This window comes from Brachybacterium sp. GCM10030252, from assembly GCF_042666535.1.
GTDB lineage: Bacteria > Actinomycetota > Actinomycetes > Actinomycetales > Dermabacteraceae > Brachybacterium.
Genome location: NZ_JBHTDM010000033.1, coordinates 1 through 57493, shown reverse-complemented (window position 1 = coordinate 57493; position 57493 = coordinate 1). Strand labels below are relative to the sequence as shown.

The following is a 57493-nucleotide window of genomic DNA, read 5'->3' as shown; positions in this document are numbered from 1 at the left end:
TCAAGATCCGCGATCACATCGAGAACAACTACCGGGTCGAGGGTGACCTCCGCCGCGAGGTGGCAGCCGACATCCGCCGCAAGGTGGAGATCGGCAGCTACCAGGGGCTGCGCCACCGCCGCGGCCTTCCCGTGCACGGTCAGCGCACGAAGACCAACGCGCGCACCCGCAAGGGCCCCAAGCGCACCGTCGCCGGCAAGAAGAAGTCCCGCTGATCCACGGCATCGCCGTGGGATCGCGTCCGTCTTCCGCCGCACCCACTTCGCGCCGCTGAGGGATCCGGCGCACCCGAAACCCACCAGAGGAGTTCCGCCGCATGGCAACCAAGACCCGTCAGGCCGCTGCGCGCAAGCCGCGCCGCAAGGACAAGAAGAACGTCGTCAACGGCCAGGCCCACATCAAGAGCACGTTCAACAACACCATCGTCTCCATCACGGACCCGGTCGGCGCCGTCATCTCCTGGGCTTCGTCCGGGCAGGTCGGCTTCAAGGGCTCGCGCAAGTCGACCCCGTACGCCGCGCAGATGGCCGCCGAGGCAGCTGCCCGCCAGGCGCAGGAGCACGGCATGAAGAAGGTCGACGTCTTCGTCAAGGGCCCGGGCTCCGGTCGTGAGACCGCCATCCGCTCGCTGACCGCGGCCGGCCTCGAGGTCGGTTCGATCCAGGACGTCACCCCGCAGCCGCACAACGGCACCCGCCCGGCCAAGCGCCGCCGCGTCTGACCTCGCCGGCCGCTGCGGGGCCGCAGCCCCGTCGGCGCGGCCGGCGCCCGTGCCGGGACGGCCCTCGCCGCCCCGGCACCCTGGACACCACTCATCCTCTAGGCCCATCGCCCCCTTCTGAGCGTCATATGGCGGACGCTCGCTGAAAGGATCCACAGTGCTCATTGCACAGCGCCCCACGCTGACCGAAGAGGTCGTGTCGGAGAACCGTTCCCGGTTCGTCATCGAGCCGCTCGAGCCGGGCTTCGGCTACACCCTCGGCAACTCGATGCGTCGCACCCTGCTGTCCTCCATCCCCGGCGCCGCGGTCACCTCGATCCGCATCGACGGGGTCCTGCACGAGTTCAGCACCGTGCCCGGCGTGAAGGAGGATGTCACCGAGATCATCCTCAACGTCAAGAACCTCGTGGTCTCCTCGGAGAACGACGAGCCGGTCGTGATGTACCTGCGTCGCGAGGAGGCCGGCCGGGTCACCGCTGCCGACATCACCCCGCCCGCCGGCGTGGAGATCCACAACCCCGACCTCCACATCGCGACCCTGAACGAGAAGGGCCGCCTGGAGATCGAGCTGACCGTCGAGCGGGGTCGCGGCTACGTCTCCGCTGCGCAGAACAAGGGCCTTGACGCGGAGATCGGTCGGGTCCCGGTCGACTCCATCTACTCGCCGGTGCTGAAGGTGACCTACAAGGTCGAGGCGACGCGTGTCGAGCAGCGCACGGACTTCGACAAGCTGATCGTCGACGTCGAGACCAAGCCGGCCATCAGCCCGCGCGACGCGATGGCATCGGCCGGCAAGACGCTGGTGGAGCTGTTCGGCCTGGCGCGCGAGCTGAACCAGGAGGCCGAGGGCATCGAGATCGGCCCGTCGCCGACGGACCAGGCGCTGGCCGCCGATCTGGCACTGCCGATCAACGACCTCAACCTCACGGTGCGCTCGTACAACTGCCTCATGCGCGAGGGCGTCCACACCGTCGGTGAGCTGACCGCCCGTTCCGAGGCCGATCTGCTCGACATCCGCAACTTCGGGCAGAAGTCCATCGACGAGGTCAAGGCCAAGCTCGCCGACCTCGGGCTGTCGCTGAAGGATTCCCCGGCCGGTTTCGATCCGTCGGCCATCGAGTCCTACTCCGACGATTTCGGCGACCAGTACTGACCTTCATTTGAACTAGGAGAACGACCATGCCTGCACCCACCAAGGGCGCGCGCCTCGGCGGATCCCCCTCGCATGAGCGGATGATCCTCGCCAACCTCGCCACCGAGCTGTTCCGCCACAAGGCGATCACCACGACGGAGTCGAAGGCCAAGCGCCTGCGTCCGTACGCGGAGCGCCTGGTCACCTTCGCCAAGAAGGGCGACCTCGCCTCGCGTCGCCGCGTGATGCGCACCATCCGCGACCGCGGCGTCGTCTACTCGCTGTTCGAGGAGATCGCCCCGACCTTCGCCGAGCGTCCCGGCGGATACACCCGCATCACGAAGATCGGCCCCCGCAAGGGTGACAACGCGCCGATGGCCGTGATCGAGCTCGTCCAGGAGGAGTACTCCCCGAAGCAGGCCGTGGTGAAGGAGGCCGAGGGCGCCGCCAAGAACGCGTCCCGGACCGAGAGCACCGACGAGTCCGCTGCCGAGGACACCGCCGCCGAGGCGAGCGCGTCCGAGGACACCGACGCCGAGGCGACCGCATCCGACGACACCGCGTCCGAGGAGGCTGCTTCCGAGGACGCCGCTTCCGAGGACACGGCCGCTGAGAGCGACGACGAGCAGGCCGACAAGGCCTGATCGCGCACGACGCGCCACGCCGAGGGCGGGCCGACGGGAGAGATCCCGTCGGCCCGCCCTTCTCGTTCCCCCGGCGCCTTGGATCCTCCGTCGACGACGTACGCCGTCTTCCCCGTGCCCCTGGTCGGGGGTGAACGGCGGGGCAACGCCCGATGAACTCTGGAGCAGCCCGGGTGAGACCCCTCCCGGGGAGGCTGGTCGTTCCGGCGCCGGTGAGATCGGGGGGCGGAGGCCACGCGGTGCGGCGCCGCGCCTCCGGGATGTCCGACGCCGGCCGGTATATGGTTAGGCCCGGAAGCCGCCGGTGGGGGCCGGCGACCTCACGGGGAGGTCGCGGACCGGGTCCTGCAGCGCTGTCCGGCACTTCCGCGCCCCCGCTTCCGCGCCTTCCCCTACGATCCGGAGCCCCTCATGTCTCAGCGGAATCTTCCCCCCGCCACCGACTCCACCGCCGATTCCCGCCCTCGCTCGGGCATGACCCGCCGCACGCTGTTCGCCGCCACGGCCGTCGGCGTCCCGGCGGCGACGGCTGCGCTGTCCATGTCTCCGGCCGTCGCCGACCCCTCGGTCACGGACGGGGAGACCCGCATCCTGGACGTACCGCTCGCGGACTACGCGCTGATCGACGTCGACGGCGGGCAGGCACGCGATCTTCCCGAGCAGCCGGCGACGATGGTCGGCCTCACCTGGCCGGCGGATTCAGAGGCCCCGGCCGTGCACGCGCGCGGTCTCGGGCAGGACGGGAACTGGACCCCGTGGTGCGAACTCGAGATCGCCGAGGACCCGGACAGCGGCGAGGAGGCCCCCGGCACGGAGCTGGCGTGGCTGGGCGTGGTCTCGGCGCTGCAGATCCGCGCCGAACTGGACGGCGGGGACGTGACCTCCGAGGCCACGGCGCACATCGTCACCACCTCGCCGACCGAGGGCGACGAGATGGTCGGAGACTTCAGCGGGCCGTACACCTCCCAGTCGCAGTCACAGGACCTGCAGGCACAACCGCGGATGATGTCGACCCGCGCCGCGGCGAACCCTGCCACTCCACTGCTTCCCGGCTCGACACCCTCCTTCGTCGCGCGTGCGACCTGGGGTGCCGATGAGGGCAGGACAGGAGCCACGTACGGGCGCGACGAGCTCAAAGCCGTGATCATCCACCACACCGCGGGCACCAACAGCTACAGCAGCAGTGAGTCCGCGCAGATCGTCCGGGGCATTCACACGTACCACACGCGCACCCTGGGGTGGGCGGACATCGGGTACAACATCCTGGTCGACAAGTACGGTCGGATCTTCGAGGGCCGCAGCGGCGGCCTCCACCGCAACATCCAGGGTGCCCACGCCACGGGATTCAACCGCGGCTCCTTCGGCATCTCCGTGCTGGGCCACTACAGCTCCACCGAACCTTCCGCCGCGGCGCGGGACGCGGTCTCCCGGATCGTGGCGTGGAAGCTCCTGAGCACGTTCGAAGAGCGCGTGTGGAGCACGTCCACCTGGAGTTCGATCGCCAGCGGCACCCGCTTCGACGCCGGTTCCACGCAGACCCTCGCGAAGGTGATGGGCCACCGGGATGTGAACCACACCGAGTGCCCCGGGTACCAGCTGTACCAGGAGTTCGACCGGATCCGTGGCGATGCGCAGTACTACATGGACCACGGGTGGAAGCATCACCTGACGGCGTTCAACGCCGCTGGGGGAGCGGCGAAGCTCGGCACCGTGGTCCGCAGCGCCTACAGCACGGGAACCTACTGGGTCACGGTGCTCACCAAGGGGCTCGTGATGCACAGGGGTGCGGAGAAGGCCGTCGGCTACGTCAGCGAGGTGGCCCAGGAGTGGCAGCCCTCCTGGGGGCGCCCGACCAGCTCCGTCTCCCACCGGGGCGGCAAGAGCTACCAGTCCTTCGAGAACGGCGTGGCCGTCAAGTCGGGCAGCTCTGTGAGCTTCCAGGAGTCCCGCTTCGTCGACGTCCCCCCGGGCATGATGTACCGCGAGGAGATCGAGGAGCTCGCCGAGCGCGGTATCACCACCGGCTGGCCGGACGGCACCTACCGTCCGCTGGACCCGATCCAGCGTGATGCGATGGTCGCCTTCGTCTACCGCGCTCTCGGATCCCCGCGCTTCACCCCGCCCAGCCGATCACCGTTCTCGGACATGCCACCGAGCCGCATGTACTACAAGGAGATCACGTGGGCGCATGCGGAGGGCATCGTCGAGGGCTGGTCCGACGGCACGTTCCGTCCCACCGCCTCGATCGAGCGCGGCGCGGTCGCGGCATTCCTGTACCGTGCCTCCGGGCGGCCGTCCTCGGGGACCTCGAACCCGTTCCGGGACGTCCCCTCGAACCATCAGTTCGCGAAGGAGATCAGCTGGCTGGCCTCCACGGGCATCAGCACCGGCTGGTCGGACGGCACCTTCCGCCCGGTGGAGCCGATCGCCCGGGACGCGATGGCCGCCTTCATGATCCGCTGGATGGAAGAGCGCGGGCTCTGAGGCGACGAACTGGCTGCCCGCCGGGAAGGAGATGCCGGTGAAGGTCGCCGTGCTGTGCGATGTCGATCAGACCGTCTACCACGTGGGGGACGAGGCCATCGCGACGATGACCTCCCGGCGGCTGGCCGATCGAGGGTTCGACGTCGTGCGCATCTCCCGGCACGAGAAGTACGGGCCCGACGGCACGGCCCCGGCGTCGGCCATCCCGGCGCTCACCTTCCCGTGGCCGCTCGAGGATCGGGCGAGGTACCTCGAGGAGATCCGGGCCGTGCTCGCGGGCGACCTCGATGCCCTTCCGGCTGAGGACAAGCTGTTCGGCATCATCGAGCGTCTCCGTGCCGTGGATGCGCTGGTGATCGGCGGCGGCGGGAGCCTCACCTCCCGCTACGGCTGGCTGCTCGACGAGCGCGTGGCCACCGCCGAGGTGGCGCACTCGCTCGGCAAGCCGGTGATCCTCAGCGGCCAGAGCCTGGGCCCGGAGCTGACCGACACCGACCGCGACAGCGTGCGCCGGCTGCTCGAGCTGTGCTCGGTCGTCGGCCTGCGGGACCACCACAGCGTGGGGATCGCCCGCCGGCTGTGCCCGGGCCACCCGGCGGTCGTGCAGACTCTCGATGACGCCGTCGGCCTCGAGCCGGAGACTCCGCTGGACCCCGAGCTGATCAGCGTCACGCTGGGCGGGGACGGTGATCCGTTCCCGCGGGCCGACTACGTCGCGGTGGCCGCCGCGGTGATCGAGGAGCTCGCCCGGCGCACCGGCGCCCGCGTCGAGCTGGTTCCCCACATGGCGGATCCCGATACCGGCGGGGGCGATCTGCAGGTCCACCGCGAGGTCGCCGACCTGCTGACGGTGCCGGCCACCGTGTGCCCGATAGAGCCCGACACCGCGGCCACCGCACGCACCGCCCGCGCCGCCTGGGTGGTCACCACGCGTTTCCACCCGGTCGTCTTCGGAGCCGCCGCCGGGGCCTCGGTGCTGGCGATGCCACTGAACCGCTACGGCGCCTCCCGCATGGACGGGGCCCTGCGGAACCTGGGCCTCGCCGGCGGAGTGGTCCCGCTGGCCGCCCTCTGGGACCCCGTCGGCGCCGGCCCGTCCGATCTGGTCGGTTCCGTGGTCGACGCCCTCGTCGCGGCCCGGGAGAGCGAGCGCGCCCATCTCGAGGCGGTGCGCCCTGCGCTGCTCCAGGCCGCCGCGGACTGGTGGGACACCGTGGCCTCGGTGCTGCGCGCACAGGACGGGTCAGCCGGGCGGGGCAGCGCCACCGCGGTCGAGGCCTCCAGCATGCCGGCTGTCGCCGACCCTGTCGGGGCCGGGATCGAGCCGCACCAGCGCTGGCCCCACGAACTGCGGGAAGAGCTCGCACCGTGGATGACCATGACCGGGACGCCGGCCCCGGAGCCGTCGGTCTCCATCATCATGCGCACCCGCGACCGGGCCCGGATGCTGGATCGGGCCCTGCAGGACGTCCTGGCCCAGACGCGGCAGGACTGGGAGCTGGTGATCGTCAACGACGCCGGGGATCGCCGCGGCGTCGACGAGGCCGTCGCACGCTATGAGGCGGAGAGCGGCGGACGCATCCGGGTGCTGCACCGCGAGCGCTCCACCGGGATGGAAGCGGCGAGCAACCACGGCCTGCGCGAGTCCACCGCGCCCGTGGTCTCCGTCCATGACGACGACGACACCTGGCACGCGACGTTCCTCCAGGAGACTCTCGCCCATCTCGCGGCGCATCCGGAGCAGGACGCCGTCGTGGTGCGCACCCTGGTGGTCTACGAGCACGAGACGCCCAGCGGCTTCGTGGAGGACGAGGCGTTCCGCTCGTGGCCGGAGCTGGAGGGCGCGCGTCTGCTGGACTACATCGCGGTCAACCGCCACGCGCCGATCGCGATCCTGCACCGCCGCCGCGTCCACGAGAGCGTCGGCGAGTTCGACGAATCCCTGCCCGTGGTGGGTGACTACGCGTTCCATCTCGAGCTGCTGCAGCGCTTCGACGTCGGATTCCTCGACCGTCCCCTCGCGCAGTGGCGGCACCGGCCCACCGCCACCGGGCCCAGCAGCAACTCGATGTTCAGCCTCAGCCACGGCCACCGCCACTTCGACGCGGAGCTGCGCGAGCGGTACTTCCGCGAGTGGACCCGCGAGCACGGGATCGGGCTGCCGATGTTCCTCTCGAAGAACACCGAGACCCTCCTGGGCCGCAGCGAGGAACGCGTCCTCGAGGAACTGCGCGCCGTGCGCGAGGAGCTCGGCGCCACCCGGGCGGAGCTTGCCGAGCTCCGTGAGGAACGGGCCGGCGCCGAGCTGACCGGGACGGGTGGCCGGGCCGTACGGGCGGCCGGACGCCTGGGCCGACGTGCCCTCGACGACGCTCGACGTGCCCTCGGTGATGGCCGGCGCGCTCTCCGGCGACGTCCGCCCGGCTGAGGGAGCCGGCTCTCGGGCGACGTCCGCCCGGCTGAGGGAGCCGGCTCTCGGGCCCTAGCCCTGTCTGGTCTGCCCACGCCGTTCGTGCCCCGTCAATCCATCGCGCCACGCCGCGCAGTTCCACTGATCTGTGCCGAGCTCGGCACGTTTCGGTGGAACGGATCGGCGAGTCGGGATGGTGCGGGCCGAGCGAGGCCGACGAGTCGGGATGGTGCGGGCTGAGCGAGGCCGGCGAGCGATGTGAGGTGAGCGCGATGGGTGCTGAGGCGCAGCTCAGCCGAAGTGACGCGGCAGCGTCGCCCCGCGCAGGTCCTGCAGCTCGCGCAGCGGGAAGGCGGCGACGCCCTGGATGTCGAGCGTGTCGCCGCCGGTGGAGCCGAGGCGCAGCTGCGGCACCCCGTGCTCGGCGCACAGCGCCGCCAGGCGCTCCTCACGCTCTGCCGGGACCGCGACCAGGGCCCGAGCCTGGGACTCGGAGAACAGTGCCGTGGGCAGATCGACTCCGTCCCGTGCCCGCAGCGCCTCCAGATCGACGGTGGCGCCCGTGCCGAAGCGCGTCGCGGCCTCGACCAGGGCCTGCGCGAGCCCGCCGTCGGAGAGGTCGTGGGTCGCGGCGGCGAGGCCTTCCTGGGAGGCGGCCACCAGGACCTGGGCGAGGGCCCGCTCCGCCTCCAGGTCGACCTGCGGGGGCAGCCCGCCGAGGTGGCCGTGGATGACGTCGGCCCAGGCCGAGCCGGACAGCTCCTCGCCAGTGGTGCCGAGCAGCAGCACCGAGAGTCCGTCCTCCTGCCAGCCAGCGGGCACGCGCCGGGCGACGTCCTCCAGCACGCCCAGCACGCCGACGACCGGAGTGGGGTGGATGGCGGAGTCGATGCGGCCGGGCTCGCCCGTGGAGTTGTACAGCGAGACGTTGCCGCCGGTGACCGGGACGCCGAGGATCTCGCAGGCCTCCGCGAGGCCGCCGATGGCCTCGACCAGCTGCCACATGGGGCCCGGGTCCTCGGGGGAGCCGAAGTTCAGGCAGTCGGTGACCGCCAGCGGCGTCGCGCCGGCAGCGGCGACGTTGCGATAGGCCTCTGCGAGGGCCAGCTGCGCGCCGGTGCGGGGGTCGAGCTTGGTGTAGCGGCCGTTGGCGTCGGTCGCCAGGGCGACGCCGCGGCCGGTGGTCTCGTCGACGCGGATCACGCCCGCGTCGTCGGGCATCGCCAGCGCCGTGTTCCCGCCGACGTAGCGGTCGTACTGGTCGGTGACCCAGCCCGTCGCGGCCAGATTGGGGGAGGAGATCAGGTCGCGCAGAGCCTGGGCGATCTCCGAGGCGCCCTGCGGCCGGGGGAGGGCCTCGGCACGATCGGCCTGCAGGGCGTCCTGCCAGTCGGGGCGGGAGTACGGGCGGTCGTAGACGGGGCCGTCGACCGCGACCGTCGAGGGGTCGACGTCGACGATGCGGCGACCGTGGTGATCGATCGTCAGCCGTCCTTCGCCGGTGACCTCGCCGATCACGGCGGCCTCGACGTCCCACTTGGCGGTGATCGCCTCGAACTCGGCCAGCTTCTCGGGGCGCACCACGGCCATCATGCGCTCCTGCGACTCGCTCATGAGGATCTCGCCGGCGTTCAGGGTGGGATCACGCAGCAGCACGTTCTCCAGATCGATGTGCATGCCGGAGTTCCCGTTGGCCGCGAGCTCGCTGGTGGCGCACGAGATGCCGGCGGCGCCGAGGTCCTGGATGCCCTCGACGGTGTGGGCGGAGAACAGCTCCAGGCAGCACTCGATGAGCACCTTCTCCATGAAGGGGTCGCCCACCTGGACGCTGGGTCGCTTGACGGGCCCGCCCTCGTCGAAGGTCTCCGAGGCCAGGATCGAGGCGCCGCCGATGCCGTCACCGCCGGTGCGGGCACCGAACAGCACGACCTTGTTGCCGGGTCCGGTGGCCGAGGCCAGATGGATGTCCTCGTGCCGCAGCACGCCCAGGCACAGGGCGTTGACCAGGGGATTGGTCTGGTAGGCGGGGTCGAACACGGTCTCCCCGCCGATGTTGGGCAGGCCCAGGGAGTTGCCGTAGCCGCCGACGCCGGAGACCACGCCGTGGACCACGCGGGCGGTGTCGGGATGGTCGATGGCACCGAAGCGCAGCTGGTCCATGACGGCGACGGGTCGCGCGCCCATGGAGATGATGTCACGCACGATGCCGCCGACGCCGGTGGCCGCGCCCTGGTACGGCTCGACGTAGGAGGGGTGGTTGTGGGACTCGACCTTGAAGGTGACCGCCCAGCCGTCGCCGATGTCGACGACGCCGGCGTTCTCGCCCATGCCCACCAGCAGCTTCTCCCGCATCGCGGCGGTGGTGCGCTCGCCGAAGGTGCGCAGATGCTTCTTGGAGGACTTGTACGAGCAGTGCTCCGACCACATCACCGAGTACATGGCCAGCTCCGCGTTCGTCGGTCGCCGCCCGAGGATCTCGCGAATGCTGGCGTACTCCTCGTCCTTGAGGCCCAGCGCCGCGAAGGGCTGCGCCTGCTCGGGGGTCGAGGCGGCGACGTCGACGGTGTCGACGTCGCCGTCCCCGGGTCGGCTTCCCGAGGGGACGGTCGCAGAGGCGTGGGCGTGGTCAGCGGTCATCGCGGGATCGGATCCGTTCATCACGGGGACAAGGAGAGCCGGCGCGACCTCACGGGAGCCGTCGCGGCCCGCCCAGTCTACGAGCGTTCGCGCGCAGCCGAGCCGCGGCCGCGCGCCTCGCGCCGGGCCTTCTTCTCCTTATCGCGCAGCGCCTTCTCGCTGACCGGCGCGTCGTGGGCGGCCCGCTGGGCGCGGTAGTAGGCGGCGGCCTCGTCCTGGCGCTCCTGCTCCCCGCCGAGGGCGATCGGAGCGCGGACATGACCGGGACGGACGTCGAAGGCCGCGACCAGGTCCAGCGCGTGCGGGCGCAGCCGCCACAGCAGCCGCCGCACATCGGAGCCGATCTGGCGTCCGCGCTGGGAGGAGATCATCCCGCTGAGCAAGAACCAGGCCAGGTCGTCCTCGATGGTGCTGAGGCCGTAGAGGTCGCGCACGTCCGTCAGCACGGCGCGGGAGCCCTCATCCTCGAGATCCTCGATGCCCGCGGTGAAGGCGCGCCAGCGCACCAGATCGGCGTGGGCGCGGGCCGCCTCCAGCATCTCCACCTGGTGCTTGTTGACCTCGGCGGCCGCGTCGGCGGGATCCATCTTCGCCGCGGGGCGCAGCGCGAGGGCCACCTCCTCGACCTTCACGCGCGCGCGGGCGGTGAGCATCTCCTCCTGGAAATCGCGCGATCGCATCGAGTCGAACGCACGACGGGTGCTGCCGCGGTCGCTGAGGTCCTGGGCGAGCCGTGCCCAGGGAGTGTGTCGCTTGGCCAGCACCTCGGCGCGCTTGGCGATGAAGCGGCCGATGCCGGCGCGGTCCACGCTGCGCAGCTCGGAGGTGTAGTCGCTGAGCAGGCGCTTGGCGACCAGCTGCAGCAGGACGGTGTTGTCGCCCTCGAAGGTGGCGTACACATCGAGGTCCTGGTGCAGGCCCACCAGCTGGTTCTCGGCCATGAACCCGGCACCGCCGCAGGCCTCGCGGCACTCCTGGATGGTGTCCAGGGCGAGACGCGTCGAGGTGGGCTTCAGCGCCGCGGCCAGGGTCTCGAGGTCCTCACGGGCCTCGGGCTCCTCGGCGCGTCCGGAGAAGACGTCGTCGAAGGCTTGCAGCAGCTGCTCATGGGCGAAGGCGCCTGCGTAGGTCGAGGCCAGCTTGGGCAGCAGGCGCTGCAGATGCGCCTGGTAGTCCAGCAGCACGGTGTCCTGGGTGGGGTCGGCCGCGGTGAACTGGCGGCGCTGGCTCGCGTAGGTGATGGCGATGTGCAGGGCGAGCTGGCCGGCGCGCACCGCGGACCCGTCCAGCGACACGCGCCCCTGGACGAGGGTGCCGAGCATGGTGAAGAAGCGGCGCCCGGGGGACTCGATGGGCGAGCTGTAGGTCCCGTCGGGGGCGACGTCCCCGTAGCGGTTCAGCAGGTTGGTGCGGGGCACGCGCACGTCCTCGAAGGCCAGGCGCCCGTTGTCGATCCCGTTCAGACCGCCCTTGGGGCCGTCGTCCTCGCTCGAGACCCCGGGCAGCAGCCGGCCGTGCTCGTCCCGCACCGGCACGTAGAAGCAGTGGACGCCGTGGTCGACGCCGCGGGTGATCAGTCGTGCGAACACGGTGGCGGCGCGCGCGTGGATCGCGGCGTTGCCCAGGAAGTCCTTCCAGGCGGCGCGGAACGGGGTGTTGATGACCCATTCCTCGGTGGCGGGGTCGTAGGTGGCGGTGGTGGCCAGGGACTGCACGTCCGAGCCGTGGCCGATCTCCGTCATCGCGAAGGCACCGGGGGTGGTCAGGTCCATCGCATCCGGCACCCACCGCCGCTGCTGCTCCTCGTCACCCAGCTGGACGATCGCGGCGGTGAACAGTCCCCACTGCACCCCGGCCTTGATCTGCAGGGAGGGGTCGGCGACCACGAGCTCCTCGAAGGCCGCGACGTTGGCACCGTTGTCGTTGGGACCGCCGAGGTGCTCGGGGAGCATCGGCCAGGAGACGTTCTCCGCGGCGAGGCTCTGCAGCTGGGTGAAGACCCGCTCGCGATGCTCGGCGACGGTGTGGTCCAGCGGCCGGTGAAGCTCAGGGCGGGCGGCGCGCTCGCGGGCGGTGCGGCGGGTCTCGGCCCAGCGGCCCAGAAGCGCCTCGGAGACCGCCTCGACGTCCAGGCGGGCGGAGCCCTCCGGCGGCACCGGGATGGGGCCGGTGGGTGCGGCGGTGGTGGCGCCCGTGGGGACGGTCGTCGGCCCGGTGGCGGTATCGCTGCTGCTGGCGGCGGTGGCACCAGCGCTCGCGCGGGAGTGCGGAGTGCGCTGGGCGGGACCGGTGTGCTCGGTGCGAATGGTCATGCGTGCATTCCCTTCATGAGCCAGGTGACGAGGTAGGTGACGAGCTGGTCGGAGGTGATGGGTGCGGGGACAGCGGCGTCGCCGTCGGCGGCCTCGCCGTGATCCCGCTGCGTGCTGTGCTTCTCGTGCTTGTCGTGGTGCTCGTGGTCCCCGTGCTTCTCGTACTCCTCGAGCTCGGTCATCCAGGTGTCGACCGCGCCCTCGACGAAGCCGACCGCTCCGTGGGCCCACAGCTGCGGGGAGGGGACCTCCTCGGGCAGGAACGTGGTCACCAGGCGGGCCACGGCGTGCAGGAAGTGGTTCAGCCCGTCGCTGGGGCGGGTGACGAAGCGGTAGACGCCGGGGGAGCGCTGCGTGGTCTCGACATAGGCGCGGATCATCGCGCGGATGCGCTCGTCGGCGTCCGGTTTGCGCCCGGCGTCGGACTCGAGCGCCCGCAGCTCCGCGACCAGCTTGCGATGCATGGTGGACAGGATGCTGCGGCCCAGGGCACGTTGCAGGTGCGCCTTGTCCTCGAAGTAGCGGTAGACGATCGACTTCGAGGTGCCGGAGGCCGCGGCGATGTCCTCCATGGTCACGTCCGGGCCCTGCTCGTGGATCAGGTGCCGGGCCACGTCGAGCAGCTCGGCGCGGCGCTGTTCCCGGTGCTGGGCCCAGCGGGCCGACCGTCCGTCCACGGGGGCTTGCGTCGTCGCGTTCACGGAACCTACGGTATCAAGTACCGGCGGTCCTAGGTAAAGTTCTCCGCAGAATCTGGTTCCGCGTCTCCCGACGACCCGACGAGACGTTCCCTGACGAAGAGTCCCACGAAGAGGTGCACAGCAGTGAATGATTTCCCGCGCGAGGCTCTGATCCTCGGTGGCAACCGCATCCCGTTCGCCCGCGCCGGCGGCGCCTACGCTGGCATCTCCAACCAGGATCTGCTCACCGCGACCCTCGAGGGCCTGGTGGCGCGCTTCGGCCTGCAGGGCGCGAAGCTCGGCGAGGTCGCCGGGGGCGCGGTCCTCAAGCTGGCCGGCGACCTGAACCTCACCCGCGAGAGCGCGCTGGGCACGCCGCTTGATCCCCGCACCCCGGCGATCGACCTGTCCAAGGCGTGCGCGACCAGCCTGGAGACGGTCGTCCACATCTCCAACCGGATCCAGTTGGGACAGATCGACTCCGGGATCGCCTGCGGCGTCGACTCCGCCTCGGATTCCCCGATCGAGGTCACCCCGCGCCTGCGCCGGATCCTGCACCGCGCGTTCTCCGCCAAGACCGCCGTGCAGCGCCTCAAGGCACTCGGTGCGATCCGCCCGGCGGACCTCGCCCCGGTCCCGCCGCGCAACGGCGAGCCCCGCACCGGGCTCTCGATGGGTGAGCACATGGCTCTGACCGCTGCTCAGTGGGGCATCGACCGCCAGGCCCAGGACGAGCTCGCGCTCGCCTCCCATCAGCATCTGGCCGCGGCCTACGACGCCGGCTTCTTCGACGACCTGGTCACCGGGTACCGCGGTCTCGCCCGCGACCAGAACCTCCGCCCGGACTCGTCGCTCGAGAAGCTCGCCTCGCTCAAGCCCGTCTTCGGGACGAAGTCCCCGCAGGTCGCCGAACCGACCATGACGGCCGGGAACTCGACGCCCCTGACCGACGGCGCCTCCTCCGTGCTGATGGGCAGCCGGGAATGGGCCGACGAGCGCGGCCTGCGGCCGCTGGCCCGCGTGGTCGATGCCCGCACCGCGGCGGTCGACTTCGTCCACGGTCAGGAAGGGCTGCTGATGGCTCCCGTCTACGCGGTGCCGGAGCTGCTCGACGACCACGGCCTGACCCTGCAGGATCTGGACTTCTACGAGATCCACGAGGCCTTCGCCGCCACCGTGCTGGCGACCCTGAAGGCCTGGGAGTCCGACGAGTTCTGCCGCGAGCGGCTCGACCGGGGCGGCGCGCTGGGCGCCATCGACCGCAGCAAGCTCAACGTCGCCGGCTCCTCGCTCGCGGCCGGGCACCCCTTCGCCGCCACCGGCGGGCGCATCGTGGCGACCCTGGCGAAGCTTCTCGACGAGCGAGCCCGGGAGACCGGCCGCGTCCAGCGCGGCCTGGTCTCGGTGTGCGCCGCCGCCGGCCAGGGCACCGTCGCGCTGCTGGAGTCCGTCGCGCCCTGATCCGCCCGCGCGCCGGCCCGGTCATGCGCCGGCCCGGCCGCGCATCGACCCCGCCCCGGCGCCGCCGAGCGCGCCCCACGCCTCCTGGAGGACTCATGACCGACGCCTACACCCGCTTCGTCCGCTCCGGCCCGGGCAGGTTCATCGCCTCCCGCGCCGGCCTGCCCCGGCCCGCGCCGCTGCCGCGCCGCGGCGACCGGCCCGAACCGGTGCTGGGGCCGGTCGTCGTGCTCGGGGAATCGGAGGGCGCCGACGCCGTGGCGCACCTGCTGCTGTCCTGGGGAGCCGATGTCCGGCGCCGCTTCGAGGAGCTGCGCACCGTCGGCTCCGTGGTCGCCGTGCTCGACGAGGTCTCCACCCCCTCGGACCTCGGCCGGATCCTGCTGCCCCTGGCCGGCGCGATGCGCTCGCTCGCGCCCGGCGCCCGCGTGGTGACGATCTCCCGGCCCGCGCGCGGCGAGGACCCGGCCCGTGACGCCGCCCGTGGCGGGGTCGAAGGGTTCCTGCGCTCGCTCGCCCACGAGATGCGCGGCGGGGCCACCGCCAACGGCGTCCTGGTCGCGGACGGGGTCGGCCTGGACGCGCCGGGCGTGACGGGCGCCCTGAGGTTCCTGCTCTCGGCCCGCAGCGCCTTCGTCGCCGGCCAGTTCCTCACCGTCTCCCGCGAGGCCGGCTCGGCCACCGGGGACGCCGCCGCGCCGCTGGCCGGACGCACCGCCCTGGTCACCGGCGCCGCCCGCGGCATCGGCGCGGCCATCGCCCGCACCCTTGCGGCCGACGGCGCCCGGCTCGTGGTCCTGGACGTGCCCGCCGCCGGCACCGAGCTCTCCCGTCTGGCCAATGAGCTCCGCGCCGTGCCGATCCAGCTCGACGTCACCTCCGACGGCGCCGGGGACCGGCTGATCTCGTTCCTGCGCGAGCGCTCCCTGGTGCTGGACGCGGTGGTGCTGAACGCCGGCATCACCCGCGACAAGCTCTTCGCCAACATGACCCCGCAGAAGTGGGACCCCGTGCTCGCGGTGAACATCGCCAGCCAGATCACCCTCACCGAGGCACTGATCGAGGCCGGTGATGTGCTCGGCGATCAGCCTCGCGTGGTCTCGCTGGCCTCGACCAGCGGGATCGCCGGCAACCGGGGTCAGACGAACTATGCGGCCTCCAAGGCCGGCGTGATCGCCTTCGTCGAGGCGCTCGCCGCCCGCCTGGAGCCCGTCGGCGGCACGGCGAACGCCGTCGCCCCCGGGTTCATCGAGACGGAGATGACCGCGCGGATGCCGGCGGTCTCCCGGGAGGTCGCCCGGCGTCTGAACTCCCTGCAGCAGGGCGGCCTGCCGGTGGACGTGGCCGAGGCGATCTCGTTCCTGTCCTCCGCCGAGGCCGGGGGCCTCCGCGGCGAGACGCTGCGGGTGTGCGGACAGAACCTGGTGGGGAGGTGAGCGCTATGACCTCCGCCTCGTCCGAGCCCTCCCGCGAGCGGGTCAAGGACCTCGCCGACGTCCCCTCGTTCCCCGCCGTGTACGCCGCCGCGCTGGATCCTCGCTCGAACCGCGGCCGCGCGCGAGGCCCGCGGAGTCCCCGGGGCTCGAGGAGCGCGGCGGGCGCGGCCGCCCCTGCGGCTCTCCCCGAGGTCGCCTACCGGGTGCGCGGCGTGCGACTGGACGCCGAGCGCGCCCGCGACTTCGACCATCTTCTGGGCGGGCCGGCCACGGATCTCGTCCACCCCGGCGTGCTGCACGTCCTCGCCTTCCCGGTCTCCCTCGCCCTGATGGCCCGGCGCGACTTCCCCTTCGCGCTGCTGGGCCTGGTCCATCTGCGCAACCAGGTCCTCCAGCACCGCCCGGTGCGGGTCGGGGAGCTGGTGGACGTCGAGTGCCGGGTCAGGGACCTGCGGCCCCACCGCAAGGGCCGCACGTTCGAGGCCGTCTCCACCATCCTCGGCCAGGACGGCGAGATCATCGCCACGGACGTCTCGACCTACCTGGCCAAGGGCGACGGCGCGGCGGACGGCGACCGCGACCAGGGCGGCGGGAGCTCCGGCGAACCCACCGCGCGCCGGGACTTCGAGCCGCCGCGGCCGACCGGGCGCTGGCGGCTGCCGGCAGACACCGGCCGCCGCTACGCCGCGGTCTCCGGTGACGTCAACCCGATCCATCTCTCGGCCCTCAGCGCCCGGGCGTTCGGCTTCCCGCGGGCGATCGCGCACGGGATGTACACCGCCTCGCGTGCCTTCACCGAGTCACGCATGGACCTCTCCCGCCCGCTGCGCTGGGACGTCTCCTTCGACGCGCCGGTCACGCTGCCGGGCACCGTGCTGGTGGCCTATGAGGATCACGACGAGAGCGGCTCGGTCCGCTGCGTGGGCTGGCGCGCGGCGTCCTCGGGGAAGGGGCCGCGCCGCTGCTTCGAAGTGGAGGTCACGACGCTGGGCTGAGCGTTCCGTCCCCGCCGCTCAGAGCGACCGGCTCCCGCCGCTCAGAGCCTCCTGCAGCACGTGGAGCAGGTGGTCGATGAACTCCTCGGGACGCACGTCCGTCAGCACGTCCACGTTCGGTGCGCGTCCCCACCGGCCCAGCTCGTCGCCGACGGTCTGTCCCCTGGTCAGCATGCCGGTCAGCTCCACATCCACCGCCAGCGGTCTCGTGCGCGCGAAATCACCGGTGGCCGCATGAGCGGCCACCAGCGGGTCGTGGACGTGCGCCATCCAGCCGAACCCGTCGGCCTGATGGAACTCGAAGTACCAGCGCAGCGCGTCGACCAGGATCGTGGCCACCGGGTGACCGGTGCGGTCGGCGGTCCCCTGGAGCCGGCTGAGGGTCGCGGAGGTGAAACGGACCGTCTCCGTGGCCTCGAGGGAGCCCAGCACCGGCCGTTGCGGGGCGCCGGTGAACGCCGCGAGCACCTGCTGTGCGGCCTCGGGATCCACGGCGATGTTCCACTCGCTGGTCGGGCCGGTATTGCCGCGATGATTGATGGCCCCGCCCATGATGTGCAGCCTCCGCAGCAGACGGGGCAGCTCCGGGTCCAGTTCCAGGGCGAGGGCGAGGTTCGTGTGCGGGCCGAGCACCAGGCCGACGAGCTCGCCCGGATGCGCCCGCGCCGTCTCGACCCACAGCTGCGCGCCCTCGCGCGGGTCGCCGCTGGTCGTCGGCTCCGGCAGATGCGCATGGCCGAGTCCCTGGGGGCCGTGGGTGTCGTCGGCCGTCATCAGGTCGGCGGTCAGCGGGGCGGCCGCCCCACGGGAGACCGGGGCGTCGATGCCGAGCAGCTCGGCCAGGACCAGGTTGTTGCGGTGGACGGCCGCGACCTCGACGTTGCCGGCGCTCGAGACGACCCCCGCGATCCGGACGTCGGGATGGCCGGCGAGGTAGGTCAGGGCGATCGCGTCGTCGATCCCGGTGTCGCAGTCGACGAGGACGGGGAGAGTCATGGCCTCAGCGTACGGACCCCGGCACGGGGAGCACCGTCAGGGGACCGGATCGGGCCGGGCTCTGTTCGGGCTCCGCCCGCCTAGACTCGACCCATGAGCCCGCTGACCGACTTCCTCCTGCTCAGCCCACGGGAGGTCCCCCTGGGCGGGCCGCGGGGGATGAGCGTGCACCGCACCCTGCCCGCGAAGGAGACCTCGCTGATCGGCGCATGGTGCTTCGCCGACCACTTCGGGCCCGACGACGTCTCCACCGGCGGCGGCATGCAGGTGGCGCGGCATCCGCATACGGGGCTGGCGACCGTGTCGTGGCTGTTCGAGGGCGCGATCACGCATCGGGACTCGATCGGCAGCCACGCCTTGGTGCGCCCCGGCGACGTCGACATGATGGCCGCCGGAGCGGGCATCACCCACTCGGAGTTCTCCACCAACGACACCACCGTCCTGCACGGCGTCCAGCTCTGGTACGCCCTGCCCGAACGCACCCGCTTCACCACCCGCGAGTTCGCGATGCACACCCCCGCCCCGCGCGCCACCGACACGGCTCGGATACGGGTGGGCATGGGGCGCCTGCGAGCGGTGGACGAGGCCGGCGACGTGCTCGAGGACCACAGCCCGCTGAGGACCGACACCGAGCTGTCGATGGCGCAGATCGATCTGGGCGCCGGCGCGTCCCTGCGCCTCGACCTCGAGCCCGGCCACGAGCACGGCGTGCTCGTCGACCGCGGCCGGGCGCTGCTGCGCACCGGGGCGCGCTCCCTCGACGCGGGCCGCGGCGAGCTCGCGGTGCTGCCCGACGGCGCCGATCACCTGGAGCTCCGCGCCGACGACGGGGAGGACCTCCGCGTGATGCTGCTCGGCGGTGAGCCGCTGGGGGAGGACATCATCATGTGGTGGAACTTCGTGGGCCGCACCCATGAGGAGATCGAGCAGTTCCGCGCCCGCTACCAGGCCGAGATCGGCGTCGAGCTCGGTCTGGAGGACGCCCCGATCGCCGGCATCGCCCGTGAGCGCGGCGGCCTCGGCGCCGAGGACGAGCAGTTCGGCCCCTTCGCCCCGCACACCCCACCGGCCATCCCGGCCCCACAGCTGCCGAACGGTCGCCTGCGTTCCCGCGGGCGAGCCGGCCGCCCCACCGCATGACGGAGCACCCCATGACACATCCCGACCCCGACCACGGCGGATCCCGTGCCGACGTGAGCACGCCTGCTCCCGCTGATCGGCCCGCCCCGGCTGATCGGCCCGCCCCGGCCGCCTCCGGCGGCCCCGACCAGACCGACCGGGTGATCCTGCGGACGGCGGCCGACGAGCAGGGGCTCTCCGGTCCCGGCCCCGTGCTCGTCCTCGACGACGCCACGGGAGAGCTCACCGCGGCGGCGCTCGCCGAGCACGCCGAAGCGGCTGCCGACGGCTCGGCGCCGGTGATCTCCTGGGCCGGCTCGTACGCGACGACCGACGCCCTCCGCCGCCGGTTCCGCGACGAGATCGCCGCGGGCCGTCTCCAGGTCCCCGGCGGCGACCGCCCGATCCCGGTCGCCGACGTGGCGGTCTCGGCCCGGCCCCGCCTGGCCCTGATGCGACTGCCGAAGGCTCTGGCCGACCTCGAGCATCGCTGCCGGGACCTCGCCGGGGCCGGCGAGGTCACGCTGGTCGCCGGGGGCCGCGTCAAGCACATGACCCGCAGCCAGAACGAGGTGCTCGCCCGCGTCTTCGCCGAGGTCCACGCCTCGCGGGGCCTGGGGAAGTCCCGGACTCTGGTCGCGTCCTCTCCCCGCGAGCACATCGAACCGGCCGCGACGGCGACCGGCATCGCGCGGGTCCGGGTGCGCGGCCAGGAGCGCGACCTCGCGGTGCGCGGCATCGGGGGAGTGTTCGGCGGGGCCTCGGCCGATGCCGGCAGCCTGCTGCTGCTCGAGGCCCTGGACCGCAGCCTGCCGGGAGCGACGGGCCCAGCCGGGGAACCCGATGCCGCCGCCACGATCAGCGCGATCGATCTGGGCAGCGGCAACGGGCTGCTGACCGCCTATCTTGCGGCGGCGCTGCCCGCGGCGCGGGTGCTGGCCAGCGACGACGATGCCGACGCCGTCGCCTCCACGCGGGCGACCCTGGCCGCGAACGGCCTCACTCGGGAGAGCATCGCGGTGACCTGGGATGCATCCCTGTCCCGGGTGGCCGACGGCACCGCGGACCTGGTCGTGCTGAACCCGCCGTTCCACGCCGGCACCGCCATCGACGCCACCCTGGTGCACGGGCTGCTGGATGCGGCGGCACGAGTGCTGCGGCCGGGCGGACAGCTGTGGTTCGTCCACAACTCCTACCTGCGCTATCGGCCGGAAGTGGAGCAACGCGTCGGGCCGGTGCGTCAGCAGGCCCGCGACCGGCGCTTCACCGTGCTCTCGGCGACGCGCGCCTGAGCATCCCCGGTCTCAGGCGACGAGGCTGCCCAGCACCGAGGTGAACAGGCCCAGCCCGTCGGTGCCGGTGCGGGTGCCCGCTCCGGGCTCGTCGGGCCCGAAGCCGGCCTCGACGGCGTGCTCGGGGTGCGGCATCAGGCCCACGACGTTGCCCGCGGCATTGGTGATGCCGGCGATGTCGTGGCGGGAGCCGTTGGGGTTGGCCTCGAAACCGGCCGGGCCGTGGGTGGCGCCGGCGGTGTAGCGGAAGACGACGCGCCCCTCCGCCTCGAGCTCGTCCAGGGTGCGCTCGTCGGCGACGTACTGGCCGTCCTGGTTCTTCAGCGGGATCCGGATCACCTCGCCCTGCTCGAACGCGCCAGTCCAGGCGGTGCGCGTGTTCTCGACGCGGAGCGGCTGGTCACGGCACAGGAAGGTGCGGTGGGCGTTCTTGATCATGGCACCGGGCAGCAGGTGGGCCTCGCACAGGACCTGGAAGCCGTTGCAGATGCCCAGGACGGGCATGCCGCCGCGCGCCGCGTCCACGACACGTTCCATGACGGGGGAGAACCGGCTGATCGCCCCGGCGCGCAGATAGTCGCCGTAGGAGAAGCCCCCGGGCAGCACGACGGCGTCGACCTCGTGCAGGGAGTCCTCGCCGTGCCAGAGCGCGACGGGCTCGCCGCCGGCCAGGCGCACGGCCCGCAGGGCATCGCGATCATCCAGCGTGCCCGGGAAGGTCACCACGCCGACGCGCATCAGGCCTGAGCCTCCGCGGCGGTCCGGTCGTCCTCGACCTCGAGGGCGACGACGTCCTCGATCACGGGATTGGACAGCAAGGTGGTGGCCGCCTCGCGGAGGGAGGCGAGCACCTCATCGGTGACCTCGCCGTCGACCTCGAGCTCGAACCGCTTGCCCTGGCGCACCGAGCTGATGGACGTGAAGCCCAGCCGCGGCAGGGCGGCGGCGACGGCCTTGCCCTGCGGGTCGAGGATCTCCGGCTTCGGCATGACATGGACCACGACGCGTGGCATCGGCATTCTCCTGGGGACGGCGGCCGCCGTACGGCGGGCGGAGCGGGGGACCGGGGCCTTCCCGTCCGCAGTGCATGCACCGGGACGGGGCGGCGATGCCGGCAGGCAGCTGGCATCCGGCCCCATCGTCTCCATCGTAGCCGGGTGGGGCCTACCGAGCGTCCGGTGCCCGATGCGCGGAGAGGTGAACAATGGCCGCGGTGGCGCGGAGCGGAGAGGGCGAGATGGCCACAATGACGACGGGGGAGACGATGCAGGAGTCCGAGACGTCGGTGCGGAGCACGGCCCGGGACGTGTTCGGCCTGCAGGAGCTGCGCGAGGGCCAGGACGAGGCGATGACGGCCGTGGCCGAGGGCCGGGACGTGCTGGCCGTGATGCCGAGCGGGCACGGGAAGTCGGCGATCTACCAGGTGCCGGCCGTGATGCGGCAGGGCACTGCCCTGGTCATCTCGCCGCTGGTCGCCCTGCAGGCCGACCAGGTCGAGGGCCTCGAGGCCGAGCTCGGTCCGGGCCGAGCGGTCGCCGTGAACTCCTCGCTGCCGGTCTCAAGGGTCCGAGCAGCGTGGGACGCGCTGGCCGACGGCACGGCCACCTTCCTCTTCCTCGCCCCGGAGCAGCTCGCCCGGGAGGACACGATCGAGCGCCTGGCCGGCGCCGAGGTCTCCCTGATCGCCGTGGACGAGGCGCACTGCGTCTCGGCGTGGGGCCATGACTTCCGGCCCGACTACCTCGCCCTCGGGGAGACGATCCGCCGCCTCGGCCATCCGGCCGTGGTCGCGCTGACTGCGACCGCGTCCCCGGATACGCGGGCCGACATCATCGACCGGCTCGGCATGGACGATCCGGTCGAGGTGGTCCAGAGCTTCGACCGCCCCAACCTGCACCTCGCCGCGACCCATCACAGCGACCCCGACGAGCAGCACCAGGCGGTGCTCGAGCAGGTCGCCTCGCTGCCGGGGACCGGCCTGGTGTACACCGGCACCCGCCGGGACACCGAGACCTGCGCCGCCGAGCTCGCCGAGCGTGGTCTGACCACCGCGGCGTATCACGCCGGCCGCCGCGCCCGGGACCGTGACGCGATCCACGAGCAGTTTCTCGCCGGAGAGCTCGACGTGGTGGTGGCGACGTCAGCCTTCGGGATGGGCATCGACAAGCCCGACGTCCGATACGTGGTCCATGCCCAGGTCCCCGGCTCGCTGGACAGCTACTACCAGGAGATCGGTCGCGCCGGGCGCGACGGCGAGCCCGCCACCATCCACCTGCACTACCGCCCCGAGGACCTCGGGATGCAGCGCTACTTCGCCGGCGGCGCCCCCGCCTCCGAGGACGTGCGCACCGTCTTCGCCGCGATCGCGGAGCACGGTCCGATCCGGCCCGCCGCGCTGCGCGAGCACACCGGCCTGTCCGCACGCGCCCAGAAGCGCGTCACGAACCTGCTCGAGCACAGCGGCACCATCACCGTGCGCCGGGACGGGCTCCGCGCCCGCAGCGGGATCAGCGCGGATGAGGCCGAGCGGGCCGCCTCGGACCAGACGGAGACCCGCGAGGCGATCGACGACTCCCGAATCGAACGTATCCGCGCCTACGCCGAAACCACCTCCTGCCGGCGCCGCGCGCTGCTGACCTACTTCGGGGAGGACGCCGAGGCGTACTGCGGCGCGTGCGACGTCTGCGAGAGCACGGGTGCCGAGGAGCTTCAGGAGGAACAGGCGCAGCGGCCGGACGATTTCCCGGCCGAGACCGCCGTGGTCCATCGGGAGTTCGGCAGGGGCACGGTGATGGCCGCGGAACCGGACCGTCTGACCGTGTTCTTCGAGGAGGTCGGCTACCGCGACATCGCCCTCGCCGCCATCCGGGAGGACGAGGGCCTCCTGGACCGCTCCGAGGAGGGAGCGCGCGGCTGAGGGAGCGCGCGGCCGATGCCCCGGGCCCGGTCGAACGGGTCCGCCGTCGGCCCGACGGGAGCGCCGCGATCTCGCCCGGCCCCTGTGCACGGCCCGCGTGCGGCGTTAGATTCGAGGGGTCCGAGGACCCTGATGCCGGGAGGCAGCGATGAAGATCCGTCACCTCGTCCACTCGTGCCTGCTCATCGACGTCGCGGGACGCACGGTGCTGGTCGATCCGGGCGGCTTCAGCGGTGAGGCCGTCCGGGGGCTGGAGGCCGACCTGCTGTCGAGGATCGACGCGGTCGCCATCACCCACCAGCACCCCGATCATGTCGACCGCCGACTGCTCGCGGAGGTCCTCTCCCACGCCTCCGAGGCGATCGTGATCGCCGAGCCCGCGACCGCGAAGCAGCTCGCCGAACCCGCCGAGGGCGCCCCGGCGGTCGAGGCGGAGAAGGTGCTGGCGCTGAGCGCCGGTACCGCGCACGAGTTCGGGCCCGTCGGTGACCACGCCTCGCTGCGCGTCCAGGCCGTCGGCGGCGATCACGCGATCATCCACCCCGACATCCCGCGGGTGGGCAACACCGGTCTCGTGCTCACCGCCGACGGCGAGCCGCGTCTGGGCATCACCGGCGACTCCCTGGAGCCCGTCCAGGAGTTCCACGGCATCGACGCGCTGGCCTTCGCGGTCGTCGCGCCGTGGTCGAAGATGGCCGAGACCATCGATTTCCTGCGCGCCGTGCGCCCACGGCTCGCGCTGCCCGTCCACGACGCCGTGGCCAGCGACGTCGGCCGGCCCATCTACCTGCGCCAGTCCTCGAATCTCGCGCCCGAGGGCACCGAGGTGCGCGACTGGCCCGAGGACGGTGTGGTCGAGGTTCCCGCGAGCTGAGGGCGCTCGCGTGATCCGTATCCATCAGGAGGGAACGTCATGACACCCGACGACGACACCGGCACGGACGGCGCGGAGGCGATGGACGGCATGGAGGGCCTGGGCCGAGCAGATACCGGCGGTCGACGGGATCGCGTGGACGAGGCGTTCGAGGCCGTGCCGCGCGTCCCCTTCCTCCCCGAGGAGCTGCGCGGGTTCGCCGGTCAGGACGCGCCGCTGCCGATCGGCCACGGCCAGACGAACTCCCAGCCCTACACGGTGGCGGCCATGCTCCGGCTGCTCGATGTGCGTCCCGGTCACCGCGTGCTCGACCTCGGTGCCGGGTCGGGCTGGACCACGGCGCTGCTCGCGCACCTGGTCGGCGGCGAGGGGCGCGTGATCGGGGTCGAGCGCCAGGAGGGTCTCATCGAACCGGCCCGGCGCGCCCTCGCCGAGGCGGCCCCGGAGGGCGAGGCGGAGATCCGCCCGGCCCGCCCCGGCGTGCTCGGCGCACCGGAGGACGGTCGGTTCGATCGCATCCTGGTCTCCGCCGAGGCGCAGGAGGTCCCACCGGCCCTGCTCGAGCAGCTGGCCGATCACGGCGTGATGGTGATCCCGGTGCGAACGACGATGCATCGCCTCGAGAAGCGCGGCGAGGACGTGCTGGACACCGAGCACGGCGGCTTCCGGTTCGTCCCGCTGGTCGAGGACTGACCCTCAGAACGTCCGGCCGGTGAGTCTCTCGTAGGCCTCCACGTAGCGTGCCCGGGTCTGCTCGACGACCTGGGCGGGCAGCTCCGGGGGCGGCGTGCTGGTGCCGCGATGCCAGCCGGAGGCGGGCGAGGTGAGCCAGTCCCGCACGAACTGCTTGTCCAGGCTCGGCTGCGGGCGGCCTTCGGCGTAGTCGGCGGCCGCCCAGAAGCGGCTGGAGTCGGGCGTGAGGACCTCATCGCCGAGCATGAGGGTGCCGTCGTGGCGGGAGCGGCCGAACTCGAGCTTGGTATCGGCCAGCAGGATGCCGCGCTCGCCGGCGATGTCGCGGGCCCGCTCGTAGATCGCCAGGGTCAGCGTCTCCAGCTGATCGACGAGCTCGGCCCCCAGCAGGTCGCGCGCCTGGGCGACGGTGATGTTCTCGTCGTGCTCCCCGGCCTCGGCCTTCGTCGAGGGGGTGAAGATCGCCGGATCCAGTCGCGAGGCCTCGACCAGGCCGGTCGGCAGCACGTGCCCGCCGACGGATCCGCCGGCCCGGTAGTCCGCCAGCCCGGAGCCGGTGAGGTAGCCACGGGCCACGCACTCCAGCGGCACCATGTCCAGGCCGCGGCACCGCAGCGCCCGCCCGGCCACGGGCTCGGGGACCTCCGCCGCGGAGAGCACATGGTGGGGGACGAGGTCGGCCAGCTGCTCGAACCAGAACATGCTGATCCCGGTGAGCAGGCGACCCTTGTCGGGGATGCCGGGCTGCAGCGAGTGGTCGTAGGCACTGATCCGGTCGGTGGCGACCACCAGCACTTCGGTGGCGCGCGCCGGATCGGTGCCCGCGGGCACGTACAGCTCGCGGACCTTGCCGCTGAAGGCGTGGTCCCAGCCCTCCAGCGGCGGAGCCTCGAGCAGCGGGGCGGACGAGGCGGCGCTCACGCGGCGGGTCCCTGCGCCTCGGCCGCGTCGCGGGCGATGTCGGTGCGGTGGTACGCGCCCTCGAGCTCGATCGCCTCGGCGCCCGCGAGCGCGACCTCGCGGGCCGCGGTGAGGTCCGCGCCGGTGCCGACGACGGTCAGCACGCGCCCGCCGGCGCTGACCAGGCGGCCGTCCTCGCCGAGGGCGGTGCCGGCGTGGATCACGTGGGCCCCCGCTCGTTCGGCGTCCTCGATCCCGCTGATCACGTCACCGGTGCGCGCCGCCGCGGGGTACCCGGCGGAGGCGACCACCACGGTGACCGCTGCGTCCTCGCGCCACTGCAGCGGGTCCGCGCCGGCCAGCTCGCCGCGTGCGGCGGACAGCAGCAGCGGGGCCAGGGGAGAGGCGAGACGTTCGAGGACCACCTGGGTCTCGGGGTCCCCGAAACGGGCGTTGAACTCGACCACGCGCACGCCCAGCGGGGTGAGCGCGAGGCCGCAGTAGAGCACGCCGACGAACGGGATCCCGCGGGAGGCGAGCTCGTCGATGGTGGGGCGGGCGACGGTGCGCACGACCTCGTCGGCAAGTCCCTCGGGAGCCCACGGGAGCGGGGAGTAGGCGCCCATGCCGCCCGTGTTCGGTCCCTCGTCGCCGTCCAGGGCCCGCTTGAAGTCCTGGGCGGGAGCCAGCGCCACCACGTCGGTGCCGTCGCTGAGGCAGAACAGGGAGACCTCGGGGCCCTCGAGGTACTCCTCGAGGACCACGGTGCCGCCGGCGTCGAGAACGCTCCGGCCGTGTGCCGTCGCCTCCGAGCGATCACGGGTGACCACGACGCCCTTGCCTGCGGCGAGCCCGTCGGCCTTGACCACGTAGGGCAGGTCGCCGAGCGGGTTGGTCCGGTCGAAGCCGGCCTCGAGCTGGTCGATCGCGGTGACCGTCACGGAGGCGGCGGTGGGCACGCCCGCGGCGGCCATGATCTCCTTCGCCCAGGACTTCGAGCCCTCCAGGCGGGCGGCCGCGGCCGACGGGCCGAAGACCGTGAAGCCGGCCTCGCGCAGCTGATCGGCGGCACCGGCGACCAGCGGGGCCTCGGGGCCGATCACCACCAGGTCCGGGTCCAGGGTGCGGGCCAGCTCCACCTGGGCCTCGAGATCGCCGACGGCGACGTCGTGGCAGGTGGCGAGCCGGCCGATCCCGGGGTTGCCGGGGGCGGCGTGCAGCTCGGGGGCGGGGCGGTCGGCGGCGAGGCGACGGATGATCGCGTGCTCGCGGCCTCCGGAGCCGATGACGAGGATCTTCACGCGGGTCAGGGTACCCAGCGGGGCCTGCGCCCGGGCCCGTGCCCGCACTGCGACATGGCTGGGTGAGACCCGCCGCCCTCCCGGGGCTCCGGTGCCCGCCCTCGGGCATCGCGCCGTTACGATCGGCTCCATGCCCGCCGCGATCCCGGAACCGACCCGCGCCGCGACGCCGGAGGAACCGACCACCCGGCTGCGGCTGGACCTCTCCTACGACGGCACCGATTTCCACGGCTGGGCCGCCCAGCCCGGCCGTCGCACCGTCCAGGGCGAGCTCGAGGCGGCTCTGGCCCAGATCGCTCGCCGCGAGCTGCGGGTCACCGTCGCCGGCCGCACCGACGCGGGCGTGCACGCCCGCGGCCAGGTCTGCCATCTCGACGTGCCCGACACGGTCCTGGCGACCATGCCCGGCCGCTCCGATCGCAGCCCCGCAGACTCTCTCGTGACACGGCTGGCCGGGGTGCTGCCGCCCGACGTCGTCGTCCACGTCGCCCGCGAGGTCCCCTCCGACTTCGATGCCCGGTTCGGCGCGCTGTGGCGCCGCTATCGCTACCGCATCTCCGACGGTCCCGCCGTCCACGACCCGCTGCGTCGCGACGTGCTGCGCCACCGCCGCCGGCTCGACATCGACGCCATGACCGAGGCGAGCCGGCCGCTGCTGGGCGAGCACGACTTCCTCTCCTTCTGCCGTCCCCGGGAGGGCGCCACCACCATCCGCACCCTGCGGGAGTTCCACTGGGAGCGTCCCGACATCGGCCGGGCCGACGAGGGCCTGGTCGTGGCGACCGTCGTCGCCGACGCCTTCTGCCACCACATGGTGCGCTCGCTGGTCGGTGCGCTGATCGGCGTGGGGGAGGGCCGACGGGACGCGGAGTGGCCCTCGCGGGTGCTCTCCGCGCGCACCCGGGAGGCCGCCCGACGGGACGGCGCCGGGTCGGCGCCGATGTGCCCGCCGCAGGGCCTGACCCTCGACCACGTCGCGTACCCGCCCGATGAGGAACTGGCGGCTCGAGCGGCTCTCGCGCGCGCCCGCCGGGGCACTTCCGCCGGCGCAGCCCGGATGCGTGACGGAGCCGGAGATCACACCCCGGACCAGCCCTCTGTGCGTTGACGCTGCCAGCTGGTTCGCAGTATTGTTGGCGGTCGTTGTGCCTCGATGTGTGCCCGACTCCGCAGCCGATATCTCACGCCCGGCGCGATAAGGGCATCTCACACACATCCAGGACCGCCGTCGCCTCGTGAGCGGAGCGGGACGGGCGCAGCGACAGGGCCATGCTTTTACCCGAAGGAAGCGTGCCCACGGTCCATCGAACCGTGCCTGGACGGCGTCCCGCCGCCTGGGCACCATGACGAGAGAAGAAGGCACGAGTGCGTACGTTCACCCCGAAGCCCGACGATGTCGAGCGTTCCTGGTACGTCATCGACGCAACGGATGTCGTCCTCGGCCGGCTCGCTTCCCAGGCTGCACAGCTCCTCCGGGGAAAGCACAAGCCGGTCTTCGCACCCCACATGGATGCGGGCGACTTCGTGATCATCATCAACGCTGACAAGGTCGCGCTGACCGGCAACAAGCGGGAGGCGAAGCTGGCCTACCGCCACTCCGGCTACCCCGGCGGTCTCCGCGGCATCCCCTACTCCGAGCTGCTCGAGAACCGCCCTGAGCGGGCGGTGGAGAAGGCCGTGCGCGGCATGCTCCCCAAGAACAAGCTCGCCGAGCAGCAGCTCAAGAAGCTCAAGATCTACTCGGGTTCGGAGCATCCTCACAGCGCTCAGCAGCCCGTCCCCTTCACCATCGACCAGGTGGCGCAGTAAGCGGGGGCTCCCGCCACTCCGCCCTGCCGCACGGAAGAACCAAGGAGAACCGTGACTGAGACCACCCCCGAGTCCCTCGAGGCCGTGACCGAGGAGACGGACGAGAACGTCCCGTCGTCCTTCACCACCGAATCCACCGGCGAAGCCCCGGTCGGCAGCGGCCAGTCCGCCACCGCCCCGGGCTACGGCACCGGTCGCCGCAAGCAGGCCGTCGCCCGCGTCCGTCTGATCCCCGGCTCCGGCCAGTGGACCATCAACGGCCGCAGCCTGGAGAACTACTTCCCGAACAAGCTGCACCAGCAGGAGGTCAACGACCCGTTCACGGTCCTCGACCTCCAGGGCCGCTTCGACGTCGTCGTCCGCCTCACCGGCGGCGGCCCCTCCGGTCAGGCCGGGGCCGTGCGCCTCGGCGTGGCCCGTGCGCTGAACGAGATCGACGCCGAGCACAACCGCCCGACCCTGAAGAAGGCCGGCTTCCTCAAGCGCGATGCTCGCATCATCGAGCGCAAGAAGGCCGGACTGAAGAAGGCCCGCAAGGCGCCGCAGTACTCCAAGCGCTGATCATCCCGCGCTGCTGATTCGCGACCTCGCCGCCGGATCCGCGCACACGATGCCCCTCGACCCATGTGGTCGAGGGGCATCGTTGCGTTCGCCCCCGACGAGAGCCCGCCGTCGGACCACAGGCGTCGGGGCCACGGACTATCCTCACGGCATGGAGTTCGTGCCACGGCGATGGTGGAGCGGCCCCTTCGACGTCGAGCATCTCGCCTGGACGGCCGTCGCCCGGGTACGGGACGCGGCGCAGGAGGTCGCCATCACCCGCGGCCTGGATGTCACTGTCGACACCACGCCCGCACTGGTCGCCGCGTCGTTCGCGTCCTTCGAGAATCTGCGCGTCGACGGCCGTGCACCCGAGGCCTGGGCAGAGCTGTCCGGACTTGTCGCCGCCCGTGACGGCTGGGTGCGGCTGCACGGGAACTACCCGCATCACGCGGCTGCCATCCGCTCAGCGCTCTCCGTCTCGGATCGCGCCCAGCTCGACCGCACGGCGCGTCGACTCGGCGCGGAGGAACTGGAGGAGGCTGTCTGCGCGGCCGGGGGGATCTCGGTCGCCGTGCGGTCCCGGGCGGACTGGGCGCGGCATCCGCACAGTCTGGCCACGGCCTCGGCGCCGTGGTCCGAGAGGCACGACCGCGGGGACCGGCCCGTGCTGTCCCGCACCGCCGCCCCGCGGGAACTGCTCCGCGGGATCCGGGTCCTCGATCTGACCCGCGTGATCGCCGGCCCCACCTGCTCGCAGCTCCTGGCCTGCCTCGGGGCCGACGTGCTCCGCGTGGACCCGCCGCAGCGTCCGGAGATCCTCGACCAGTACCTCTCCACCGGGATGGGCAAGCGGTCCGTCGAGATCGATCTCCGTCGCGAGGCGGATCGGGTGCGCGCCCTGGCCTCGTCGGCGGACGTGATCCTCAGCGGGTACCGCCCCGGCGCTCTCGACCGATTCGGACTCGGCGACGAAGCCCTCGAGCAGCTCGCCCCACAGGCCGTCATCGTCACCCTCTCCGCCTGGGGCGAGGCCGGTCCCTGGGGCTCGCGAGCCGGGTTCGACTCCATCGTCCAGGCGGCCACCGGGATCGCGGCCGCCTGCGGCTCGCCGGACCGGCCCGGGGCGCTTCCTGTCCAGGCCCTGGACCACAGCAGCGGGCACCTCATGGCCGCCCACGTGCTCGAGGCGCTCGCCCGGGCACGCGCCCACACGGTGCGCGTGAGCCTGCTCGGCGCCGCCCGCACGCTGCTCGCCGCGACCCCGCCGCCGCCCCGGGAGCCGGCCGCGCTCGACGTGCCGCGGGTGAGGGTCCCGTCGGCCGAGGGCGTCCTCGACGCCGTCCCGCCGCCGCTGCGGATCGACGGTGCCACCCTCGAGCGTCCCGTCGGCCGGTACGGTGCCGCGAGAGCGGAGTGGAGCGACCGGAGCGGGTGAGGCCGTTCCGGCCCTCGCGACATATGGCGAGGCCGTTCCGGCCCTCGCGACATATTCGGACCCCTCGGTCTCCCTCCGTGCACTCTGCGCCCCGGCGCGCGCCCTCCCCGGCCCTGAGCCCGCCCCTGACGTCCACCGCCCACTGTGCAGGCGGCGGCGATGACGAGTCATTCCCACGGCGTCGGGTTACCGGACCGTGACCCCGGTGTCCGCCGCGGCCGTCTCCCGGAGCGGTGGCCGGACGGTTCGCGCAGGATCGGACTCGTGCGCGGAGCGTCCGTGCGCGGATCGTCGATCGCCTGCGCGTCCCGCCCAGGTGCGGGTGCGACGGAGTCGGCGACGTGGGCGGCGGGAGCGGGAGACGCTCCCTCAGGACGAGAGGACATTGCGGTGATGAGTGATCAGACGGAGACCGGCGGCGGAACGGGGCAGGGGAGCGGGCGCGGACTCGTGAGCAAGCGCGTGGCCGGCGAGCTGATCGACGAGAAACGACGTGAGCTCGGGGTGACCTGGACGGACCTCGCCGAGCGCACCGGGCGGCCGCGCGTCTGGCTGGCCTCGGCCGTGCTCGGCGCCCAGCCCGTCCCCGCCGCCGAGGCGGAGATCCTCGGCGAGGCGCTGGGACTGGAGCCGGACCTGGTGGCAGCCCTGACGCGCCAGCCGTATCGGACCGTCGACCCCGAGATCCTCAGCGACCCCACGATCTACCGCTTCCAGGAGCTGATCCAGGTCTACGGGCCGGCGCTGAAGGCGCTCATCCACGAGGAATTCGGCGACGGGATCATGAGCGCCATCAACTGCAGCATCGATCTCGAGCGCGGGAAGCACCCCGGCGGTGATCGTGTGGTGCTCAGGATCGATGGGAAGTTCCTGCCCTACGACTGGGTCAGCACCGAGGCCTGATCCGGTCTGCCCGCCTCGGCGCGATCTACGAGAGCAGCTCGCGGATGTCATCGGCCGTGATGCCCTCGCGGAACGCCGACCCGGAGTCGGTCAGGGCGTCGAACAGGTCCGCCTTCTTCTGCTGCAGCGCGAGCACCTTCTCCTCGATGGTGTCCTCGGCGACCATCCGATAGACCATCAGGTGGCGCTCCTGGCCGATGCGGTGGGCGCGGTCGACGGCCTGGTTCTCCGCGGCGGGGTTCCACCACGGATCCAGCAGGAAGACGTAGTCCGCCTCGGTCAGGGTGAGTCCGAAGCCGCCGGCCTTGAGGGAGATCAGGAACACCGGAGCGTTCCCCTCGCGGAAGCCGCGGACCGCCGCCTCACGATTGCGGGTGGAGCCGTCGAGGTAGGCGTAGTCCACGCCGCGCTGGTCCAGCTGCTCGGCGACCCGGTGCAGGTAGGAGGTGAACTGGCTGAACAGCAGCACCTTGTGCCCCTCGCCGAGGACCTCCTCGAGCTGGTCGAACAGCGCGGCGAGCTTCGAGCTGTGCACGTCCCGATGCTCCTGCGCATCGACGATGCCCGGATCCAGCGCCATCATCCGCAGCAGCGTGAGCGAGCGGAACACGATGAAGCGGTTGCGGTCCAGATCGTCCTCGATCAGCCCCAGCACCTTCTTGCGCTCGCGCTGGAGCAGGGAGTCGTACAGCGCCCGGTGATCCTCGGCGAGCTCGACCTTCCACACCTGCTCCTGCTTGGGCGGGAGCTCCTTGGCGACCAGATCCTTGGTGCGGCGCAGCATGAACGGTCGCAGCCGGGCACGCAGCACCTCCATCCGCTCCGGATGCTCACCGCTCTCGATCGGCGTCGTATAGCGCTGACGGAACGCGGTGGCGGCGCCGAACAGTCCCGGCGCGGCCAGCGACATGATCGACCACAGGTCATCGAGCGAGTTCTCCATCGGCGTACCCGTGATGGCCAGGCGGAACGGGGCGTGCACGCCGCGCGCCGCCTGGTGCGTGCGGGCACGGCGGTTCTTCACGAACTGCGCCTCGTCCAGCACCATGCCCGCGAACTCCTGCTCGGCGAACTCCTCGGCATCGATCCGCAGCACCGTGTAGCTGGTGACCAGCACGTCGGCGCCGGCGGCCACCTCGGCGAGGTCGGTGCCGCGAGCCCGACGGGTGCGGTCGACGACCCGCAGATCCAGGCCCGGGGTGAACCGCTCCGCCTCGGAGCGCCACACGCCCACCACGGACGCCGGCGCGACCACCAGGAACGGTGGCAGCGCGGAGGAGGCGGCGTCCGAGCCGGTCCCGGCACGCTCGTGCGCATGGGCGATCAGCGCGAGGGTCTGGACGGTCTTGCCCAGGCCCATATCGTCGGCCAGCACTCCGCCCAGGGAATGCTCGTACAGGAAGGCGAGCCAGGCGAAGCCGTCGCGCTGGTACGGGCGCAGATCGGCGGTCAGCCCGCGCGGCGGCTGCGGCGGCGTGAGATCGACGCCCGCCTGCAGGGCACCGACGCTGCGCTGCCAGGCGTCGGAGGACACGGCCTCGTCGGCGATCTCCTCGAGCTCGTTCCAGATGTCGACCTGGTACTTCGAGATCGACTGCTGGTCGGGATCCCACTCGGCCAGCGCCTCGCCCTCGGCGATCAGCTCGCGCAGCGCATCGAAGGCTGGGTTCTCCAGGGAGAAGTACGTGCGATCGGGCATCAGCAGCCGCGACTTCCCCTGGGCCAGGGCCGTGAACAGGGAGGCGAAGGCGATCTGCTTGCCCTCGATGGTGATCTCGAAGCCGAGGTCGAACCAGTCGTTCTTCCCGCGGGACTCGTGCTGGGTGACGCGCACGTGCGGGGCCTCGTCCAGTTCCCGGTAGGCGTGCCGGGTGCCGGTGACCTTCGCGCTGACGTGCTCGAGCTCGTCGAGGGCATCGAGCACGTGGGTGGAGAACTCGGCGGTGTCGACGCCGCTGAGCCGCTCCGGCGTCCGGGAGCCGGCCGTCGGCCACAGCTGCTGAGCGCGGGCGAGGACCGCCTCCTCGTGCTCGTGATCGCGGCGCGGGCCGATCGCCGGGTCCATGGGGACGGTGCGTTCGGGATCGTGGTACCGCCAGGACCAGGTCAGGGTGAGCCGGTCGCCGTCGGCGTAGGCGGCGGTGACCTGCAGCGTCGCCGGCTCGATCGCGGGCATCTCCACGCTGCCGTCGGTACTGGTGACGGTGGTGATCTCCCGCAGCCGGGGGTAGGCCGAGCCCAGGAACTCCTCGCGCTCGGCGGCGGGGATGCGCAGCGGCTCGGGGCGTTGGAACAGTCGTTGCAGGGCGATCGGGACCGGGCTGTCCACAGGGGCGATGCGGGCGTGGAAGCGTTCGCCGCGCCGGCCGGCGTCGTCGCCGTCCCCGTCGGCCGGGATCGTGGAGGCCAGATCGATCACCCCACCGGTGCCCAGCAGCTGCGCAGACGGGGCCGGGTCGCCGCCGATGAGGATTCGGGGGCGCACGGCGAGTTCGGACTCGGCTGCGGGCGCGGAGAGGTCCAGCTCCACCTCGGCCGTCGGCGCGATCTCGACGCTCTCGAGGATGCCGCTGGTCAGGAACTGCACGCCGACGTCGGCGGCGTAGGAGAGCGACTGCCACAGCAGCGGCGAGCCGATCGAACTCAGCCACAGGTGCTCGACCGCCCCCGAGGTGTAGGAGCGCTCGGCCGTGGCCGCGGAGAAGATGCGGGTCAGGGCCTCGGCGTGCGCGGGGACGTAGTCGTGGCCGGGCACGCGGTACTCGAAGGTGCGCCAGGAGACACCGCCCTTGATCCAGCGCCCCTGCTTGCCGCGCACCAGCGGGCGGATGCCCAGGCGCAGCTCGGATCCGGCATGGACGTGCTCCGCGGTGGCGGGCTCGTGCGCATAGCGGGGCCGGCCCGACTCCAGCGGCGAAGCCTCCAGATCGAACCGCAGCGCGAGCGGCTGCGGGCCCTCGCTGCGCTGCTCCTCCTGCAGCAGCGGCCTCAGCACGCTGCGCCACTCGGAGACCTCCCGCTCGGACTTGGTCCGGTCAGCCATGGTGTTCAGCTCATACATCGCGGCCGCGGCATGCTTGCAGTCGGAGCCGACGGGGCACGTGCAGCTCGAGCGCACCGGCCGCCAGACGCCGCCCGGCTCCTCGGGCAGGAACCGGCGGGTGACCGCGGTCTGGTCGTACTCCTCCAGCTGCACGGTCACGCGGTACGGGGTGCTGGCCGCGCCGCGCACCTCTGCCCGGACGGAACGGGCCTCGTCGTCCCATCCCAGCTCCTGGACGCGGCCGCCGCGCGCATAGGCGAGGCCACGACCCGCGGAGCGGTCCCCGACGAACTGGGAGATCGCAGCGGGCAGGATCCGTGGGGGGAGATCGACGACCGGCATCCTCTCAGGTTAACGAGAGCGCAGGCCCCTCGTCCCGTCGCCGGGGCATAGTTCACCTCCAATTCGTCACCCGGGGAGCCACCGATGCCGTGTGCACCGCGGCCGCCCACCGCCGGAGCGTTACAGTTTCCCCGGACCTCAGCCGTGGTTGCTCATCTTCGGCGCCCCCCGACCCCTGAAAGGGCCAGCACATGGCACGACTGTTCGGAACCGACGGAGTGCGCGGACGCGCGAACGGGGACATCACCGCCGAACTGGCGGTCGAGCTCTCCGTGGGGGCGGCCCATGTCCTGGGCACCCTCGGCGCCTTCGGCGGCACCAAGCCGCGCGCCATCGTCGCCCGCGACACGCGGCCCTCGGGGGACTTCCTCTCGGCCGCCGTGTGCGCCGGGCTCGCCTCGGCCGGCGTCGACGTGCTGGACGCCGAGGTGCTCCCCACGCCGGGCCTGGCCCACCTGGTCCAGTCCACCGAGGCGGACCTCGGCGTGATGATCTCCGCCTCCCACAACCCCGCGCCGGACAACGGCATCAAGTTCTTCGCCCGAGGCGGCACCAAGCTGCCGGACGAGGTGGAGGACGCCATCGAGGCCCGCCTCGGCGAGGAGTGGGAGCGGCCCCAGGGCACGGGCGTCGGCACGATCACCCGCTACGAGGGCGCGGTCGAGACCTACGTCGATCACCTGGTCTCGACCCTCGATCAGTCACTGGAGGGCATCACCGTCGTCGCCGACTGTGCGAACGGTGCTGCCTGCGAATCCGGCCCGGAGATGCTCCGTCGCGCCGGCGCGACCGTCCACGTCATCGGTGACCGCAGCGACGGCGGTCTCATCAACGACGGCGTCGGCTCCACCCATCTCGGTCGGCTGCAGGAGGCCGTCCGGGAGAAGGGCGCCGACATCGGCGTGGCCTTCGACGGCGATGCCGACCGCTGCCTGGCGGTCGACGCCGACGGCGAGGTCATCGACGGCGACCAGATCATGGGCATCCTCGCGCTCGACCTGAAGGAGAAGGGTCGGCTGCACGACGACACGCTCGTGGTCACGGTGATGAGCAACCTCGGCCTCAAGCTCGCCATGCGCGAGCACGGCATCATGCTGGGCCAGACCGCGGTGGGAGATCGGTACGTGCTCGAGGAGATGAACCTCGGCAGCTACTCCATCGGCGGTGAGCAGTCCGGCCACGTCATCCTCGCCGACCACGCCACCACCGGCGACGGCGAGCTGACCGCCCTGCACCTGATCCAGCGCATGGCCAGCACCGGCCGCACCGCCCGCGAACTGGCCGACGTCATGACGCGCCTCCCGCAGGCGCTGATCAACGTCAAGAACGTCGACAAGGCCCGCGCCACCATCGACCGCGGCGTGCTCGACGCCGTGGCCGCCGCGGAGAACGAGCTGGGTGAGACGGGCCGCGTGCTCCTGCGCCCCTCCGGCACCGAGCCCGTCGTGCGCGTCATGGTCGAGGCACCGACCGACGAGCAGGCCACCGACGTCGCCGAGCGCCTGGCCGCCCTGGTCCGCGACCGCGTCGGGCTCTGACGGGGAGCGGGCAGGCGGCGTCGGGCTGTGACCGGGCCTGGGGCGCTGCGACCGCGTCGGGCTCTGCCGGGGAATCGCGCCTCGGCGGGGCCTGGGGCGCTGCGACCGCGCCGTCGTGACCATCGGCGGTAGTTCATTCGAGGGTGCCCTGCGATATGCGGGGCACCCTCGAAACACGTCCCGTTCGGGGACAGTAGCTCCACGAGCCCGAACAGCTTCTCCGTGCCGCGCGGCCGCCGGGGACACGCGCAGCGGGCCGCCGGGGACGTGCGCAGCGGGGCCGGCAGTGGGCGGCGACGGACGTCCGCGCTCACACCTTGCGCAGCAGCACCGAGTGCACGCGGTGCATCCCGTCCTTGCGCAGCACCAGGTCGGCGCGGCCGCGGGTGGGCAGCACGTTCTCGGTGAGGTTCGGCCCGTTGATGGTGCGCCAGATGCGCAGGGCGGTCTGCTCGGCCTCGTCGTCGGAGAGATCCGCGTAGCGGCGGAAGTAGGAGCGCGGATCGGAGAACGCCGTCCGGCGCAGCTGCAGGAACCGCTCCACGTACCAGCGCTGGACGTCCTCGGGCCGGGCGTCGACGTACACGGAGAAGTCGAAGAAGTCCGAGACGGCCATCCCCAGCCGCCCGTCGGGGCGCGGCCGCGCGGGCTGCAGCACGTTCAGGCCCTCGAGGATCAGCACATCGGGGTGCTCGACCACCGCCCGCTCGTCCTCGATGATGTCGTAGGTCAGGTGGGAGTAGACGGGGGCCTCGACCCGATCCTGGCCGGACTTCACGTCCGAGACGAACCGCAGCAGGCTGCGCCGGTCGTAGCTCTCGGGGAACCCCTTGCGATGCATGATCCCGCGGGCCTCGAGCTCGGCGTTGGGCAGCAGGAACCCGTCGGTGGTGACCAGCTGCACCCGCGGCGTCTCCGGCCAGCGCGCCATCAGCTCGCGCAGCACGCGGGCCGTGGTGGACTTGCCCACCGCCACCGAGCCGGCGATCCCGATCACGTACGGCGTGCGGTGCTGGCGCTGGGCGAGGAAGTCCTCCCGGGCACGGCGCAGCGTCTCGGCCGCGGAGACCTGGAGGTTCAGCAGCCGGGAGATCGGCCGGTACACGGCATCGACCTCCTGCAGGTCGATCCGGTCGCCCAGACCGCGCAGACGGATGACGTCATCCTCGGACAGGGGCAGGGGTGTCTGCTGCGACAGACGCGCCCAGTCGTCCCGCGGGATCTCCTCGAACGGGGTGACGGTGCTCGTCGCTGAAGCGGCCTTCATAGGGATGATTGTTCCGCACTCCAGAAGCAATCCGTGCACCGCCGCCCCGGGTGAGACCTGTGAGGCCCCAGAGGGCAGGTGCGCGAACGTGATCACTCCTGCGCAGGTTCGGCCAGTGCCGTGCACGCGGGCCCCGCGAGGTGAGGAACGACTCGCCGGGAAACCGCGCTGTGGCAGCTGAGCGCCGTGCGGGTCGCTAGCGTGAGCGGCATGTGTGGAATCGTCGGATACGCAGGCCCGAAGGCCTCAGCACCCTCCTCCCGTCCCGTGGACGTCGCCCTCCAGGGCCTCGCCCGCCTCGAGTACCGCGGCTACGACTCCGCCGGCATCGCCGTGATCGATGACGGCGCCGTCGACGTCACCAAGCGCGCCGGCAAGCTCGCCAACCTCCGTGAGGCGCTCGGTGAGGGCACCGAGACCTCCGGGCGCGTCGCCATCGCCCATACCCGCTGGGCAACCCACGGTGCCCCCACCGACGGCAACGCTCACCCCCACGTCGGCGGCCGCGACGGCGAGCTCGCCCTGGTCCACAACGGCATCATCGAGAACTTCGCCGCGCTGCGCTCCGAGCTCGAGGGACAGGGATACACCTTCACCTCCGAGACCGACACGGAGGCCGCCGCGCACCTGGTGGCCCGCGAGATGGAGACCACCGGTGACCTCACCGAGGCGATGCGCCGCACGGCCGCCTCCCTCGAGGGCGCCTTCACCCTGCTGGCCGTCCACCGCGACGCCCCGGACACCGTCGTCGCCGCCCGCCGCAACTCCCCGCTGGTCGTCGGCCTCGGCGACGGCGAGAACTTCCTCGGCTCCGACGTCGCCGCCTTCGTCGACTCCACCAAGGAGGCCCTCGAGGTCGGCCAGGACCAGGTCGTCACCGTCACCGCCGACGCCGTCTCCATCATCGACTTCGACGGCCACGAGGTCACCGACGCCAAGCGCTACACCATCGAATGGGACGCCGCCGCCGCGCAGAAGGGCGGCTACCCCTCCTTCATGGCCAAGGAGATCCACGAGCAGGCCGCCGCCGTGGCCGACACCCTGCTGGGCCGCATGGAGAACGGCTCACTGCACCTGGACGAGATGGACATCGACCCGTCCGTGCTGCGCAGCGTCGACAAGATCGTCGTGATCGCGTGCGGCACCGCCGCCAACGCCGGCGAGGTCGCCAAGTACGCCATCGAGCACTGGTGCCGCATCCCCACCGAGGTCGAGTTGGCCCACGAGTTCCGCTACCGCGATCCCGTCGTCACCGAGAAGACCCTGGTGGTGGCGATCTCGCAGTCCGGCGAGACCATGGACACGCTGATGGCGGTGCGCCACGCCCGCGAGCAGGGCGCGAAGGTCGTCGCCATCTGCAACACCCGCGGCTCCACCATCCCGCGCGAATCCGACGCCGCCCTGTACCTCCACGTCGGGCCCGAGATCGCGGTGGCCTCTACGAAGGCGTACCTGGGCCAGATCGCCGCCTGCTACCTGCTGGGTCTGTTCCTCGCCCAGGTGCGCGGCAACTTCTACCCCGACGAGATCAGCGCCCTCATGGCCGATCTCGAGAAGCTCCCCGAGCACATCCAGACGGTGCTGGACGACGCCGGCCAGATCGAGCGGCTCGCCGAGGACATGAAGGACGCCAGGAGCGTGCTGTTCCTGGGTCGCCACGTCGGCTACCCCACCGCGATGGAGGGCGCCCTCAAGCTCAAGGAGCTGGCCTACATCCACGCCGAGGGCTTCGCCGCCGGCGAGCTCAAGCACGGCCCGATCGCCCTGGTCGAGGAGGGCCAGCCGGTGTTCGTCATCGTGCCCTCCCCGAACGGCCGCCACTCGCTGCACTCCAAGGTCGTCTCCAACATCCAGGAGGTCCGCGCCCGCGGCGCCCGCACCCTGGTGATCGCGGAGGAGGGCGACGACGACGTGGTGCCCTACGCCGACGAGGTGATCCGGGTGCCCGCCACCCGCACCCTGTTCGCCGCGCTGCTGACGGTCATCCCGCTGCAGATCTTCGCCTGCGAGCTGGCCACCGCGAAGGGCCTGGACGTCGACCAGCCGCGCAACCTCGCCAAGTCCGTCACCGTCGAGTGACGGGCCCGGCAGGGCAGGGGCGCCGCGAAGCACCTTCCCTGCCGGGCGAGCCCCTCCCTGCTGAGGGTGTGATACTGCCGGGGTGATGAGCTTCCCCTTCGACCAGCCGACGCCCGGCCCCGAGGACAGCTTCGGGGGCCGGGCGTTCGCTCCGCGTGAGGACGGCACCGTGGCCGGCGTCGGCATCGACGTCGTGGACATCTCCCGCCTCGCCGAGATGACCGCGCGCACCCCCGCTCTGCTGGAGCGGCTGTTCACCCCCGGTGAGCGCGGACTGTCGGCCGCGTCCCGCGCCGCCCGAGTGGCTGCGAAGGAGGCCGTCGGCAAGGCTCTCGGCTCCCCGGGCGACTTCTCCTGGCAGGACGTCACCGTCGACCGCACCGCCGCCCGCCGCCCCTACCTGCGCCTGCGCGGTGCCACCTTGCGGGCCGCCGAGGCACAGGGCATCGTACACCTGCACCTGTCGCTGTCCCACGACGGGGACATCGCGACCGCGATCGTGGTCGCCGAACGTGAGCGGCCCTCGGGAGACCGGGGGCCCGGGGAAGGAGGCACCGCATGATCCGTGGATACACCGCCCAGGAGGTCCGCGAGGCGGAACAGCCGCTGCTGTCCGCCGGCCAGCCGCTGATGCTGCGCGCCGCCCGCGCCCTCGCCGACCGGGTCCGGGAACGGCTCGAGGCTGGGGCCGACGGGGAGCCGGACAGCCCCGAGCCCCACCGCGAGACCCCCGTCGGCCCCCGCGTCCTCGTGCTCGCCGGTCGCGGGTCCAACGGCGGGGACGGACTGCACGCCGCCGCGATGCTGCGCCGCGACGGCATCGCAGCCGAAGCGATCGCCACCGCCGACGGCGTCCACGCCGAGGGCGCCGCAGCGCTCCGGGACGCCGGCGGCACCATCCACTCCCTGGCAGAGAGCTCCGCCGACGACCTCCGCCAGGTGATCGCGGGCGCCGGTCTCGTCCTGGACGCGATCCTCGGCATCGGCGGGCGCCCCGAGATCCCCGCCGCTCTCGAACCCCTGCTGGAGGCCGTGCGCGCCGAGCAGGTCCCGGTGATCGCCGTGGACGTGCCCAGCTTCGTCGACGCCACCAGCGGCCGGGCGGCGCCCGGCGCCCTCGCAGCGAGCGAGACCGTCACCTTCGGCGCCGTCAAGGCCGGCCTGCTGCTGCCCGGCGCCGCGCACCTGACAGGGACCCTCCACCCCGTCGACCTCGGCCTCGGCGAGCATCTGCCCGCCCGGCCCGCCGCCGAACGCCTCGAGGACAGCGACCTGCGCGCGCTGTGGCCCCGCCCGGAGCGGGACGCCACCAAGTACTCCCGCGGCGTGGTCGCCGTCGTCGCCGGCAGCCCCCGGTTCCCCGGTGCCGCCGTGCTGACCTGCTCCGGCGCCGCCCGCGCCGGGGCGGGAATGGTGCGCTGCGTGGCGCCGCAGAGCGTCCTGGACCTCGTGCTCCAGACCCGGCCGGAGGTCGTCGGCCAGCCCACCGACACCGTGGACCTCGAGGAGATCGGCCGCACCGACGCCCTCGTCGTCGGCTCCGGGATCGGGGGCGAGGACCCCCGGGCCCGCGCCGGCCTCGACGTGCTCTCCCATGACATCGACCACGCCGGCGAGCACGGGAAGGACCGGGACGGCGACGGGGGAGCAGGCGGGCTGGAACGCGGCGTGATCGACGCGGGCGGCCTCGCCGCCATGACCGCCGAGCACCGCTTCGGGTCCGACGTGGTCCTCACCCCGCACCGCGGCGAGGCCGAACGGCTCGCCGATCGTCTCGGGATCGGCACCGACCTCCCCGGCCCCGAGCTCGCGGCCGCGCTCGCCGGCGCGACCGGCGCGACCGTGCTGCTCAAGGGCGCCGTGACCCTGGTCGCCCCGGGGGACGGCGGCCCCTTGCGCGCCCAGGACGACGCCACCTCCCAGCTCGCCACCGCCGGCACCGGAGACGTCCTGGCCGGCGTGATCGGAACCCTGCTGGCCGCCGGTCTGCCCGGACCGGATGCCGCAGCCCTCGGCGCGATGCTCCATGGTCGCGCGGGGCGCCTCGCGTCCCGGGACGGCCTCCGGCCCCTGGTCGCCCTCGACGTCGCCGACCACCTCCCCGCTGCACTCGGGGCTATCCTGGCGGGCGCCCTGCCGTGATCGAAGGAGTTCGATGACCATCCCGATGCCCGCCGAGGACCCTCGGCACGTGCCCAACCGTGTCGTGATCGACCCCGCGGCCATCACCGAGAACACCCGCGCCCTGACCGGTCAGCTCGAGGAGCACACAGCCCTGATGGCCGTGGTGAAGGCCGACGGCTACGGTCACGGCATGCTGACGGCGGCGCGCGCGGCGCTCGAGGGCGGGGCGACCTGGCTGGGCGTCGCCCATCCCGCCAGTGCACTGGCCCTCTCCCGTGCCGGCCTCGACGTGCACATCCTCACCTGGCTGTACGAACCGCACACCGCCGCCGAGGTGCTGCCCGACGTCCTCACCGCCGGCATCGACGTGTCCGTCGGGTCCCCGGAGATGCTCGAGCTGGTCGCCGCTGCCGCCCGCCAGGCCGAGCGCCGCGCCCGCGTGCACCTGAAGATCGACACCGGCATGGGGCGCAACGGCATCCTGCCCTGGCAGGTGCGCGAGATCGGCGCCGCCATGCAGCAGGACGACTTCGTCCAGGTCGTCGCCGCCTGGACCCACCTCACCAGCGCGGACGACCCCGCGGATCCGGCCACGGACCAGCAGGTCGACCTGTTCGACTCCGCGTGCGAGGCCCTGGCCGACGAGATCGGCCCGATCCCCCTGCAGCACATCGCCAACTCGGCGGCGCTGCTGTCCCGCCCGGACCTCCACCGCGACCTGGTCCGTCCCGGCATCGCCCTGTACGGCTACCCGCCGGTGCCCACCGACGTCCCGCTGCGGCCCGCGATGACCCTGACCAGCCGGCTGGCCATCGTCAAGGAGGTCCCCGAGGGGCACAGCCTGGGGTACGGGAGGATCCGCAGCACCAGCCGTCGCACCCGGCTGGGCCTGGTCCCGATCGGGTACGCCGACGGCCTGCACCGCGCCGGCAGCGACCGCTGCGACGTGCTCGTGCGCACCGGCTCCGGGGACCACATCGCCCCGCAGGTCGGCCGCATCAGCATGGACCAGATCATCATCGACTTGGGCCCCGACAGCGACGCCGTCGCCGGGGACGAGGTCTTCCTGTTCGGGGACGCCGGCGGTGAGGCCACCGCGCCGACCGCGAGCACCGCCGATGACTGGGCACTGGCCGCCGGCACCATCCCCTACGAGATCCTCACCTCCGTCTCCGGCCGCGTGATGCGGGAGACCCGCGCATGAGCCCCCTGACGATCCGCACCACCGACGCCGACGGCACACGCGCCGCCGCCGCCGCCCTCGCCGGGGCGCTGCGGGCCGGCGACCTGCTGATCCTGGACGGTCCGCTGGGCGCTGGCAAGACCACCTTCACCCAGGGACTGGGACAGGGCCTCGGGGTGCGCGGTCCCGTCGCCTCGCCGACGTTCGTCATCGAGCGCGTCCACCCCAGCCTCACCGGTGGGCCGGCGCTGGTGCATGTGGACGCCTACCGGCTCGGCGGGGGAGGCGACATCGACGACCTCGACCTGGAGGCCGACCTCGACCAGTCCGTCACGGTCGTCGAATGGGGCCGCGACCGCGTCGAGCACCTGGTCGACTCGACGCTCCTGATCGAGCTCGAGCGGCCCGACCACGTCGAGGACCCCGATGATCCCGACGAGCCGCGCACCCTGCGCCTGACCCCGCGAGGGCCGCGCTGGGACCGCGCCGCGACCGAGCAGCTCAGGGCCGTTCTGGGCCTGGAGGCTGCAGACCGCACCGCACCGACACCGGGGGAGGACCGCTGATGCTGCTGGGAATCGATACGTCCGGGGCCGTCAGCGTCGCCGTGGCCCGCGCCTCCTTCGGTGCCGGCCGGGACGCGACCGGCGCGGGAGCGGAGGCATCGCCCTTCGACGGCGCCCCCGCGCCCGAGGTCCTCGCTGTGCGCTCCGACCAGCGGGCCCGTCATCACGACGAGGTGCTCCTGGCCCTCATCGACGAGACGATGCGCGAAGCGGGCGCCACCCGAGCCGAGCTGACCGGGATCGTCGTCGGCCGCGGCCCCGGCCCGTTCACGGGCCTGCGCGTCGGCCTGGTCGCCGCCCGCAGCATCGCCGACATCCTCGGCATCCCGCTGTACGGGCTCAGCTCCCTCGATGCCCTCGCCGAACAGGCGCTCGCCGAGTACGCCCCCGCGGCCTCTGCTTCGCTGACCGTCGCCGTCGCCCTGGACGCCCGCCGCCGCGAGGTCTACCACGCCCGCTACCGGCAGGACGCCGACGGGACCCTGACCCGCACCGCGGATCCCGCGGTCGACGCCCCGGCCGCAGTTGCCGCGGACCTCTCCGCCTGCGACCTGCTCGTCGGCTCCGGGGCCGCGCTGTACCCGGAACTGCTGCCGGCCACCTCGCCGCTGGTCGACGCCGACGCCGGGTACCTGATCCGCGCCGCCTCCCGCCTGATCGGACAGGGAGAGGACCTCGCCGATACCGATCCCATGTACCTGCGCGAGCCCGACGCCGCCAAGCCCACCGCGCGCAAGAGCGCTCTCGGGCTGTGAGATGACGGCCGACCTGCCGCGGGAGGACCCGTCGGACCAGCCGGAGCCGACGGGCCGGCCGGACCAGCGCGACCAGCTGGGCCAGCCGGAGCAGGGGGATACGTTCCGCTGGGCACTGCGTCCCGCTGGCCTTCACGACGTCGAGGAGATCGCCTTCGCCGAGCTCGAGCTCTTCCCCGACGAGGCCTGGACCGTGTTCCAGCTCGCCGCGGAGATCGAGCACCGCGACCGCCGTTACGTCATCGCCGCGCGGGGCCCCGACGCGACCGGTGACCTGCTCGGCTACGCCGGGATCATGCTCGCCGGGGACGTCGCCGACCTGCACACCATCGGCACCCGGATCGAGGGCGTCGGCATCGGCCGCGCCCTGCTGGCCTGGTGCGAGGACCAGGCGCGACGGGCGGGGGCGACGCGGATGCTGCTCGAGGTCCGCGAGGACAACTCACGCGCCCGGACGTTCTACACCACGGCCGGATACCGGACCATCGACCGCCGCCGCGGGTACTACCGCATCCGCGGCCGGCAGATCGATGCGCTGGTGATGGAACGGGATCTCTGACCCGCCTTCACGCGAGGCCCTACAGGAAGTCGCGCACCTTCTGGAACAGGTCGGGGTAGCGGCTCTCCAGCCGGACGGTGCCGATCCGCAGTCCCACCAGGAACGCGACCACGCCCAGCAGGAGCGACAGCACACCCGCGACGAGCTGGATCGCGGGGCTCCCCACGATGAGTCCCCAGACAGCGACCCCGACCGCCGGGAGCTGGGGGACCACCACCGCGATCATCGAGATCGTCATCGACAGCATCGCATTGGTGCTCGAGGCGGACTTGTCCTTCATCGGGTTCGTGCCGGGAGGAGAGGCCGGGTAGGGCATGATCACCCCGACCGCGAGGGACACCCCCCAGCCGGTGATCGCGGTGCCCAGGGAGCCCAGCACCGTCAGCGGGACCAGGTGCCCCATCCCGAACAGCAGCGGCACGGCGACGGTGACCACGACGATCACGGGCACCATCAGCACCGCCATGGCGGCCACGCGGCCCAGCTGGTTCGCGCGGGCCGGGAGCCCGGCGGTGATGTTGACCCAGCCGGAGGGACCGTCGAACCCGATCTCGTTGGACAGGGTGATACCCGTCAGCCCGCACATCATGATCAGGATGGCCAGCATCATCGGCCGTGAGTCGGGGACGGCGAGCCCCATCGCGGCGAAGAACAGGAGCATCAGCGGGTACATCCCGATCGCGGCGAGATACCGGGTGTCGCGCCGCCAATAGCGCAGCGACTTGCCCATCACCGCGCCGAACGCGCCGGGCCGGACGAAGCGGGGCACCAGGGGAGAGACCTTGGTGGCACCGGAGGAGGCATCACCGCTGAGGGCGGAGGTGACGGACGCATCGATCGAACGTCGCCACCACAGCCATGTCGCCGCGATCGCGACGGCGCCGATCAGCGCCCGGGCCAATGCCGGCAGCACCTGGCCCTCGGCGAGATCCATCGGCACCGCGAACAGCGCCCCGAACGGGGTCCAGGCAGCGACCTCGACGACGGTGGGCAGCAGCTGCCTCAGCCTCTCCGCGTCGAGATCCTCGACCCTCTGCAGCAGCAGGGAGCCGCCGTAGATGGCGGCGAACATGATGACCATGCCGATGATCCCGCCGACCTCGCGGCCGCTGCGCGAGGAGGCCCTGCTCGCAGAGTGCGCGAACCAGGCGCGCGGCAGCAGCAGGCACAGGGCGACCGCGGCGAGGTTCGCCGGGATCAGAGCGACCATGGCCGCGGCGATCCACAGCGCCCCCTGACCGAACAGGATGAGCCACAGGATCTCGAACGCCGTCGCGATCAGGACGGCCAGGAGCGTGAACGCGCTGGGCAGGCTGAGCGCGGCGGCGGCGAAGAGCCCGGGCTGGAGCTGCTTGGCGCTGCGGGGGAGCAGGGCGAAGGCGCGCGGATCCAGCGTGTCGTCCAGCCCGAAGGCGAGCACGGGGATCGCCAGCCACATCAGGACCGTGAGCGCGCCCAGACCCCGGATGATCATGGGGAAGGTGGAGCCCTCTCCCGCCCACAGCGTCGCACTGAGGAACAGTGCCACCAGGGCGGCCATGCCGCCGAGCGCGTACAGGACGCCGAAGCAGGTGCCGATGATCTTGCCGACGTTCTTGCGGTAGGACCGCTTCCACAGGGTCCACTTCAGTCCCAGCAGCAGGCGCAGCAGGGAGCGCTGGGAGACGGAGCCGTGGTGGATCCCGGCCGCGGAGGCGGTCGCAGCGTGCTCGCTGCTCAGGACTCCAACCACGACAGGCTCCCCTCCTCGACGTCGGCCCCGCCGACGAGATCGATGAACGTCTGGACGAGGCTGCCGCCGCGGCGGACCTCGTCCAGCGTGCCGTCGGCCATCAGCTCCCCGTGCGCGATGATCGCGACGTGGCTGCACAGCCCCTCGACCAGCTCCATCACGTGGCTGGAGAGGACCACGGTGCCTCCGCCCTCGACATAGGCGGTGAGGATCTTCCGGATCACCTGCGCGGAGACCGGGTCCACCGCCTCCAGCGGCTCATCCAGCACCAGCAGCCGCGGGGCGTGCAGGAGGGCACCGGCCAACAGGATCTTCTTGGTCATGCCCGCGGAGTAGTCGACCACGAGCTTGCCGTCCTCGCCCGCGAGATCGAGGGCCGTCAGCAAGGACTGGGTGCGCTCCTCGACGACCTCGGGGTCCATGCCGCGGATCAGGCCGACGTAGGTGAGCAGCTCGCGTCCCGTGAGCCGGTCGAAGGTGCGCAGGCCGTCGGCGAGCACGCCGAGCCGGGCCTTGGCCTTCTCCGGCTCCGCCCACATGTCGGTGCCGAGCACATGGGCGGTTCCGCCGCTGGGCCGCAGCAGGCCGGTGGCCATCGACAGCGTGGTGGTCTTGCCGGCGCCGTTGGGGCCGACCATCCCGTAGAACGAGCCGCGGGGCACGTCCAGGGATATCCCGTGGACGACCTCGGTGCCGGAGAAGGACTTCCGCAGTCCACGGATCGACAGCGCCGACTGCGGCGGGACGGCGGCGCTCTCGGCCACGGGAGCGGCGGGGCCGGTGCTCGGTGACGGGGAGGAGGGCGGGACGGAGTGCATGTGATCACGGTATCGAGCGAACGGTCGGCGGTGCTCCGTCCCTCGGTCACCGGCACGTCGACCTTCGTCGGCCCTGATCAGGTACCGCGGGCTCGAGCCGCCAGCTAGAGTGACCCGGAGTCGAACCGGCTCTGACGGAAGGAGCCCCATGTCGAAGCTGCGCCCGACCCCTCGTGCCCCCGGTCTCGCACCGGAGGTCGAGGAGATCCCCATCGGTGTGCGCCGGCTGGCGTCCTGGTCCTGGCGGGTGATCGTCATCGTCGCGGCCTCAGCCCTGATCCTCTGGGCTCTGCTGAAGATCACCACCCTCGTGATCCCGGTGCTCATCGCCGTGCTGCTGGCCGTGATGCTGATGCCGATCGTGAGGGTCCTGACGCGCTACACGTTCCTGGGCCGGGCCGCGGCCAGCGGCATCGCACTGATCGGTCTGCTGCTGCTGGTCGCCGGCATGTTCACCCTCGCCGGGCGTCAGCTGATCGCCCAGTTCTCGGACATCCAGGACAAGGCCGTCACCGGCTTCCAGTCCGTCATGGACTGGGCGACGACGACGTTCCAGATCGACGCCCCCATGATCGACAGCGCCATCAACGAGGGCCTCACGCAGCTGCAGGAGAACGCGGATGCCCTGCTGAACTCGGCGCTGAGCACCGCTGCTGTGATCGGCAACCTCGCCACCGGCATCGTGATCTGCCTGTTCACGCTGTTCTTCCTGCTCTCCAGCGGGTCGACGATCTGGCGCTGGGTCGTGGGGCTGCTGCCGCCGGCCGCCCGTGAGGACACGCACGAGGCCTTCCGCCGCGGCTGGAAGGCCCTGTCGGCATACGTGCGCACCCAGATCCTGGTGGCGGCGGCCGACGCGGTCGGCATCGCGATCGGGATGGTCTTCCTGGGACTGGGCTCCTACGCGGTGCCGATCTGGCTGCTCGTGTTCCTGTTCTCCTTCATCCCGCTGGTCGGTGCGATCGCCTCCGGGATCATCGCGGTGCTGCTGGTGCTGGTGCTGCAGAACTGGATCTTCGCGCTGATCATGCTGGGCATCGTGGTGGCCGTCCAGCAGATCGAGGGCAACGTCCTCCAGCCCTTCCTCATGGGCAAGGCGGTCGAGCTGCATCCGCTCGCGGTGTTCCTGGGCGTGGCCGCCGGGGCCATGATCGCCGGGATCCCGGGCGCCCTGTTCGCGATCCCGCTGATCGCCTTCGTCAATGCGACCCTGCTGTACATCGTCGGCCGCGATCCCAGCCCGGAACTGGGCCATGACGATGCGGCCGCCGACCATTTCGCGGCCCTGACGGGCGGCAAGGGCGCCCAGCGGAGCACCCGCTCCCAGGACGATGCCCAGAAGCGGTCCCCGGCGAAGTCGTCCCGGGAGGGATCCACCGCGGAGGTCTCCTCCGGAGGAGCCCGCCCGGACAGCGCCACGGGATCGGCGGGGGAGGAGCCGGCGCCGTCGAGCTGACCGGGCCGTCCGCCGGCGGGCGGCGGATCGTCCGGGGCCCTGCCCGCGACAGGCGGCGGATCGCCGTCGGACCTCTCGGAGCGCCGAGCCCCACCCGGAGCGCTGATCACCTCTCGGAGGCGGGCACAGCGCGGCAGACACAGCGCGGCAGACACAGCAAGGACCCCTCTCCGGCCATCGCCGGAGAGGGGTCCTTGCTCGTGCGAGACGGCTCGTCGGTCGGGGACCGGTCTGCGGGCCTCGCAGGGAGGTGTCGGTGGCGCGGCGCTCGGAGAGCGCCCGCGGGTCACGGACGGTAGGGCTTGGCCTCGAGGATGTCGACCGGGAACGACTTGCCGTTCGGTGCGGTGTAATCGACCGTGTCGCCCACCTTGGAGCTGTGGATCGCGCTGCCCAGCGGCGACTCGGTGGAGTAGACCTCGAGGTCGGAGTCCTCGGCGATCTCGCGGTTGCCCAGCAGGAACGTGCGGTTCTTGCCGGCCAGCGTGATCGTGACGACCATGCCCGGCTCGACCACACCGTCGTCCTTGGGGGACTCGCCCACCACGGCGTTCTTGAGCAGACGCTGGAGGTCGGCGATGCGAGCCTCCATCTTCCCCTGCTCCTCGCGGGCGGCGTGGTACCCACCGTTCTCCTTGAGGTCGCCCTCGTCGCGGGCGGCGGCGATGCGCTCGGCGATCTCCGTGCGACCCGGCCCCTCCAGCTCAGCGAGCTCCTTGGCGAGGCGGTCGTACGCGTCCTGGGTGAGCCAGGCGCCATTCGGCTGGCTGCTCATGGGTTCACTCCTGTCGTCTTCGGTGTGCGCATGCGGGACCGCGGAAAAGGGCCCCCGTACGCGAATCACGGGGCACATGACCTCATGCGCCCCGTGTGCGGATGATGATGACCGGCGCGTCGCCGGTATCGGAATACCTTACACCGCGAGATTCCGAGTTCCGGGACCCTGTGCGCTGTTTCGCGATCGGAGAACCCGGGTTCTCCCTCGACGGCTCACGGATCAGGCCGGTTCGCAGCCCACCACTTCCGCGGAGACCGCCTCGCCCTGGGTGGCGATCTCCACGTGGTGGGCGCTGCGCCTCTCGGACTGCGCCGCGATGGTGGTCTCGACGAAGCCGACCTGCGCGCGCCCCTTGTTCAGGGCCTGGATCTGGCAGACGGCCTCGGTTCCCGGACGCATCGTCACCACGTAGTCGACCCCGATGAGGTCGTCGTCGAGATGCTCATAGGCGAGCACCTCGGACTTGATCGGGTTGCTGGCGACCTGCATGCCGACGTAGACGACGACGGCCAGGAACACGGCTGCGGCCGCGGCCAGGAGCACTCGTGCCGTGCGCTTCGTGACGATCGGGCCGCCGTAGCGATCCGTCGGACGATGCGTGGAACCATTCATGCCCTCAGTCTTCCAGACCCCGGTGGGCCCGTTTCTCAGACGGCCCCGCAGGTTCTCCTCCCGGTCGCGCCCGCAGGCTCTCACGCTGCCCCTCGGGCGAGCCCCGGCCGACGGTCACGGCGCCGCCGGAGAGCTCCCGTCCCGTTCCCGTGTGACCGTGCCGGGCACTGGGATCCTTCAGTCGGGGTGGCGTACGATCGGGCGCTGGTGCCCCACGCGATCCGGTGCCCGCACCGGGCCCGTCCGGGGCCGTTCCCATCCCGCCGCTTCCGAGGAGTGCCGTGTCCGTCCAGCTTCCCGCCCCTGATGAGACCCTGCGGATGGTGGCCGTCCACGCGCACCCGGACGACGAGTCCTCCAAGGGCGCCGCGACGACCGCTCGCTACGTGCGAGAGGGGGTGCAGGTCACCGTCATCACCTGCACGGGCGGCGAACGCGGTGACGTGCTGAATCCCAAGCTGCGCGACGATGCCTCGCTGATGAGCGACCTGCCGGCGGTCCGCCGCCGCGAGATGGCTGAGGCGCAGCGGATCCTGGGCGTGGATCACGAGTGGCTGGGCTTCATCGATTCCGGACTGCCCGAGGGCGACCCGCTGCCGCCGCTGCCCGCCGGCAGCTTCGCCACGCTCTCCCCGGAGGAGGCGGCCAGGCCGCTGGTGGAGGCCGTGCGCCGACTGCGCCCGCATGTGATGACCACGTACGACGAGAACGGTGGCTACCCCCACCCCGACCACATCCAGGTCAATCGCGTGAGCCTGGCGGCCTTCGACCTCGCCGCGGATTCCGATTTCGCGCCCGAGCTCGGCGAGCCCTGGGAGGTCGCGAAGCTCTACTACATCAACGGCTTCCACCGGCAGCGGTTCTCGGCGATCAACCGTCATCTGCGCGCCGAGGGCACCCCCAACGAGGAGCTCGAGCAGATGCTGCAGCGGCTCGACGAGAGCACAGACCGGCTCCTGACGACCCGGATCGACGTGCGCGACTACCTGGGGGTGCGCGATGACGCACTTCGTGCCCACGCCACCCAGGTCGACCCCGACGGCCCGTTCTTCCGCATTCCGCACGAGGTCGAACTCGCCGTGTGGGGGACCGAGGACTACGAACTGCACATCTCCCGCATCGGCGTGAAACTGCCCGAGAACGACCTTTTCGCCGGGCTGCGTCCCGACTCCCTCGAGGCCCGGCCATGACGGGCACGGGGCTCATCCCCGCCCTCGGCGCCGGCGTCTCCGGGACGGTGGGGCGCCTTCTCGCCGATCCCGCCCCCTCGGACGGGGAGGATCTCAACGCCGTGACGGTCTCCCCGGGGCTGCCCGGGTTCCTCGTGGTGTTCCTGCTCGCCGTCGTGGTCGTGCTGCTGGTGCTGGACATGTCGCGGCGCACGCGCCGTGTCCAGGCCCGCGCACGGGTCCAGGAGCGGATGGAGGCCAAAGCGGCGGAACAGTCCGCGAAGGGCGAGCGCGCCCGCGAGGATTCAGACGCCGCCGGCCGGGAGGATCAGGGCGGTCCGGAGGGTCAGGGTGGCCCCGAAGGCAGGGGCGGTCCGCCGCAGTCCGGCCCGTCGGCCGACGGGGATCCCAGCCGCGGAAGCGACGACCAGCGCGACCAGCGCTGAGGCCCGGGCCCGTCGGCCGGCAGCGGCCCGGTGCCCTCACGGGCGGCGCGGAGCTGGCACCTGACGCGAAGCCTGCACAGGGCCCGCCGCCCGCACGCGACGCGAGGCCCGCCCGCGTGCCGTCGGCGAGCGCCGGGGGAATGCGGCTCTCCTGAGCGGCGGGGTGGTCCGCCGCGTGATCAGGCGATGGAGACGGCGACCGCGGCGAAGTGGCAGCCGAAGCCCGCCAGGGTGCCCGCGTGGAAGATCTCGTGGAAGCCGAACCAGGCCGGTGAGGGATTCGGTCGTTTCAGGCCGTAGACCACTGCGCCCGAGGTGTAGGCCAGACCGCCGGCGACCAGCAGCACCACCACGGCCCAGCCGCCACCGGCGTAGAGCTGCGGCATGTAGAAGATCGCGATCCAGCCCAGCGCGACGTACGCCGGCACGTACAGCCAGCGCGGGGCACCGGTCCAGAACAGGCGGAAGCAGACGCCCACCGCCGCGCCGCCCCAGGCGATGGCCAGCAGGGTCAGCGCCTGGCGCGGCTGCAGCAGGGCAACGGCGATCGGCGTGTAGGTCCCGGCGATGATCAGGAAGATGTTCGCGTGGTCGAACCGCCGCAGCATGATGGCGCGCTCCGAGGACCAGCTGCCGCGATGGTAGGTGGCGCTGACCCCGAACAGCATGCCGGCCGTCAGCACGAACACGGCGCACGAGAGCCGGATCGCCGTCGTCTCGCCGAGAGCGACCAGCAGCAGACCGGCCACCAGGGAGGCCGGGAACGCGATCAGGTGCAGCATCCCGCGCAGGCGCGGCTTGGGCAGCTGCACGCCGAGCCGCGTGGCACGCGCAGCCATGGACCGGGTCAGGCTCCGGGGCGCGAAGGTGTGCTCCGCGGCGGTGGGGATGTCGGCATCGTCCCCGGTGTCCGCCGGGCCCTGGTCCCCGGCGGTCTCGGAGACCGCCTCGACGGCTTCCTGCGCGGCGCGGTCCTCGCGCCGCCGAGCGCGCGCCTCGGCCCGGGGTGGCTGCCCGGCGGGCGGAACATCGTTCGAGGGCTGCGAGGAATGCTCGCGGCGAAGGCCGTTGGTCATGACGGAGAGCCTAACCTACGGGTGCGTAACTTAGTGCTGCGGCACCCTGTGTCGATCCGGTGATGATCCCTGTGGATTGCAGGGACCGCGTGTGGATGTCACCGATAATGGCAGGGGGCCGCGAGCCCGGTCGATCCCCTCCGGGCGCGCGATCGGGTACGCCATGCGGTGCGGCCATGCCATTCTGGCGGGGGACCTCGCGCGGATCGACGGAAAGGGAGGCTGCTGTGGACGACGACGGCCTTCTCTACCGCGTCTACGAGAGGCGGCTGACCAAGGAGCTGGAGGCCTACCAGCTGCCCCAGCACCTCGGCGTCATCGTCGACGGCAACCGGCGCTGGGCGAAGGCGGCCGGTGAGACCACCGAGCACGGTCATCGCGTCGGGGCCGCCAAGATCGTCGAGTTCCTCTCCTGGTGCGAGGATCTGCGCATCCCGCTGGTCACGGTGTGGATGCTCTCGACGGACAACATGCGCCGGCCGCCCGAGGAACTGGTGGCCCTCTACGAGATCATCGCCTCCACGGTCGAGGAGATCGTGGAGGCCGGCTACTGCGTCAGGCTGACCGGCAACGCCGAGGCGCTGCCCGAGGACGTCCGTGCCGGCATCGCCCGCACCCAGGAGCGCGCAGCCCCGGATTCGCCGCTGACGGTGAACGTCGCCATCGGCTACGGAGGCCGCGAGGAGATCGTCGATGCCGTGCGCGAGCTGGTCCTCGACCTCGGCGGGCAGGGGAAGCCCCCCGAGCAGATCGCCGCGGAGGTCAGCGTCGGCTCGATCGCCGATCACCTCTACACGCGAGGCCAGCCGGACCCGGATCTGATCATCCGCACCTCCGGCGAGCAGCGGCTGTCGGGCTTCCTGCTGTGGCAGTCGGTCCACTCGGAGTACTGGTTCTGCGAGACCTACTGGCCGGGGTTCCGGCGCGTGGACCTGCTGCGCGCCCTGCGCGATTTCTGCCGACGCGAGCGGCGCTACGGCGCGTGATGATCAATCCCGTCGATGCCGCCGTGGCGGTGGCAGACTGGCCGTACCGGAGCTCGTCAGAACTCCGGATGACGATCGGGTGAACGTCGAGCCCGCCGACGGCGGGACTCGCCCGGCGCCGGGTGCCGGCGCGGTTAGTGTCCTGGCATCCGCGAGATTTCGGGAGGCTCCTATGGATGAGACCACCATCGCCCGTGAGACGGCGCCGGCCGACGGAGGCCTGGCACCGGATGGCTCGAGTTCCGGGCGGGAGGTGATCGAGTCCCCGAACCGGGACGGCTCGCCCGTCGTGCCCTCCCTGCAGCCCGGCGTCGCTCAGCAGGTCCTGGCCGACATCGAGACCGGCGTGATCACCTACGTGCTGGACACCTCGGTGCTGCTGTCCGACCCGCTGTCCCTGCACCGCTTCGCCGAGCACGACATCGTGCTGCCGATCGTCGTGGTCACGGAGCTGGAGTCCAAGCGGCACCACCCCGACCTCGGGTACTTCGCCCGGCAGGCGCTGCGCCTGCTCGACGACCTGCGCGAGCTGCACGGCAACCTCGCCCAGCCGCTGCCGATCGGCAAGGCCGGCGGCCATGTGCACGTCGAGCTGAACCACATGAACTCGGCGTCGCTTCCCGACGGATTCCGCCTGGGCGACAACGACACCCGCATCCTCGCGGTGGCGAAGAACCTGCAGCTGGAGGGCAAGCACGTCGTGCTGGTCTCCAAGGACCTGCCGATGCGCATCAAGGCCTCGGCCTCCGGGATCCACGCCGAGGAGTACCGGGCCGAGCTCGCCCGCGACCGCGGCTACACCGGCATGGTCTCGGCCGGCGTCGACGAGCAGACCATGAGCGATCTCTATGCCGGCAAGACCGTGGAGATCCCCGAGGTGGCTCACCAGCCGGTTCACACCGGGCTGACGATCACCAGCCCGCGGGGCTCGGCCCTGGGCCGCATCACCCGGGACAAGAAGGCGCGACTGGTCCAGGGCGACCAGACGGTCTTCGGCGTCGGTGGCCGCTCCGCCGAGCAGCGGGTGGCGATCGACCTGCTCCAGGACGAGTCCGTCGGCATCGTCTCGCTCGGTGGCCGTGCCGGCACCGGCAAGAGTGCGCTGGCACTGTGCGCGGGGCTGGAAGCGGTGCTTGAGCGCCGCACCCAGCGCAAGATCATGGTGTTCCGTCCGCTGTTCGCGGTGGGCGGGCAGGAGCTCGGCTATCTGCCCGGTGACCAGTCCGAGAAGATGGGGCCGTGGGGACAGGCCGTCTTCGACACCCTCGGATCGATGGTCTCCCAGAACGTCATCGACGAGGTGCTCTCCCGCGGCATGCTCGAGGTCATGCCGCTGACCCACATCCGCGGCCGCTCCCTGCACGATGCCTTCGTGATCGTGGACGAGGCCCAGTCGCTCGAGCGCAACGTGCTGCTGACGATGCTCTCGCGCATCGGGCAGAACTCCCGCGTGGTCCTCACTCACGACATCGCCCAGCGCGACAACCTCCGCATCGGCCGGTACGACGGGATCGCCTCGGTCGTCGAGGCGCTCAAGGAGAAGGAGCTGTTCGGGCACATCACCCTCCAGCGCTCCGAGCGCTCGAAGGTCGCCGAGCTGGTCACGCACGTCCTCGACGAACCGGTGCTCTGACGCCGGCCGGGCGCACCTGGCTGGGCCCGGGTGCGCCTGGCCGGGCCGGAGTGCGCCTGGCCGGGCCGGAGTGCGCCTGGCCGGGCCGGAGTGCGCTCGCCCGCGGCCGGGGTGCGCGGGAGATCGTGCTACAGGGTCCGGCTGGGCTGAGCCACGATTGGAGCCAGCATGTGCACAGCTAGGCCCATATAGCGCCTAGCTGTGCACATGCTGGCTCCAATCTGACCCGGCCCATCCCGTGCAGGCCCGCGCAGAGCGGGGACGGTCCGCGACCGCCCGGCCCATCCCGTGCGGGCCCGCGCAGAGCAGAGCCGAGGCCACCCCGCACGGTTCTGCTCGCAGGCTCGTCGGGACGGTCATCCACAATCGGGCGACAGTGCTTGTCCGAGTGCGACGGGTGACGTCTTCTTGGGGGCATGCAGATCAGGGGCGTCCGGCACCGAGACCAGCTCCGTGGCGAGGACGGGGTCGGCACGGAGGATGTCGCGCGGTGGCGTCGTCGCGGAGCGCTGCGCAGCGTCCAACCGCGGTACGTCACCCCAGAGGCCCCGGAGTCCCTGGTCGTTCTCCTCGAGCACGGTCTGCGCCCCACCTGCATCGATGCCGCAGCATTCCATGGCCTCTGGACGCCGCTCCACACCGGCGTGCACGTATACCGACCGCGGGCCGATCGACGTGCCGAGCTGCTCGAACCGATCCGGCTCTCCCCGGTCCGGCGAGAGGAGGGCCAGGTGATCCGGCGGGGAGCGCCGGAGCCGCTGATCCTCCACGGGCGAGGGATGTCCGCCTGGCCGGACGATGATCCTGTGCCGTCGATCGAGCTGGTGCTGGAGCATGCCGCACGATGTCTGCCCACCGTGAAGGCGGCGATCCTGTTCGAGTCCGCTGTGCATCAGAGAAAGCTCACGCTTGCCGCAGCGCAGGCTCTCGTGGCGAGATTGCCGACCCGCCCACGGCGCCCTCTCTCGCGCATCCGCGGTGACGCCGAGTCCGGGACGGAGACAGCAGTGCGCTGCTGGCTGGAGGAGCGACGCATCGAGGTGCGGCCCCAGGTGCGCTTCGTCGACGGCGCCGGTGACGAGCGGCGGATGGATCTGCTGGTCGGTCACAGCTGGGTGATCGAATGCGACAGCCGGAACTTTCACGATGATCCCGCCAGCTACCAGGCGGACCGTCATCGAGATCTGTTCCTTCGTGCGAAGGGCTACACCGTCACGAGGCTGACATGGGAACAGGTCTTCCTCGAGTGGAAGGCGACGGAGGTGATGCTCTGTGCGGTGCTGGGGCGCGGCGATCACCGTCTCCCGGTCGCCGACCGCATTGAACGGTGGGCAGGTTGAGCCATGCGCCGAGCCGGGGCGCGCCTGGCTGGGCCGAGGGTGCGCCAGCTGGGTCCGGGGCGGGCCTGGCTGGGCCGGGGGTGCGCCAGCTGGGTCCGGGGCGGGCCTGGCTGGGCCGGGGGTGCGCCAGCTGGGTCCGGGGCGGGCATGGCTGGGGTGGGTGAGCGGCGATCGGAGCCAGCATGTGCACAGCTAGGGCGTGTCTCCTATATGTGAGGCGGTTTCACTTGAGAGCCTGTATGCATGGCTACCGCGACGACTCGACATCAGGTCCTGTCCGACGAGCAGTGGGAGCGG

At 72.1% G+C, this 57493-nt stretch carries 49 protein-coding genes (1 of these 49 cut by a window edge); 33 read left to right on the top strand and 16 right to left on the bottom strand.

From position 1 onward, the window contains the following. The 6 genes from rpsM to ACFQRJ_RS14705 form a co-directional block, all read left to right on the top strand. Positions 1-215, top strand: partial view of a 30S ribosomal protein S13 gene (gene rpsM / locus ACFQRJ_RS14730; RefSeq protein ID WP_377019964.1) — the 3' portion only. 160 nt of this gene lie to the left of the window's left edge; 215 of the gene's 375 nt are visible here — the last part of the coding sequence; its start codon lies off the left edge, out of view; it ends in the stop codon at positions 213-215. Between the two features lie 101 nt (positions 216-316). After that, entirely contained in the window at positions 317-721 is a 405-nt protein-coding gene (rpsK, locus tag ACFQRJ_RS14725; protein WP_377019963.1) for a 30S ribosomal protein S11, read from the top strand. Between the two features lie 157 nt (positions 722-878). After that, positions 879-1874, top strand: a complete 996-nt coding sequence (locus tag ACFQRJ_RS14720; RefSeq protein WP_377019962.1) for a DNA-directed RNA polymerase subunit alpha — start codon at positions 879-881, stop codon at positions 1872-1874. A 26-nt stretch (positions 1875-1900) separates the two neighbouring features. Then, a complete protein-coding gene (rplQ, locus tag ACFQRJ_RS14715; protein WP_377019961.1) occupies positions 1901-2497 on the top strand; it encodes a 50S ribosomal protein L17 in 597 nt (198 codons plus the stop codon). Positions 2498-2908: 411 nt separating this feature from the next. Further along, entirely contained in the window at positions 2909-4981 is a 2073-nt protein-coding gene (locus tag ACFQRJ_RS14710; RefSeq protein ID WP_377019960.1) for an S-layer homology domain-containing protein, read from the top strand. 37 nt (positions 4982-5018) lie between these two features. Next, positions 5019-7409 carry a polysaccharide pyruvyl transferase family protein gene (locus ACFQRJ_RS14705; RefSeq protein ID WP_377019958.1) on the top strand — a complete coding sequence of 797 codons (2391 nt, stop codon included), beginning with the start codon at positions 5019-5021 and terminating at the stop codon, positions 7407-7409. 273 nt (positions 7410-7682) lie between these two features. Here ACFQRJ_RS14705 and purL read toward each other — a convergent pair whose 3' ends face one another. From purL to ACFQRJ_RS14690, 3 genes are all read right to left on the bottom strand, one after another. Beyond that, the gene (purL, locus tag ACFQRJ_RS14700) at positions 7683-10028 is read right to left on the bottom strand and encodes a phosphoribosylformylglycinamidine synthase subunit PurL (protein ID WP_377019957.1); all 2346 of its coding nucleotides are present in this window, start codon (positions 10026-10028) and stop codon (positions 7683-7685) included. 77 nt (positions 10029-10105) lie between these two features. After that, complete coding sequence (locus ACFQRJ_RS14695; RefSeq protein ID WP_377019956.1) at positions 10106-12340, bottom strand: acyl-CoA dehydrogenase; 2235 nt, start codon at positions 12338-12340, stop codon at positions 10106-10108. Then, complete coding sequence (locus tag ACFQRJ_RS14690) at positions 12337-13041, bottom strand: TetR/AcrR family transcriptional regulator (RefSeq protein ID WP_377019955.1); 705 nt, start codon at positions 13039-13041, stop codon at positions 12337-12339. The genes ACFQRJ_RS14695 and ACFQRJ_RS14690 overlap by 4 nt, the downstream gene beginning before the upstream one ends. A gap of 123 nt (positions 13042-13164) precedes the next feature. On the opposite strand from ACFQRJ_RS14690, the gene ACFQRJ_RS14685 reads away from it, so the two are divergent. The 3 genes from ACFQRJ_RS14685 (at position 13165) to ACFQRJ_RS14675 (ending at position 16912) form a co-directional block, all read left to right on the top strand. Next, the gene (locus ACFQRJ_RS14685; protein WP_377019954.1) at positions 13165-14481 is read left to right on the top strand and encodes an acetyl-CoA C-acetyltransferase; all 1317 of its coding nucleotides are present in this window, start codon (positions 13165-13167) and stop codon (positions 14479-14481) included. A gap of 95 nt (positions 14482-14576) precedes the next feature. Continuing rightward, on the top strand, positions 14577-15917 hold the full coding sequence (locus tag ACFQRJ_RS14680; RefSeq protein ID WP_377019953.1) for a 3-oxoacyl-ACP reductase: 1341 nt from the start codon (positions 14577-14579) through the stop codon (positions 15915-15917). A 5-nt stretch (positions 15918-15922) separates the two neighbouring features. Next, positions 15923-16912, top strand: a complete 990-nt coding sequence (locus tag ACFQRJ_RS14675; RefSeq protein ID WP_377019952.1) for a MaoC/PaaZ C-terminal domain-containing protein — start codon at positions 15923-15925, stop codon at positions 16910-16912. Between the two features lie 18 nt (positions 16913-16930). Here the strand turns inward: ACFQRJ_RS14675 and ACFQRJ_RS14670 are convergent, their stop codons facing one another. Then, positions 16931-17908: a nucleoside hydrolase gene (locus ACFQRJ_RS14670; protein WP_377019950.1), complete on the bottom strand. Its 978-nt coding sequence runs from the start codon at positions 17906-17908 to the stop codon at positions 16931-16933. Between the two features lie 93 nt (positions 17909-18001). On the opposite strand from ACFQRJ_RS14670, the gene ACFQRJ_RS14665 reads away from it, so the two are divergent. Next, positions 18002-19048 (top strand): pirin family protein, encoded by a 1047-nt coding sequence (locus ACFQRJ_RS14665; protein ID WP_377019949.1) that lies wholly within the window; start codon positions 18002-18004, stop codon positions 19046-19048. An 11-nt stretch (positions 19049-19059) separates the two neighbouring features. Continuing rightward, positions 19060-20319: a class I SAM-dependent methyltransferase gene (locus tag ACFQRJ_RS14660; RefSeq protein WP_377019948.1), complete on the top strand. Its 1260-nt coding sequence runs from the start codon at positions 19060-19062 to the stop codon at positions 20317-20319. 12 nt (positions 20320-20331) lie between these two features. On the opposite strand, the gene purQ is transcribed toward ACFQRJ_RS14660, so the two are convergent. Then, a complete protein-coding gene (gene purQ, locus ACFQRJ_RS14655; RefSeq protein ID WP_377019947.1) occupies positions 20332-21057 on the bottom strand; it encodes a phosphoribosylformylglycinamidine synthase subunit PurQ in 726 nt (241 codons plus the stop codon). Beyond that, complete coding sequence (gene purS / locus ACFQRJ_RS14650) at positions 21057-21332, bottom strand: phosphoribosylformylglycinamidine synthase subunit PurS (protein WP_377019946.1); 276 nt, start codon at positions 21330-21332, stop codon at positions 21057-21059. The genes purQ and purS overlap by 1 nt, the downstream gene beginning before the upstream one ends. Before the next feature lie 224 nt (positions 21333-21556). On the opposite strand from purS, the gene ACFQRJ_RS14645 reads away from it, so the two are divergent. The 3 genes from ACFQRJ_RS14645 to ACFQRJ_RS14635 all read left to right on the top strand — a co-directional run bounded on the left by ACFQRJ_RS14645 (position 21557) and on the right by ACFQRJ_RS14635 (position 24803). Beyond that, positions 21557-23236, top strand: coding sequence for a RecQ family ATP-dependent DNA helicase (locus ACFQRJ_RS14645; protein ID WP_377019945.1), 1680 nt, complete (start codon positions 21557-21559; stop codon positions 23234-23236). A 148-nt stretch (positions 23237-23384) separates the two neighbouring features. Continuing rightward, on the top strand, positions 23385-24110 hold the full coding sequence (locus tag ACFQRJ_RS14640) for an MBL fold metallo-hydrolase (protein WP_377019943.1): 726 nt from the start codon (positions 23385-23387) through the stop codon (positions 24108-24110). Between the two features lie 39 nt (positions 24111-24149). Further along, a complete protein-coding gene (locus ACFQRJ_RS14635; RefSeq protein WP_377019942.1) occupies positions 24150-24803 on the top strand; it encodes a protein-L-isoaspartate O-methyltransferase in 654 nt (217 codons plus the stop codon). Positions 24804-24806: 3 nt separating this feature from the next. On the opposite strand, the gene ACFQRJ_RS14630 is transcribed toward ACFQRJ_RS14635, so the two are convergent. Both ACFQRJ_RS14630 and purD read right to left on the bottom strand, forming a co-directional pair. Then, a complete protein-coding gene (locus tag ACFQRJ_RS14630) occupies positions 24807-25724 on the bottom strand; it encodes a phosphoribosylaminoimidazolesuccinocarboxamide synthase (protein WP_377019941.1) in 918 nt (305 codons plus the stop codon). Next, complete coding sequence (purD, locus tag ACFQRJ_RS14625) at positions 25721-27004, bottom strand: phosphoribosylamine--glycine ligase (RefSeq protein ID WP_377019939.1); 1284 nt, start codon at positions 27002-27004, stop codon at positions 25721-25723. The genes ACFQRJ_RS14630 and purD overlap by 4 nt, the downstream gene beginning before the upstream one ends. A gap of 130 nt (positions 27005-27134) precedes the next feature. On the opposite strand from purD, the gene truA reads away from it, so the two are divergent. The 5 genes from truA (at position 27135) to cynS (ending at position 31694) form a co-directional block, all read left to right on the top strand. Next, entirely contained in the window at positions 27135-28112 is a 978-nt protein-coding gene (gene truA / locus ACFQRJ_RS14620; RefSeq protein ID WP_377019938.1) for a tRNA pseudouridine(38-40) synthase TruA, read from the top strand. A 257-nt stretch (positions 28113-28369) separates the two neighbouring features. Continuing rightward, the gene (gene rplM, locus ACFQRJ_RS14615) at positions 28370-28813 is read left to right on the top strand and encodes a 50S ribosomal protein L13 (RefSeq protein WP_377019937.1); all 444 of its coding nucleotides are present in this window, start codon (positions 28370-28372) and stop codon (positions 28811-28813) included. 51 nt (positions 28814-28864) lie between these two features. Continuing rightward, complete coding sequence (rpsI, locus tag ACFQRJ_RS14610) at positions 28865-29374, top strand: 30S ribosomal protein S9 (protein WP_377019936.1); 510 nt, start codon at positions 28865-28867, stop codon at positions 29372-29374. A gap of 151 nt (positions 29375-29525) precedes the next feature. Beyond that, positions 29526-30791, top strand: a complete 1266-nt coding sequence (locus ACFQRJ_RS14605; protein WP_377019934.1) for a CoA transferase — start codon at positions 29526-29528, stop codon at positions 30789-30791. A gap of 393 nt (positions 30792-31184) precedes the next feature. Continuing rightward, entirely contained in the window at positions 31185-31694 is a 510-nt protein-coding gene (gene cynS, locus ACFQRJ_RS14600; protein ID WP_377019933.1) for a cyanase, read from the top strand. A 25-nt stretch (positions 31695-31719) separates the two neighbouring features. Here cynS and ACFQRJ_RS14595 read toward each other — a convergent pair whose 3' ends face one another. Further along, entirely contained in the window at positions 31720-35079 is a 3360-nt protein-coding gene (locus tag ACFQRJ_RS14595; protein ID WP_377019932.1) for an SNF2-related protein, read from the bottom strand. Positions 35080-35270: 191 nt separating this feature from the next. Here ACFQRJ_RS14595 and glmM point away from each other — a divergent pair, with 191 nt between their 5' ends. Next, positions 35271-36617: a phosphoglucosamine mutase gene (gene glmM, locus ACFQRJ_RS14590; protein WP_377019931.1), complete on the top strand. Its 1347-nt coding sequence runs from the start codon at positions 35271-35273 to the stop codon at positions 36615-36617. 310 nt (positions 36618-36927) lie between these two features. Here the strand turns inward: glmM and coaA are convergent, their stop codons facing one another. Next, positions 36928-37884, bottom strand: a complete 957-nt coding sequence (coaA, locus tag ACFQRJ_RS14585; RefSeq protein WP_377019930.1) for a type I pantothenate kinase — start codon at positions 37882-37884, stop codon at positions 36928-36930. Positions 37885-38094: 210 nt separating this feature from the next. Here coaA and glmS point away from each other — a divergent pair, with 210 nt between their 5' ends. From glmS to ACFQRJ_RS14550, 7 genes are all read left to right on the top strand, one after another. Next, positions 38095-39963, top strand: coding sequence for a glutamine--fructose-6-phosphate transaminase (isomerizing) (gene glmS / locus ACFQRJ_RS14580; protein WP_377019929.1), 1869 nt, complete (start codon positions 38095-38097; stop codon positions 39961-39963). A gap of 85 nt (positions 39964-40048) precedes the next feature. Next, positions 40049-40525 (top strand): holo-ACP synthase, encoded by a 477-nt coding sequence (locus tag ACFQRJ_RS14575; protein WP_377019928.1) that lies wholly within the window; start codon positions 40049-40051, stop codon positions 40523-40525. Beyond that, on the top strand, positions 40522-42105 hold the full coding sequence (locus ACFQRJ_RS14570; protein WP_377019927.1) for an NAD(P)H-hydrate dehydratase: 1584 nt from the start codon (positions 40522-40524) through the stop codon (positions 42103-42105). Before ACFQRJ_RS14575 ends, ACFQRJ_RS14570 begins: the two co-directional genes overlap by 4 nt. A 13-nt stretch (positions 42106-42118) precedes the next feature. Continuing rightward, positions 42119-43291 carry an alanine racemase gene (gene alr / locus ACFQRJ_RS14565; RefSeq protein ID WP_377019925.1) on the top strand — a complete coding sequence of 391 codons (1173 nt, stop codon included), beginning with the start codon at positions 42119-42121 and terminating at the stop codon, positions 43289-43291. Continuing rightward, positions 43288-43836, top strand: coding sequence for a tRNA (adenosine(37)-N6)-threonylcarbamoyltransferase complex ATPase subunit type 1 TsaE (gene tsaE / locus ACFQRJ_RS14560; protein ID WP_377019924.1), 549 nt, complete (start codon positions 43288-43290; stop codon positions 43834-43836). The genes alr and tsaE overlap by 4 nt, the downstream gene beginning before the upstream one ends. After that, positions 43836-44591 carry a tRNA (adenosine(37)-N6)-threonylcarbamoyltransferase complex dimerization subunit type 1 TsaB gene (tsaB, locus tag ACFQRJ_RS14555; RefSeq protein ID WP_377019923.1) on the top strand — a complete coding sequence of 252 codons (756 nt, stop codon included), beginning with the start codon at positions 43836-43838 and terminating at the stop codon, positions 44589-44591. The genes tsaE and tsaB overlap by 1 nt, the downstream gene beginning before the upstream one ends. Position 44592: 1 nt before the next feature. Next, positions 44593-45150, top strand: a complete 558-nt coding sequence (locus ACFQRJ_RS14550; protein ID WP_377019921.1) for a GNAT family N-acetyltransferase — start codon at positions 44593-44595, stop codon at positions 45148-45150. 19 nt (positions 45151-45169) lie between these two features. Here ACFQRJ_RS14550 and ACFQRJ_RS14545 read toward each other — a convergent pair whose 3' ends face one another. Together ACFQRJ_RS14545 and ACFQRJ_RS14540 are read right to left on the bottom strand one after the other, a co-directional pair. Beyond that, the gene (locus ACFQRJ_RS14545) at positions 45170-46882 is read right to left on the bottom strand and encodes a hypothetical protein (protein WP_377019920.1); all 1713 of its coding nucleotides are present in this window, start codon (positions 46880-46882) and stop codon (positions 45170-45172) included. Then, entirely contained in the window at positions 46867-47700 is an 834-nt protein-coding gene (locus ACFQRJ_RS14540; protein ID WP_377019918.1) for an ABC transporter ATP-binding protein, read from the bottom strand. The genes ACFQRJ_RS14545 and ACFQRJ_RS14540 overlap by 16 nt, the downstream gene beginning before the upstream one ends. A 148-nt stretch (positions 47701-47848) precedes the next feature. Here ACFQRJ_RS14540 and ACFQRJ_RS14535 point away from each other — a divergent pair, with 148 nt between their 5' ends. Continuing rightward, complete coding sequence (locus tag ACFQRJ_RS14535; RefSeq protein WP_377019917.1) at positions 47849-49156, top strand: AI-2E family transporter; 1308 nt, start codon at positions 47849-47851, stop codon at positions 49154-49156. Positions 49157-49442: 286 nt separating this feature from the next. Here the strand turns inward: ACFQRJ_RS14535 and greA are convergent, their stop codons facing one another. Together greA and ACFQRJ_RS14525 are read right to left on the bottom strand one after the other, a co-directional pair. After that, positions 49443-49931 carry a transcription elongation factor GreA gene (gene greA, locus ACFQRJ_RS14530; protein ID WP_377019916.1) on the bottom strand — a complete coding sequence of 163 codons (489 nt, stop codon included), beginning with the start codon at positions 49929-49931 and terminating at the stop codon, positions 49443-49445. 222 nt (positions 49932-50153) lie between these two features. Continuing rightward, complete coding sequence (locus ACFQRJ_RS14525; protein WP_377019915.1) at positions 50154-50546, bottom strand: DUF4307 domain-containing protein; 393 nt, start codon at positions 50544-50546, stop codon at positions 50154-50156. 281 nt (positions 50547-50827) lie between these two features. Here ACFQRJ_RS14525 and mca point away from each other — a divergent pair, with 281 nt between their 5' ends. Together mca and ACFQRJ_RS14515 are read left to right on the top strand one after the other, a co-directional pair. Beyond that, positions 50828-51736 carry a mycothiol conjugate amidase Mca gene (gene mca, locus ACFQRJ_RS14520; RefSeq protein ID WP_377019914.1) on the top strand — a complete coding sequence of 303 codons (909 nt, stop codon included), beginning with the start codon at positions 50828-50830 and terminating at the stop codon, positions 51734-51736. Beyond that, positions 51733-52161 (top strand): hypothetical protein, encoded by a 429-nt coding sequence (locus ACFQRJ_RS14515; protein WP_377019912.1) that lies wholly within the window; start codon positions 51733-51735, stop codon positions 52159-52161. The genes mca and ACFQRJ_RS14515 overlap by 4 nt, the downstream gene beginning before the upstream one ends. Before the next feature lie 179 nt (positions 52162-52340). Here ACFQRJ_RS14515 and ACFQRJ_RS14510 read toward each other — a convergent pair whose 3' ends face one another. Beyond that, entirely contained in the window at positions 52341-53237 is an 897-nt protein-coding gene (locus ACFQRJ_RS14510) for a hemolysin III family protein (protein ID WP_377019911.1), read from the bottom strand. Between the two features lie 227 nt (positions 53238-53464). Between ACFQRJ_RS14510 and uppS the strand changes: the two genes are divergently transcribed. Beyond that, positions 53465-54223 carry a polyprenyl diphosphate synthase gene (gene uppS, locus ACFQRJ_RS14505; RefSeq protein WP_377019910.1) on the top strand — a complete coding sequence of 253 codons (759 nt, stop codon included), beginning with the start codon at positions 53465-53467 and terminating at the stop codon, positions 54221-54223. A 172-nt stretch (positions 54224-54395) separates the two neighbouring features. Beyond that, positions 54396-55856, top strand: a complete 1461-nt coding sequence (locus ACFQRJ_RS14500) for a PhoH family protein (RefSeq protein WP_377019909.1) — start codon at positions 54396-54398, stop codon at positions 55854-55856. Between the two features lie 356 nt (positions 55857-56212). On the opposite strand, the gene ACFQRJ_RS14495 is transcribed toward ACFQRJ_RS14500, so the two are convergent. Further along, the gene (locus ACFQRJ_RS14495) at positions 56213-56626 is read right to left on the bottom strand and encodes a hypothetical protein (RefSeq protein WP_377019907.1); all 414 of its coding nucleotides are present in this window, start codon (positions 56624-56626) and stop codon (positions 56213-56215) included. A 36-nt stretch (positions 56627-56662) separates the two neighbouring features. On the opposite strand from ACFQRJ_RS14495, the gene ACFQRJ_RS14490 reads away from it, so the two are divergent. Further along, positions 56663-57196: a hypothetical protein gene (locus ACFQRJ_RS14490; RefSeq protein WP_377019906.1), complete on the top strand. Its 534-nt coding sequence runs from the start codon at positions 56663-56665 to the stop codon at positions 57194-57196. The last annotated feature ends 297 nt before the right edge of the window (positions 57197-57493 follow it).

Coding starts and splice junctions, on each gene's coding strand:
- tsaB (WP_377019923.1), top strand. CDS start 43,836: ATGCTGCTGGGAATCGATACGTCCGGGGCCGTCAGCGTCGCCGTGGCC.
- truA (WP_377019938.1), top strand. CDS start 27,135: ATGCCCGCCGCGATCCCGGAACCGACCCGCGCCGCGACGCCGGAGGAA.
- ACFQRJ_RS14500 (WP_377019909.1), top strand. CDS start 54,396: ATGGATGAGACCACCATCGCCCGTGAGACGGCGCCGGCCGACGGAGGC.
- ACFQRJ_RS14665 (WP_377019949.1), top strand. CDS start 18,002: ATGAGCCCGCTGACCGACTTCCTCCTGCTCAGCCCACGGGAGGTCCCC.
- ACFQRJ_RS14670 (WP_377019950.1), bottom strand. CDS start 17,908: ATGACTCTCCCCGTCCTCGTCGACTGCGACACCGGGATCGACGACGCG.
- ACFQRJ_RS14550 (WP_377019921.1), top strand. CDS start 44,593: ATGACGGCCGACCTGCCGCGGGAGGACCCGTCGGACCAGCCGGAGCCG.
- ACFQRJ_RS14645 (WP_377019945.1), top strand. CDS start 21,557: ATGGCCACAATGACGACGGGGGAGACGATGCAGGAGTCCGAGACGTCG.
- ACFQRJ_RS14710 (WP_377019960.1), top strand. CDS start 2,909: ATGTCTCAGCGGAATCTTCCCCCCGCCACCGACTCCACCGCCGATTCC.
- ACFQRJ_RS14680 (WP_377019953.1), top strand. CDS start 14,577: ATGACCGACGCCTACACCCGCTTCGTCCGCTCCGGCCCGGGCAGGTTC.
- ACFQRJ_RS14660 (WP_377019948.1), top strand. CDS start 19,060: ATGACACATCCCGACCCCGACCACGGCGGATCCCGTGCCGACGTGAGC.
- ACFQRJ_RS14515 (WP_377019912.1), top strand. CDS start 51,733: ATGACGGGCACGGGGCTCATCCCCGCCCTCGGCGCCGGCGTCTCCGGG.
- glmM (WP_377019931.1), top strand. CDS start 35,271: ATGGCACGACTGTTCGGAACCGACGGAGTGCGCGGACGCGCGAACGGG.
- rpsK (WP_377019963.1), top strand. CDS start 317: ATGGCAACCAAGACCCGTCAGGCCGCTGCGCGCAAGCCGCGCCGCAAG.
- alr (WP_377019925.1), top strand. CDS start 42,119: ATGACCATCCCGATGCCCGCCGAGGACCCTCGGCACGTGCCCAACCGT.
- greA (WP_377019916.1), bottom strand. CDS start 49,931: ATGAGCAGCCAGCCGAATGGCGCCTGGCTCACCCAGGACGCGTACGAC.
- cynS (WP_377019933.1), top strand. CDS start 31,185: ATGAGTGATCAGACGGAGACCGGCGGCGGAACGGGGCAGGGGAGCGGG.
- ACFQRJ_RS14605 (WP_377019934.1), top strand. CDS start 29,526: ATGGAGTTCGTGCCACGGCGATGGTGGAGCGGCCCCTTCGACGTCGAG.
- ACFQRJ_RS14575 (WP_377019928.1), top strand. CDS start 40,049: ATGAGCTTCCCCTTCGACCAGCCGACGCCCGGCCCCGAGGACAGCTTC.
- ACFQRJ_RS14635 (WP_377019942.1), top strand. CDS start 24,150: ATGACACCCGACGACGACACCGGCACGGACGGCGCGGAGGCGATGGAC.
- rplQ (WP_377019961.1), top strand. CDS start 1,901: ATGCCTGCACCCACCAAGGGCGCGCGCCTCGGCGGATCCCCCTCGCAT.
- purQ (WP_377019947.1), bottom strand. CDS start 21,057: ATGCGCGTCGGCGTGGTGACCTTCCCGGGCACGCTGGATGATCGCGAT.
- glmS (WP_377019929.1), top strand. CDS start 38,095: ATGTGTGGAATCGTCGGATACGCAGGCCCGAAGGCCTCAGCACCCTCC.
- ACFQRJ_RS14570 (WP_377019927.1), top strand. CDS start 40,522: ATGATCCGTGGATACACCGCCCAGGAGGTCCGCGAGGCGGAACAGCCG.
- ACFQRJ_RS14595 (WP_377019932.1), bottom strand. CDS start 35,079: ATGCCGGTCGTCGATCTCCCCCCACGGATCCTGCCCGCTGCGATCTCC.
- ACFQRJ_RS14675 (WP_377019952.1), top strand. CDS start 15,923: ATGACCTCCGCCTCGTCCGAGCCCTCCCGCGAGCGGGTCAAGGACCTC.
- purS (WP_377019946.1), bottom strand. CDS start 21,332: ATGCCACGCGTCGTGGTCCATGTCATGCCGAAGCCGGAGATCCTCGAC.
- tsaE (WP_377019924.1), top strand. CDS start 43,288: ATGAGCCCCCTGACGATCCGCACCACCGACGCCGACGGCACACGCGCC.
- purL (WP_377019957.1), bottom strand. CDS start 10,028: ATGACCGCTGACCACGCCCACGCCTCTGCGACCGTCCCCTCGGGAAGC.
- ACFQRJ_RS14525 (WP_377019915.1), bottom strand. CDS start 50,546: ATGAATGGTTCCACGCATCGTCCGACGGATCGCTACGGCGGCCCGATC.
- ACFQRJ_RS14535 (WP_377019917.1), top strand. CDS start 47,849: ATGTCGAAGCTGCGCCCGACCCCTCGTGCCCCCGGTCTCGCACCGGAG.
- ACFQRJ_RS14540 (WP_377019918.1), bottom strand. CDS start 47,700: ATGCACTCCGTCCCGCCCTCCTCCCCGTCACCGAGCACCGGCCCCGCC.
- ACFQRJ_RS14640 (WP_377019943.1), top strand. CDS start 23,385: ATGAAGATCCGTCACCTCGTCCACTCGTGCCTGCTCATCGACGTCGCG.
- ACFQRJ_RS14695 (WP_377019956.1), bottom strand. CDS start 12,340: ATGACCATTCGCACCGAGCACACCGGTCCCGCCCAGCGCACTCCGCAC.
- coaA (WP_377019930.1), bottom strand. CDS start 37,884: ATGAAGGCCGCTTCAGCGACGAGCACCGTCACCCCGTTCGAGGAGATC.
- ACFQRJ_RS14510 (WP_377019911.1), bottom strand. CDS start 53,237: ATGACCAACGGCCTTCGCCGCGAGCATTCCTCGCAGCCCTCGAACGAT.